This window comes from Streptomyces sp. NPDC003456 (assembly GCF_042878735.1).
GTDB lineage: Bacteria > Actinomycetota > Actinomycetes > Streptomycetales > Streptomycetaceae > Streptomyces.
Genome location: NZ_JBIAOK010000008.1, coordinates 228,870 through 286,540, shown reverse-complemented (window position 1 = coordinate 286,540; position 57,671 = coordinate 228,870). Strand labels below are relative to the sequence as shown.

Here is a 57,671-nt window from a genome sequence, read left to right as displayed (position 1 = left end):
CCCTGACCGCGCTGGAACCCCTCGGCATCGACATGATCGGCCTGAACTGCGCCACCGGCCCGGCCGAGATGAGCGAGCACCTGCGCTACCTGTCCCGGCACTCGCGCGTCCCGCTGTCCTGCATGCCGAACGCCGGCCTGCCCGTGCTCACCAAGGACGGCGCGCACTACCCGCTGACCGCTCCCGAGCTGGCCGATGCGCAGCAGACCTTCGTGCGCGACTACGGCCTGTCCCTGGTGGGCGGCTGCTGCGGCACCACCCCCGAGCATCTGCGTCAGCTGGTGGAGCGGGTGCGGGAGAGTGCGCCGACCGAGCGTGCGCCGCAGCCGGAGCCGGGCGCCGCCTCCCTCTACCAGTCGGTGCCGTTCCGGCAGGACACCTCGTACCTGGCCATCGGTGAGCGCACCAACGCCAACGGGTCGAAGAAGTTCCGTGAGGCGATGCTGGAGGGCCGCTGGGACGACTGCGTGGAGATGGCCCGCGACCAGATCCGCGAGGGCGCGCACATGCTGGATCTGTGTGTGGACTACGTCGGCCGGGACGGCGTGGCGGACATGGAGGAGCTGGCCGGGCGTTTCGCCACCGCCTCGACGCTGCCGATCGTGCTGGACTCCACCGAGGTCGAGGTGATCCGGGCCGGTCTGGAGAAGCTGGGCGGGCGCGCGGTGATCAACTCGGTGAACTACGAGGACGGCGACGGCCCCGAGTCCCGATTCGCCAAGGTGACCGCCCTGGCCCGGGAGCACGGCGCGGCGTTGATCGCGCTGACCATCGACGAGGAGGGCCAGGCCCGCACGGCGCAGAAGAAGGTCGAGATCGCCGAGCGGCTGATCGAGGACCTGACCGGGAACTGGGGCATCCGCGAGGAGGACATCCTCGTGGACTGCCTGACGTTCACCATCTGCACCGGCCAGGAGGAGTCCCGCAAGGACGGCGTGGCCACCATCGAGGGCATCCGCGAGCTGAAGCGCCGCCACCCGAGGGTGCAGACCACCCTCGGCCTGTCCAACATCTCCTTCGGCCTGAACCCGGCCGCCCGCATCCTGCTGAACTCGGTCTTCCTGGACGAGTGCGTCAAGGCGGGCCTGGACTCGGCGATCGTGCACGCGAGCAAGATCCTCCCGATCGCCCGCTTCAGCGAGGAGGAGGTGAAGACCGCCCTGGATCTGATCCACGACCGGCGCGCCGAGGGCTACGACCCGCTGCAGAAGCTGATGCAGCTCTTCGAGGGCGCCACCGCCAAGTCGCTCAAGGCCGGCAAGGCCGAGGAACTGGCCGCGCTGCCGCTGGACGAGCGCCTCAAGCGCCGCATCATCGACGGCGAGCGCAACGGCCTCGAAGCCGACCTGGACGAGGCCCTCCAGGAGCGGCCTGCTCTCGACATCGTCAACGAGACCCTGCTGGACGGCATGAAGGTGGTCGGTGAGCTGTTCGGCTCGGGCCAGATGCAGTTGCCGTTCGTGCTCCAGTCCGCCGAGGTGATGAAGACGGCGGTGGCTCACCTCGAGCCGCACATGGAGAAGACCGACGAGGCGGGCAAGGGCACCATCGTGCTGGCCACGGTGCGCGGGGACGTGCACGACATCGGCAAGAACCTGGTCGACATCATCTTGTCCAACAACGGCTACAACGTCGTCAATCTGGGCATCAAGCAGCCGGTCTCCGCGATCCTGGAGGCCGCCGAGGAGCACAAGGCCGACGTCATCGGCATGTCCGGGCTGCTGGTGAAGTCCACGGTGATCATGAAGGAGAACCTGGAGGAGCTGAACCAGCGCGGCCTGGCCTCCGGCTACCCGGTGATCCTGGGCGGTGCGGCGCTGACCCGCGCCTATGTGGAGCAGGACCTGCACGAGATCTACCAGGGCGAGGTCCGCTACGCGCGTGACGCCTTCGAGGGCCTGCGCCTGATGGACGCGCTCATCGGCGTCAAGCGCGGCGTGCCGGGGGCGAAGCTGCCGGAGCTGAAGCAGCGCCGGGTGCGGGCGACGGCTTCGGTGGAGGTGGAGGAGCGGCCCGAGGAGGGGCATGTGCGCTCCGACGTGGCCACCGACAATCCGGTGCCCGAGCCGCCCTTCTGGGGAACCCGCGTGATCAAGGGCATCCAGCTCAAGGAGTACGCGAGCTGGCTCGACGAGGGCGCGCTGTTCAAGGGGCAGTGGGGTCTGAAGCAGGCCCGCACCGGCCAGGGCCCCTCCTACGAGGAACTCGTCGAGAGCGAGGGCCGGCCCCGGCTGCGCGGCCTGCTCGACAAGCTCCAGACGGAGAACCTGCTGGAGGCGGCCGTGGTCTACGGCTACTTCCCCTGCGTGTCCAAGGACGACGACCTGATCATCCTGGACGAGCAGGGCAACGAGCGCACCCGCTTCACCTTCCCGCGCCAGCGCCGGGGCCGCCGGCTGTGCCTGGCCGACTTCTTCCGCCCGGAGGAGTCCGGTCAGAGCGACGTCGTCGGACTGCAGGTCGTCACCGTCGGCTCGCGCATCGGCGAGGAGACCGCCCGCCTGTTCGAGGCCGACTCCTACCGCGACTACCTCGAACTGCACGGCCTGTCCGTCCAGCTCGCCGAAGCCCTCGCCGAGTACTGGCACGCCCGCGTCCGCTCCGAGCTCGGCTTCGCGGGCGAGGACCCGGACGAGATGCAGGGCATGTTCGAGCTGAAGTACCGCGGCGCCCGCTTCTCCCTCGGCTACGGCGCCTGCCCGAACCTGGAGGACCGGGCCAAGATCGCCGACCTCCTGGAGCCGGAGCGCATCGGCGTCCAGCTGTCCGAGGAGTTCCAGCTCCACCCCGAGCAGTCCACGGACGCCATCGTGATCCACCACCCGGAGGCGAAGTACTTCAACGCCCGCTGACGCCCGCCACGCCCCCCCCGGCGGCGGACGGCAAGAACCCCCCGCGGGGCCCGTGCGCGCGGGGGCTCAGCCGCCGAACGAGGCACTTCCGCCACGCACGACGTAGACTGGTCGGTCCACTGCAGGCCGGCTCCCTTCGTGGGAGCCGGCCTGATCGTCCCTCAAGGAGGTAGGTGGATGACCAGTACGGTCCCCGCGCTCGGTACCCGGACGGCCGAAGGGTCGGCCCTGCAGGCCGTGCTCCTCGACATGGACGGCACCCTGGTGGACACGGAGGGCTTCTGGTGGGACGTCGAGGCCGAGGTCTTCGCCTCCCTCGGCCACACGCTCGACGAGTCCTGGCGCCATGTCGTGGTCGGCGGTCCGATGACCCGCAGCGCGGGGTTCCTGATCGAGGCCACCGGCGCCGACATCACCCTCGACGAGCTCTCGGTCCTGCTCAACGACGGCTTCGAGAAGCGCATCGGCAGCACCCTGCCGCTCATGCCCGGCGCCCGGCGGCTGCTGGCCGAGCTGCACGCGTACGAGATCCCCACGGCCCTCGTCTCCGCCTCCCACCGGCGCATCATCGACCGGGTGCTCACCTCGCTCGGCGCCCACCACTTCCACCTGACGGTCGCGGGTGACGAGGTGCCGCGCACCAAGCCCCACCCCGACCCCTACCTGGCCGCCGCCGCCGGACTCGGCGCGGACCCGGCCCGGTGCGCCGTCGTCGAGGACACCGCGACCGGCGTCGCCGCGGCCGAGGCCGCCGGCTGCCACGTCGTGGCGGTGCCCTCGGTCGCCCCGATCCAGCCTGCCCTGCGGCGCACGGTCGTGGGCTCCCTCGAAGAGGTCGACCTGACATTTCTTCAGGGGCTGATGACGGAAATGCGCTAGGTGTTCACCCAGCGTGCAGCGGGGTTAGGCGAGAATTCCGAAGGTGAATTCGAACCTGTCCGGATGACCGAATTCCCGTACCACCGAACCTGTTCCGGCGTGTGAGGTTCACCACGCGGATCGGGGTCGACAGCGGAGTCCGCATGTGCTGCGCACCCCCTCCGGGGGGTCCCCGGCGCGCCCTTGTGTCCCGATTGGTGGAACGCTGCACCAAAGCTTCCGCTGTCGGGTTTTCGGTGTGTCCACGCCCGGTTCCGCAGCGTGATGGGGTCTCAACTCCGGTGGCTGCGAACCCTCCTGCCGGCCCGGACTAATCTCAAGGCGAGAACATCGCCCCATCCCGTGATCCGCTGCGCCACCCCTGCATGCCGGGTACACGGAGTCGACAGCTCTGGAGAAACTCGAGCATGAACCGCAAGACTTTGGTGCTGCCGGCCGTGATCGGTCTGCTCGCGCCGGTGCTCGCCGCCTGTGGCGGGTCCGAAAGCGGGAGCGGGGACAGCGACGCGATCGTCGTCGGCACCACGGACCGGTTCACCGCCTCGAAGGACGCCCCGGCGCCCCTGGACCCGGCGTACGCCTACGACGTCGGCACCTGGAACATCCTCCGCCAGACCGTGCAGACCCTGATGACCCAGCCGCGCGGCGAGGGTGAGCCGGTCCCCGAGGCGGCCGAGCGCTGCGGCTTCACCGACACCGGCAACGAGCGCTACGCGTGCACCCTGCGCGACGGGCTGAAGTTCGCGAGTGGCGACGCCGTCACCGCGGCCGACGTGAAGTACTCCATCGACCGCGCCCGCGCCCTGAAGGCCGACAGCGGTGTCTTCGCCCTGCTCTCCACCATCGACACCATCGAGACGCAGGGCGAACGCGAGGTCATCTTCCACCTCAAGACGGCCGACGCGACCTTCCCGTACAAGCTGTCGACGCCGGTGGCCGGCATCCTCGACCCGGACGACTACCCCAAGGGCAAGCTGCGGGACGGCTTCGACCTGTCCGGCTCCGGCCCCTACATCTTCAAGCCCGTCGTGGAGAACAACGAGCTGGTGCGGGCCGAGTTCACCAAGAACCCCGATTACCAGGGGAGCGTGGAGGTGAACAACGACAAGGTCGACATGGTCTCCTTCAAGGACACCGACTCCATGGGCGAGGCCCTGAACAAGGGCGACATCGACCTGATGACCCGCACCATGTCGCCCCAGCAGATCCGCAAGCTCTCCGCCGGCACGGACTCCGCGATCGACCTCGTCGAGATGCCCGGTCTGGAGATCCGCTACCTGGGCTTCAACACCGACGCCCCCACGGTCAAGGCCAAGGCCGTGCGCCAGGCGATGGCCCAGGTCGTCAACCGCAGCGCCCTCGTCTCCAAGGTCTACGGCTCGCAGGCCGAGCCGCTGTACTCGCTGGTCCCGGCCAGCGTCACCGGCCACTCCAACTCGTTCTTCAACAAGTACGGCGAGCCCAGCGTCACCAAGGCCCGGGCCCTGCTCACCCAGGCCGACGTGACCACCCCGGTGAAGCTGACGCTGCACTACACCACCGACCACTACGGCCCGGCCACCAAGAAGGAGTTCGAGGTCCTGCGCGACCAGCTGAACTCCAGCGGCCTGTTCCAGGTCGACATCAAGGGCACCCCCTGGGACACCTTCCGCCCGGCCGAGAAGAAGGGCGAGTACGACGTCTACGGGATGGGCTGGTTCCCGGACTTCCCCGACGCCGACAACTTCCTCGCGCCGTTCCTCGACGCCGACAACACCCTCGGCTCGCCGTACGCCAACAGCCGGATCCGCAACGATCTGATCCCGGAGTCCCGCCGCGAGGCGGACCGGCTGACCGCTTCCTCCAGCCTGACGGACATTCAGGACATCGTCGCCGGCGACGTGCCCGTGCTGCCGCTGTGGCAGGGCAAGCAGTACATCGCCGCACGCGACGACATCACGGGTACCGCCTACGCCCTCAACTCCTCCTCCACGCTGCAGCTCTGGGAGCTCGGCCGAGGCGTGAGCGGCTGACGGACCCACTGGAACCCCGGGGCCCTTGACCGCGGCCCCGGGGAAGCCGCGCCCGGGGCCGGGGACATGCCCCGGGCGCACTCGAGAACCGACGACAAGGCACACACGTGAACATACGCAACCAGTGGCCGGTCCTGCCGATCATGGCGGGACTCGCCTCCGGCCTGCTGACCGGCTGCGGCACGGAGACCGGGGACAGCGCGGGGGACGGCTCCGACGTCGTGGTGGGGATGTCCGACGACGTCCTGGCCACCGACCCCGCCTCCGGTTACGACCCGGGCTCCTGGCTGTTGTTCAACAACGTCTTCCAGTCGCTGCTCAGCTTCCCCAACGGTGCCACCGAGCCCCAGCCGGAGGCCGCCGAGAGCTGTGCCTTCACCGACACGCGGACCACGGTCTACAAGTGCACGCTCAAGGACGGCCTGAAGTTCAGCAACGGTGACGCCCTCACCTCCGAGGACGTCAAGTTCTCCTTCGACCGCATGCTGAAGATCAACGACCCCGACGGGCCCGCGATCATGTTCCCGATGCTGGAGAAGGTCGAGGCCCCGGACGACAGGACGGTCGTCTTCCGGCTCAACACGGCCGACGCCACCTTCCCGAGCAAGATCGCTTCCGGTGCCGGCTCCATCGTCGACCACCGCTCCTACGACGCGGACGGACTGCGCAAGGACGGCGAGGCCGTCGGCTCCGGCCCGTACCGGCTGGAGTCGATCGACGACAAGCAGGCCGTCTTCGCGGTCAACGAGAACTACAAGGGCACCGCCGAGGTGAAGAACTCCGGCGTGATCCTCAAGTTCTTCAACGGCGACCAGGCCGCCCTGAAGCAGGCCATCCAGGACGAGGACGTCGACATCGCCTACCGCGGTCTCACCGCCGGCGACATCGCCGACATGGAGAAGGCCGACGACGGCACCGGCGCGGAGGTCGTCGAGGGCAGCAGCGCCGAGGTCCAGCACCTGGTGTTCAACATGGACCACCCGGTCGCCGGGAAGCTCGGCGTCCGCAGGGCCATCGCCCACCTGATCGACCGCGAAGCCCTCATCCGGGACGTGTACCAGGGCACCGCGACCCCGCTGTACTCGATCGTCCCGGCCGGCATCGCCGGCCACAACACGGCCTTCTTCGACCAGTACGGGGCCCGCCCCTCCACGGCCAAGGCCAAGGCGGCCCTACGCGAGGACGGCATCACCGGCAAGGTGAAGCTCACCCTCTGGTCCACCCCGGTCCGCTACGGCCCGGCCACCGACCAGGAGCTCGAGGCCGTCGCCGGCCAGCTCAACGCGAGCGGCCTGTTCGAGGCGAGCGTCAAGTCCGTCCCGTTCGGCCAGTACGAGAAGGACATCGCCGCCGGCAAGTACGGCGTCTACGTCAAGGGCTGGGTGCCGGACTACCCGGACGCCGACAACTTCACGGCCCCCTTCTTCGGCAAGGGCAACGTGCTGAACAACAACTACGAGAACAGCACGATCACCGGTTCGCTCGTCCCGCGCACCGCGGCCCTGACCAACCGGGGCGCCACCGACAAGGAGTTCGGCGAGCTGCAGGACATCGTCGCCGACGAACTCCCCGTCCTGCCGGTGTGGCAGGCCAAGCAGTACGCGGTCGTCCGCGACGGCGTCTACGGCCTGGAGTACTGCCTCGACGCGTCGACGGTGTTCCGCTTCTGGGAGCTGAGCAAGGACGACGCCTGACACCCACGCACGACAAGGCCGCCCCCTGCACCGGCAGGGGGCGGCCTTCTCGTGCGGTGCGGTCCGGCTACTGCGCCCCGGGGCGCACCAGCCCGGACTCGTAGGCGTACACCGCCGCCTGGACGCGGTCGCGCAGGCCCAGCTTGGTCAGCACGTGACCGACGTGCGTCTTGACGGTGGTCTCGCTGACGAACAGGTCCGCGGCGATCTCGGCGTTGGACAGCCCGCGCGCCACCAGCTTCAGCACCTCCACCTCGCGGTCGGTCAGCGTGTGCAGGGTGTCCGGCACCGGCTCGTCGCCCGACGGCAGGTGCGTGGCGTACTTGTCGAGCAGCCGGCGCGTGATGCTCGGCGCGAGCATCGCCTCGCCGGCGGCGACGACCCGGATGGCCTGCACCAGCTCGTCGGCGGGCGCGTCCTTCAGCAGGAAGCCGCTGGCCCCGGCCCGCAGCGCCTCGACCACGTACTCGTCGAGGTCGAAGGTGGTGAGCACCAGCACCTTCGCCGGGCCGTCGCGCCCGGGGCCGGTGATCTGCCGGGTCGCCTCCACGCCGTCCATCCGCGGCATGCGGATGTCCATCAGGACCACGTCGGGCTGCAGGGCCCGCACCTGGTCCAGCGCCTGGAGGCCGTCTCCGGCCTCGCCGACGACCGCGATGTCCTGCTCGGCCTCCAGGATCATCCGGAAGCCCGTCCGGAGCAGCGGCTGGTCGTCGACGAGTAGGACGCGGATGGCCACGTGAGTCTCCTTCGCTAGTCCGGCCCCATTCTGCCCTGCGCGGACCGGCCGGACTCAGCCGCCCTCACGGCAGCGGCCGCGCCGGAACCTCCGCCGCGCGCACCGGCAGCGGATAGGGCGGGGGAGTGCCGCCGAACTCCGGGCAGTGCGCCTGGTGGTCGCACCAGCCGCACAGCTTCGTGGGCCGCGGCCGCCAGTCGCCCGTCTCGGTCGCCAGCCGGATCGCGTCCCACAGCGCCAGCAACTTCCGCTCGACCCGCTCCAGATCGGCCGGCACCGGGTCGTACGTCAGCACCTGGCCGCTGCCGAGGTACACCAGCTGGAGCCGGCGCGGCACCACGTTCTTCAGCCGCCAGACGACCAGGGCGTAGAACTTCATCTGGAACAGGGCGCCCTCGGAGTACTCGGGGCGGGGCGCTTTGCCGGTCTTGTAGTCGACGATCCGGACCTCGCCCGTGGGCGCCACGTCGACCCGGTCGATGATGCCGCGCAGCCGCAGCCCCGACTCCAGTTCCGTCTCGACGAACAGCTCCCGCTCGGCCGGCTCCAGGCGGCTGGGGTCCTCCAGGGTGAACCAGCGCTCGACGAGCTGCTCGGCCTCGCCCAGCCAGCGCGCCAGCCGCTCGCCCTCGGGATCGTCGGCGAACAGCTCCCCGACCTCCGGGCGCGACGTGCGCAGCCGGTCCCACTGGCCGGGGATGAGCGACTTGGCCCGCGGCGGCGTGCGCTCGCCCGCCGGGGCGTCGAACAGGCGCTCGAGGACCGCGTGCACCAGGGTGCCCCGGGTCGCGGCCTCGCTCGGCTTCTCCGGCAGCCGGTCGATGACCCGGAAGCGGTAGAGCAGCGGGCACTGCATGAAGTCGCTCGCACGCGAGGGGGACAGCGAGGCCGGGGGTGCGGCGGCCGACCCGGTCACCAGCTCGCTCACGGCCGCGGTCTCGGCCGCGGCCTCCGCGACGGGCCGCACGGCGTCGGCCTCCGCCGGATCACCGGCCACCACCGCGGCGGCGGAGCCGGCGGCCGTGGGCGCGGTGCCGGGGGCTGTTTCCGCGGTGCGGGGCGCAGCTTCGGCGGTGCCGGTCGCTGTTTCCGCAGTGTCGGCGGCTGTGGGCGCGGTGCTGGGCGCAGGTTCCGCGGCGCCGGTCGCTGATTCCGCGGTGCGGGGTGCAGTCCCGGCGGTGCCGGACGCTGTTTCCGGAGTACCGGGCACCGCGTCCGCACCGTCCACCGCGGTCCCTGCCGCGCCGGCTCCCGCAGCCGGGACCGGCGCACTGCCGGCCGCCGCACCGGCGGCAGGCCCCGCGGCCGAAGCCCCCGCGTCCGCGGAGGCTGCCGCAGTTCCGGTGCCGGCACCCGGGGCCACCGACGGACTGTCGGCCGCCGTCTCCGCCGGCGTCACCGCAGGTCCGGGCGGTGTCTCAGCGGCCGGCGCGGCCATGGCGGACGGCGGCCCGGCGGGGCCTTCCGGGGCCGATGAGTCCGCCGCCGCGGCAGGGCTGGTCCCGGGCTGCGCGGCGCCCTCGGTGCTCGTCTCCATGCCCCAGACCATACGGCCCGGCACTGACAGTCACCCACAGGCGTTCGTGAGGGAAGCCCGCAGGGGACGTCGACGTACGGGAAACACAGGGGTGCCGGGGCGGAACGCGCCTCGGCTGACGCATACCATCGACCAGAGACCCTCCCGTCCGGCAGGCGCGGGAGACGCTTCGAACGAGGGGACACCGGTGGACGAGAGCGGCGGGCGCGGGCAGCCGCGGTCCGGCAACGACGAGTCGGCCGAGCGTCACGCGGGGCTTGGGCCCCGGGCCGCCGACCGGCCCACCGCCGACGAACGCGTCCCGGCCGAGCGACGCGTCGAGGGCGGCCACCCCGCAGCCGGTGACCCGGTCGCCCCTCGGCCCCACCTGCCCACCGACGCCCCGCGGCCCGCCGCTTCCGAGCCGGACCCGGCGGCGCCGGAGCAGCACCCGGCCACGCCCGTGCTGCAGCGGGCCGGGCAGGGCGACCCGGAGTCCGGCGACGCCGCCGGTGCCCCGAACGCGGTGACCCCGTCCTCCGCCTCCGGCGATGCTCCCGGCTCCGGCGACCCGCAGGACGACGCCCGCGGGCAAAGCGACTCCCGACCACAGGGCGACTCCCACCCACAGGGCGACACCCCCTCGCGGAACGACTCCCAGCCACAAGGCAGCGCCCCGCCCCAAGGCAGCGCCCCACCGCAGGACGACGCGCGCCCGCAGGGCGGCGCACACGACCCGACCGGCACCGGCGGCCCCGCCGTGAGCCCCGCCCCTGCCGACGCGGAAGGCGGCCGCACGCCGCAGAGCGACAGCCGGACCGACGCCCCCCACCCGGTACCCAGCCTCCGCAAGGCACGGGAACCCGGGCCTTCGGCGCAGCCGGGCGAGAGCGGCGCCCATCCCGAGCGGGCCTATGCCGGCGGGGACCACGGCGGTCCCGGCGACGGCAGGGGGCCCGCCCCCCAGCGGCCGGAGCCCCGCGGCGGGCTGCTCATGGGCCGGCCCTTCGGCGTGCCGGTGTACGTCGCGCCCAGCTGGTTCCTCGTCGCCGCGCTCATCACCTGGGTCTTCGGCGGTCAGCTCGAACGCGTCCTGCCCGAGCTCGGCGCCGCGCGCTACCTCGTCTCCCTGTTCTTCGCCGTGGCCTTCTACGCCTCCGTGCTGGTGCACGAACTGGCCCACACGGTCGCCGCCCTCCGCTTCAAGCTCCCGGTGCGCCGCATCCAGCTCCAGTTCTTCGGCGGCGTCTCCGAGATCGAGAAGGAGGCGGAGACCCCCGGCCGGGAGTTCGTGCTCGCCTTCGTCGGACCGCTGCTGTCCCTCGTCCTGTCCGGCGTCTTCTACGCCGCCGTGCAGGCGGTGGAGCCGGGCACCGTCCCGGGCGTGCTGCTGGCCGGCCTGATGATCTCCAACCTCATCGTGGCCGCGTTCAACCTCCTGCCCGGCCTGCCCCTCGACGGCGGCCGGATGCTGCGTGCCGTCGTGTGGAAGCTCACCGGCAAGCCGATGGCCGGCACCGTCGCCGCCGCCTGGGTCGGCCGCGCCCTCGCCGTGTCCGTCCTGATCGGGCTGCCCCTGCTCACCCAGTCCGGCGCCCTGGGCTCCGAGGCCGTCGACAACGTCGGCATGGACACCGTCCTGGACGCCCTGCTCGCCGCGATCCTCGCCGCGATCATCTGGACCGGCGCCGGCAACAGCCTGCGCATGGCCCGCCTGCGCGAGCACCTGCCCGAGCTGCGCGCCCGCACGCTCACCCGGCGTGCGGTCCCGGTCGAGGGCGACACCCCGCTCTCGGAGGCCCTGCGCCGGGCGAACGCCGCCGGGGCCCGCGCCCTGGTCGTGGTCGACGCCGAGGGCCGGCCCCTCTCCCTCGTACGCGAGGCCGCCATCGTCGGCGTACCGGAGCACCGCCGCCCGTGGGTCGCGGTCAGCGGCCTCGCCCAGGACCTCACGGACGGCATGCGCGTCTCCGCGGAACTGTCCGGCGAGGAACTCCTGGACGCCCTGCGCGCCACCCCCGCGACCGAGTACCTGGTGGTGGAGGAGACCGGCGAGATCTACGGCGTCCTGTCGGCGGCCGACGTCGAGCGCGCCTTCGTCAAGGCGATGGCACGGCCTTCCTAGGGAGGGCGGCCCGGCGGTCCTCCGGTGGTCGGCGGCCCTCTCCGGGGCCGGTAGGCTGGTCACATGTCCGAACCGACCGGTGCCGCCCGCAGGCGCGGGCCCTTCAAGGTCGGGGACCAGGTTCAGCTGACCGACCCCAAGGGCCGCCACTACACGTTCACGCTCGAGGCCGGGAAGAACTTCCACACCCACAAGGGTTCCTTCCCCCACGACGAACTGATCGGCGCTCCCGAGGGCAGCGTTGTCCGCACCACGGGGAACGTCGCCTACCTCGCGCTGCGCCCCCTGCTCCCCGACTACGTCCTGTCCATGCCCCGCGGGGCAGCCGTCGTCTACCCGAAGGACGCGGGGCAGATCCTCGCCTTCGCCGACATCTTCCCCGGCGCGCGCGTCGTGGAGGCCGGTGTGGGCTCCGGCTCGCTCAGCAGCTTCCTGCTGCGCGCCATCGGCGACCAGGGCATGCTGCACTCCTACGAGCGCCGCGAGGACTTCGCCGACATCGCCCGGCAGAACGTGGAGCGCTACTTCGGCGGCCCGCACCCCGCCTGGCAGCTGACCGTCGGAGACCTGCAGGACAACCTGTCCGACACCGACGTCGACCGCGTCATCCTCGACATGCTCGCCCCCTGGGAGTGCCTGGAGGCCGTCTCCAAGGCGCTGGTCCCCGGCGGCATCCTGTGCTGCTACGTCGCGACCACCACCCAGCTCGCCCGGACCGTGGAGTCCATCCGGGAGATCGGCTGCTTCAACGAGCCGACCTCCTGGGAGACCATGATCCGCAACTGGCACATCGAGGGCCTGGCCGTCCGCCCGGACCACCGGATGATCGGCCACACCGGCTTCCTGCTCACCGCCCGCCGCCTCGCGGACGGCGTCGAGCCGCCCATGCGCCGCCGCCGCCCCGCCAAGGGCGCCTACGGCGAGGACTACGCCGGCCCCAACGCCGACGGCGGCGCGGGCCGCTGAGGCGACCCGCCACCGCACCCAACGAACGGGCGCCGCGGCCGAGTTCCGGACGACGAACCGGAACTCGGACGCGGCGCCCTTCCGTTGCCGCTTCGGGTGAACCGCGGGGGAGACCGCGGACGGGGGGGCGGGTGCCGCGGTGCGCCGCGGGCGGCGGACCGCGCTCGCCCCGGAGGTCTGACGCGGCGGCAGGAAGCCAACCCGTCCGAATTCCCCGCCGAAGCAGGAGCACACCACCCCGCCGTTCCCTCCGGATGTGACGTGTGGCACCATCTTGGCCACCCCACCGGCACAGCCCTCAGGAGATCCTCCTAGTGCAGCCTTCCGCCGTTCCGGAGCTCGCCCACACGCACACCCGCCCCATCCACTGGCTCGCCACCGCCACGGCCCTGGCCGGTGTGGTGGCCCTCTCCTCGGTCCTCCAGCCGGGCCCGGCCACGGCCGCCCAGCCGGACGCGCCCGGGACCAGGAGTGCCCCGGCGCACGCGGCCCCGCCCGATCCGGCCGCCGTGACGTTCCCGCTGGAGTGCGGCCCGGTGAGGGCCGTCGTGGAGCAGAAGGCGTCCGCGGACCTCGACGGCGACGGCCGCCCCGAGACGGTGGCCGTGGTCCACTGCGACTCCCCGATGGGCACCCCGCCCGACGGCGTGTACGTCCTCACCCGGGACGCCGGCAGCGGCAAGGCGCGGGTGGTGGCCACCCTGCTCGACCCCGCCGACGGCACCACGGTCGACGACTTCGCCGTGCGCGGCGGCGCCGTGACGGCGACGCTGCTCGGCTACTCGTCGGCGGACGTGCCGCGTTGCTGCCCCGACGAGAAGAGCGACGTGAAATGGCGTTGGCAGGACGGCGCGTTCGTCCGCTCCACGCCGGCCGGCGCGCGCAGCGTGTGAGGACGCCGCGGCGGAAGTGTGTGAGGCATCAGACAGTCGTCACGGAGTGTGGAGAACGGGTCACTCCGCGTCCGGTCCGTAGACTTCCGCCCTGTCCGAAACCCGGCGTACGTGGATGCACTCGCCCGGACACTCCTTCGCCGAGTCGATCACATCGGTGAGGAGCGGCAGCGGGACCGGGGTGGTCGCCCCCTTCTCCTGAAGCAACTCGTCCTCGGCGCTCTTCACATAGGCCAGACCGTCGATGTCCAGCTCGAACACCTCGGGCGCGTACTGGGCGCAGATGCCGTCGCCGGTGCACAGGTCCTGGTCGATCCAGACCTCCAGCGCCTCCCCGGCGACGTCGGCCTCCTGCTGCACGCTCATCTCTCCTGCCGTTTCTCCGCCGTGACGTACCGGGAATCCGGCCAGCTCCGGCGGGTGTTGAACACTTCGACCCTACCTGGGGCTGGGTTCCAATCATGTTCGCTGGGTATTCCCCTGGCGTGAGGGAGAGCGCAAGGGTGAAGATCGGACACACCCCGACCGTCTTTGTGATCTAGGGGTTTCAATCGACACCCGCCCAGGTAGGGTCTGGAAGCGTCCAGCTCCCCTTGGAGGAGGTGAGGACCGTGGCAGCCCACGACGACGACATGAACCGCGGCATCCGCCCGGGACGCGGGTCCGACGACCCGGCCGGGCAGATCGCCTACCTTGAGCAGGAGATCGCCGTCCTGCGACGCAAGCTCGCCGACTCTCCGCGACACACGAGGATTCTCGAAGAGCGGATCGTCGAGCTGCAGACCAATCTGGCCGGCGTGTCCGCGCAGAACGAGCGACTCGCCAACACGCTCCGTGAGGCCCGCGACCAGATCGTGGCCCTCAAGGAGGAAGTCGACCGGCTCGCACAGCCGCCGGCCGGCTTCGGTGTCTTCCTGACGGCGAACGAGGACGGAACCGCCGACATCTTCACCGGCGGCCGCAAGCTCAGGGTGAACGTCAGCCCCAGCGTCGAGCTCGAAGAGCTCCGGCGCGGCCAGGAAGTAATGCTCAACGAGGCGCTCAACGTGGTCGAGGCCATGGAGTTCGAGCGTGTCGGTGACATCGTGACCCTCAAGGAGATCCTCGAGGACGGCGAGCGGGCCCTGGTGCTCGGGCACACCGACGAGGAGCGGGTGGTGCGGCTCGCCGAGCCGCTGCTGGACGTCACCATCCGCCCCGGCGACGCCCTCCTGCTCGAACCCCGCTCCGGCTACGTCTACGAGGTGGTGCCCAAGAGCGAGGTCGAGGAGCTCGTCCTCGAAGAGGTCCCCGACATCGGCTACGAGCAGATCGGCGGTCTCGGCGGCCAGATCGAGGCCATCCGCGACGCGGTCGAGCTGCCGTACCTCTACCCGGACCTGTTCAAGGAGCACGAACTGCGGCCGCCGAAGGGCGTGCTGCTGTACGGGCCCCCCGGATGCGGCAAGACGCTCATCGCCAAGGCCGTGGCCAACTCGCTGGCCAAGAAGGTCGCCGAGGTGACCGGCCAGGCCGCCGGCAAGAGCTTCTTCCTCAACATCAAGGGCCCCGAGCTGCTCAACAAGTACGTCGGTGAGACGGAGCGGCAGATCCGCCTCGTCTTCCAGCGGGCCCGTGAGAAGGCCAGCGAGGGCACGCCGGTCATCGTCTTCTTCGACGAGATGGAGTCCCTCTTCCGCACCCGCGGCTCCGGAGTCAGCTCGGACGTGGAGAACACCATCGTCCCGCAGCTGCTCGCCGAGATCGACGGTGTGGAGGGCCTGCAGAACGTGGTCGTGATCGGTGCCTCCAACCGCGAGGACATGATCGACCCGGCCATCCTGCGCCCCGGCCGGCTCGACGTGAAGATCAAGATCGAGCGTCCGGACGCCGAGGCGGCCAAGGACATCTTCGGCAAGTACCTCACCGAGCGCCTCCCGCTGCACGGCGACGACCTCGGCGAGCACGGCGGCGACAAGGGCGCCACGGTCCAGAACATGATCCAGACGGCCGTGGAGCACATGTACGCGGAATCCGAGGAGAACCGGTTCCTGGAGGTCACCTACGCCAATGGTGACAAGGAAGTCCTGTACTTCAAGGACTTCAATTCCGGCGCCATGATCGAGAACATCGTGGGCCGTGCCAAGAAGATGGCGATCAAGGACTTCCTCGAGAAGAACCAGAAGGGTCTGCGCGTCTCCCACCTCCTCCAGGCCTGTGTGGACGAGTTCAAGGAGAACGAGGACCTGCCCAACACCACCAACCCGGACGACTGGGCCCGGATCTCCGGAAAGAAGGGCGAGCGGATCGTGTACATCCGGACGCTCATCACCGGAAAGCAGGGTGCGGACACCGGACGCTCCATCGACACGGTGGCGAACACCGGTCAGTACCTGTAAAACGCAGGGCGGCTGCGGGTGCCCTTGGCGGGTACCCGCAGCCGACTGCTTTTCGGGCCACGGCTGGAGCAACGCAATGACGCAAATGATCTCCCCACCAGCGCAAAGGCGTTCTAGGCTCTTCCGTACCGCCGAGTCGCGCAGTGCGGGGACGGGCACCGCACACGCAACCGAGCGCCAGCGGTATCTGAGTGGCGCCCACGACCGAGGGTGCCGCCGGGCAAGGAGGGCCGCATGACCGTACGGCGAGTAATGGGCATCGAGACGGAGTACGGGATCTCCGTCCCCGGTCACCCCAACGCCAATGCCATGCTCACCTCGTCCCAGATCGTGAACGCCTACGCGGCGGCGATGCACCGGGCCCGCCGGGCCCGCTGGGACTTCGAGGAGGAGAACCCGCTGCGGGACGCGCGAGGCTTCGACCTCGCCCGTGAGGCCGCCGACTCCAGCCAGCTCACCGACGAGGACATCGGCCTGGCCAACGTGATCCTCACCAACGGTGCGCGGCTCTACGTCGACCACGCCCACCCCGAATACAGCTCTCCCGAGGTGACCAACCCGCGGGACGCCGTGCTGTGGGACAAGGCCGGCGAGCGGATCATGGCGGAGGCCGCGGAACGGGCCGCCCAGCTGCCGGGTGCCCAGCCGATCCACCTGTACAAGAACAACACCGACAACAAGGGCGCGTCCTACGGCACGCACGAGAACTACCTGATGAAGCGGGAGACCCCCTTCTCGGACATCGTGCGCCACCTGACGCCCTTCTTCGTCTCCCGCCAGGTCGTCACCGGCGCCGGCCGCGTCGGCATCGGCCAGGACGGGCACGAGCACGGCTTCCAGCTGAGCCAGCGGGCGGACTACTTCGAGGTCGAGGTCGGCCTGGAGACCACGCTCAAGCGCCCGATCATCAACACCCGCGACGAGCCGCACGCCGACGCCGAGCAGTACCGGCGGCTGCACGTCATCATCGGCGACGCCAACCTCTCCGAGATCTCTACGTATCTGAAGCTGGGCACGACCGCCCTGGTGCTGTCGATGATCGAGGACGGCTTCATCGCCGTCGACCTGGCCGTCGACCAGCCCGTGCGCACCCTGCACCAGGTCTCGCACGACCCGTCGCTCAAGCGGCTGGTCACGCTCCGCAGCGGCCGGACACTCACCGCGGTCCAGCTGCAGATGGAGTACTACGAGCTGGCCCGCAAGTACGTGGAGGAGCGCTACGGCGCCGACGCGGACGAGCAGACCAAGGACGTGCTGTCCCGCTGGGAGGACACCCTCACCCGACTGGAGCACGACCCGATGAGTCTGGCCGGCGAGCTGGACTGGGTCGCCAAGCGGGAGCTGATGGAGGGCTACCGGCGCCGGGACAGCCTCGACTGGGACGCCGCCCGGCTGCACCTGGTCGACCTCCAGTACGCCGACGTGCGGCCCGAGAAGGGCCTGTACAACCGTCTGGTGGCCCGCGGGCGCATGAAGCGGCTGCTGGGCGAGGCGGACGTGGAGCGGGCGCGTACGTCGCCCCCCGAGGACACCCGGGCCTACTTCCGGGGCCGCTGCCTCGAGCAGTACGCGGACGACGTCGCGGCGGCCTCCTGGGACTCGGTGATCTTCGACCTGCCCGGCCGGGACTCCCTGCAGCGCGTTCCAACCCTGGAACCGCTTCGCGGAACGCGTAATCACGTCAAGGAGCTCCTGGACCGCTGCCGTACCGCGGAAGACCTGGTCAGGGTCCTGTCCGGGGGGTGAGCGCGCTGCGCGGGCACCCGGCCGGGGCCCGCCGGGCAGGGTGGAAAATCCCGGGCCCGGGAATCATCGAGATGGCCCCCGTACGTTGAGGCAACAACGGGGCCGTTGTCAGACCCGGCGAGTAGGGTCTGATCTTGACCGAGCAACTGTGTCGGGCGAACCGAGCGGGGTGAGGGATATGGCGACCAAGGACACCGGCGGCGGACAGCAGAAGGCCACCCGGTCCACCGAGGAGGTCGAGGAGCAGTCTGCGGAGGCGCAGGGCTCCGAGGACCTCAAGGAGCGTCAGGAGAAGCTGAGCGACGACGTGGACTCGGTCCTCGACGAGATCGACGACGTCCTCGAGGAGAACGCAGAGGACTTCGTGCGGTCCTTCGTGCAAAAGGGCGGCCAGTAGGGCGTCCGATCCCTCGCCCCGCAGGCGGGCGAGGGGCACGGGTGACGGACGGGCGGGGCGCGGAGCGCTGCGCGCGGGGCAGTGGGTGACTCCGTGCTCTCGTGTGCGGCGCTCCGGGCGTCGTCGGGGCGTCGACCGCCTCGTCGGGTCGGCGCGGCCGGGCGGGCCGCCGGCCCGCCCGCGGCGGGCGAAGGCGGCGCCACCTCGGCGCAGTTGGTTCCGCCGGGCATGTGGATCACCGCCGAAGGACGGGTAGGGTCCGAGGCATACCGCGCCCCCGGCCGCAGCCGGACCGGGGTTGTACCAAGGATCGGCCCGACGTCACAGGGCGGGCTGCCGCTTACGTGGAAGGAATCGCGTGGAAGCCAACACTCGTAGCACCGGGCGTCTACCAGCTGCCTTCCTGACGCCAGGCTCCTCCTCCTTCATGGACTTCCTCTCCGATCACCAGCCCGAACTGCTGCCGGGCAACAAGAAGTTGCCGCCCCTGCAGGGTGCCGTCGAGGCACCGCACGGCACGACGATCGTGGCCGTGACGTTCCCCGGCGGCGTCGTCCTCGCCGGCGACCGGCGGGCCACCATGGGCAACGTCATCGCGCAGCGGGACATCGAGAAGGTCTTCCCCGCCGACGAGTACTCGGCGGTGGGCATCGCCGGCACGGCGGGCCTGGCCGTGGAGATGGTGAAGCTGTTCCAGCTGGAGCTGGAGCACTTCGAGAAGGTCGAGGGCGCCCAGCTGTCCCTGGAGGGCAAGGCCAACCGGCTCTCGACCATGATCCGCTCGAACCTCGGGATGGCCATGCAGGGCCTGGCCGTCGTCCCGCTGTTCGCCGGGTACGACGTCGACCGGGACAAGGGCCGCATCTTCTCCTACGACGTCACCGGCGGGCGCTCCGAGGAGCACGGGTACGCGGCCACCGGATCCGGTTCGATCTTCGCGCGCGGCGCGATGAAGAAGCTCTTCCGGGACGACCTGAACGAGGCCGAGGCCACGACCCTCGTGGTCCAGGCGCTCTACGACGCGGCAGACGACGACTCGGCGACCGGTGGTCCCGATGTCGCCCGCCGGATCTATCCCATCGTCACCGTGATCACCGAGGACGGGTTCCGCCGGCTCACCGAGGACGAGGCGTCCGAGATCGCGCGCTCCGTCCTGCAGCGGCGCCTGGAGCAGCCCGACGGGCCGCGGGCCGCGCTGCTGTGAGCGGCCGGCCGTCTTTGTGAGGGTGGTCCAGTGAACCGACGGAATCTTCAAGAGAGGGACGGATAACCGGTGTCGACGCCGTTCTATGTCTCACCCCAGCAGGCGATGGCCGACCGGGCGGAGTACGCCCGCAAGGGCATCGCCCGTGGCCGCAGCCTGGTCGTGCTGCAGTACGCCGACGGCATCGTCTTCGTCGGCGAGAACCCGTCCCGCGCGCTGCACAAGTTCAGCGAGATCTACGACCGGATCGGCTTCGCGGCCGCCGGCAAGTACAACGAGTACGAGAACCTGCGCATCGGCGGCGTCCGCTACGCCGACCTGCGGGGTTACACCTACGACCGGGCCGACGTGACGGCCCGCGGCCTGGCGAACGTGTACGCGCAGACGCTGGGCACGATCTTCTCCAGCGCGGCCGAGAAGCCCTACGAGGTGGAGCTGGTCGTCGCCGAGGTGGGGGAGACCCCCGAGGGCGACCAGATCTACCGGCTGCCGCACGACGGGTCCATCGTCGACGAGCACGGCTCGGTCGCGGTGGGCGGCAACGCGGAGCAGATCAGCAGCTACCTGGACCAGCGGCACCAGGACGGGATGACCCTGGCCGAGGCGCTGAAGCTGGCGGTCCAGGCGCTGTCGCGCGACACGAACGGCAGCGAGCGGGAGATCCCCGCGGAACGGCTGGAAGTCGCGGTCCTGGACCGGACGCGGCCGCAGAAGCGCAAGTTCAAGCGGATCAGCGGGCGGCAGCTGTCGCGGCTCCTCGGAGCGGACGGCGCCGGCACGCCGGGGACGGCGTCGGAGGACGCCGAGTAGACGGCGGACGCGCTCGTACGCGAAGGGCCCCGGCTGCGGCCGGGGCCCTTCGGCGTCCCGGCCGGCGGGTCGGGCGAGGCTCAGGAGCGGCGTGGCGGGGCCGTGGAGGCCCGGACGACCAGGTGCACGGGGATGTCGCCGCTCTCGGCCTCGCGCCCCTCCAGGACGGCCAGCAGGGCCCGCATGCCGCGCTCGCCGAACAGTTCCGCGTCCAGGCGCACCGTCGTGAGTTCCGGGTCGATCGCCGTGGCCAGGGCCAGGTCGTCCAGGCCCGTGACCGACAGGTCGTCGGGGATGCGCAGGCCCAGGCGGCGGGCCGCCTTGTACGCGCCGGCGGCCAGCTTGTCGTCGTCGCAGACGACGGCCGTCGGGCGGTCCGCGGGATCGGCGAGCGCGCCGTGGGCGGCCGTCTGCGCGCCGTCGATGGAGATGGGGGCCCGGGCCGTGCGGACCGACGTGCCGGCCACCTGCGCGAGCCGCGCCGCCAGCTCCCGGGAGCGCACCTCGAACGTCCAGGACGGGACGTCCGCCGCCAGGTGGAGGAAGCGCCGGTGGCCCAGGGACAGCAGGTGCTCGGTGACCTGCCGGACACCGTCGGCGATGTCCAGGTTCACCGTGGCCGCGCCCAGGCTCCCCGCCGGGTCGCTGTCCAGCATGACCAGGGGGAGCGCCTCGCCGCGGATCGCGCTGAGGGCGTCGGCCGCCATGGACGAGGCGATGACGCCGTCCAGGGCCGCCTGGGCGGAGGCGAAGGGGTCGCGGGCGGGGCCGATGCCCTCGGGGGAGGGGTACAGGACCACGCCGAAGCCGTGCTCGGCGGCGACCCGGGCCGCGCCCGTGTAGACGCCGGCGAAGAACTCCGTGGTGAGGGCCGGGACGACCAGCAGCACCGTGCGCGTGCGGCCCAGGCGCAGGTGGCGGGCGGCCAGATTGGGCCGGTAGCCCAGGTCGCGGGCGGCTTCCCGGACCCGCTCCGCCGTGGCCGCGGAGACCCGGCCGCGCCACTTGTCCCCGAGGACCAGGGAGACCGCCGCCTGGGAGACCCCGGCGGCCTGGGCGACGTCCCGGCTCGTGGGGCGGGTGCTGCCTCGTGCCACCGTGGGCCTGCTCTTTCGTCTGGACGGGCGAACAGCGGACATGGTACGTATGGAACTCGACGTTATACGTAAAACCTAGGGCGGGGACATGGCCACGGGATACCTGGAGATCCTTCGGGCGCGACACGCCACCCGGCTGCTCGTCGGCACGCTGGTCGGGCGGCTGCCCAACGCCACGGCCGCCATCGCGATCGTGCTGTTCGTCCGGGCGGAGGGCGGTACGTACAGCCTGGCCGGTGCCCTGGCGGCGGTGTACGGCGTCGCCAACGCCGTCGGGCAGCCGGTGCTGGGACGGCTCGTGGACCTGCGCGGGCAGCCGCGGGTGCAGCTGCCCGCCGCCGTGCTGTCGGCGCTGGCCATGGCCGCCTTTGCCTTCTCCGGCCTCGGGTCGCTGCCGCTCGCCTACGCCGCCGTCGCGGCCGCCGGGCTCTTCACCCCGCCCCTGGAGGGCGGGCTGCGCGCGCTGTGGCCGTCGGTGCTGCGGCGCGAGGACCAGGTGCACACGGCGTACGCGATGGACGCCGTGGCCCAGGAGGTCATGTTCACCGTCGGACCGCTGCTGGTGACCCTGTGCGTCTCCCTGTGGTCGGCCCAGGCCGCGCTGCTCGTGCTGAACGGCATCGGGGTGCTGGGCGCCCTGTCCGTCGTCGTCTCGCAGCCCTCGCGGGCCTGGCGGTCGGCGCCGCGCGAGGCGCACTGGCTGGGCGCCCTGCGCTCGCCGGGGCTGCTGGCGCTGCTCGCCGCGTTCCTGTTCATCGGGATGGCGCTCGGGTCCATCACGGTCGCCTCCGTGCCCTACGCGGACGACCACGGCGGTGACGCCGTGTACGGCTGGCTGATGGCGGCGCTGGGCTTCGGCGCCCTGGTCGGCGGCGCCGTGTACGGGGCGCGGCAGTGGGCCGGTGAGCCCGCGCGGCGACTGCGTGTGCTGGTGGCGCTTCTGGTGGTGTGTTACCTGCCGCTGATGCTGATGCCGGACGCGGTGCCGATGGTCGCGCTGACCGCGCTCGCCGGTGTCTTCCTCGCACCCGCCATCGCCTGCGCGTTCGTCCTGGTCGACCGGCACGCCCCGCGGGGCACGGTCACCGAGGCGTTCTCCTGGCTGGTCACCACCTTCACCGTGGGCCACTCGGTCGGAACGGGCGTCGCCGGGCCCGTCGTCGAGCGGGGCGGAGCCCTGTGGGGCTTCGCGGTGCCGGCTGTCGCGGGTGGCGTGTCCCTGCTGGTTTTGACCGCCACAGGACGGGTAGTCGCAGCTCCCGGCCAGGGTGCGGTTGTTGTGGCCGGTTCGGAAAATGATCCGAACCGTGCCCTCGAACCCCGTTTCAGTTCCGGGGATCGGGCGTAATGTTCCCTCATGGACCGCCGCATTTTCGGGCTGGAGAACGAGTACGGCGTCACGTGCACGTTCAGGGGACAGCGCCGCCTGTCTCCTGACGAGGTGGCGCGGTACCTCTTCCGCCGTGTCGTGTCATGGGGCCGCAGCAGCAATGTCTTTCTGCGAAACGGCGCCCGCCTCTATCTCGACGTGGGATCGCATCCGGAATACGCCACACCCGAATGCGACAACGTGATCGAACTGGTCACCCACGACAAAGCCGGCGAGCGCATTCTCGAAGGACTCCTGGTGGACGCCGAACGACGCCTGCACGAGGAGGGAATCGCGGGCGACGTCTACCTCTTCAAGAACAACACCGACTCGGCGGGCAACTCCTACGGCTGCCACGAGAACTATCTCGTGGCGCGGCACGGGGAGTTCTCGCGTCTCGCGGACATTCTGATCCCGTTCCTGGTCACGCGGCAGCTGCTGTGCGGCGCCGGAAAGGTGCTGCAGACACCGCGCGGGGCCGTGTACTGCGTCAGCCAGCGGGCCGAGCACATCTGGGAGGGCGTCTCCTCGGCGACCACCCGCTCCCGCCCGATCATCAACACGCGCGACGAGCCGCACGCGGACGCCGAGCGCTACCGCCGCCTGCACGTCATCGTGGGCGACTCGAACATGTCCGAGACCACCAACCTCCTCAAGGTCGGGGCCACCGACCTCGTGCTGCGCATGATCGAGGCCGGCACGGTGATGCGGGACCTCACCCTGGAGAACCCCATCCGGGCCATCCGCGAGGTCAGCCACGACATCACCGGCCGCCGCAAGGTCCGCCTGGCCAGCGGGCGCGAGGCCTCCGCCCTGGAGGTGCAGCGCGAGTACTACGAGAAGGCGCTGGACTTCTGCGAGCGCCGCGGCATCCGCACCGGCACGGTCGAGCGGGTCCTGGAGCTGTGGGGCCGCACGCTGGACTCGATCGAGAGCGAGGACCTCGACCGCATCGGCACCGAGATCGACTGGGTCATGAAGTACAAGCTCATCGAGCGCTACCGGGCCAAGCACAACATGACGATGTCGCATCCGCGGGTTGCGCAGATAGACCTCGCCTACCACGACATCCACCGCCGTCGTGGCCTGTACTACCTGCTCGAGAAGAAGGGGCAGGCGACCCGCGTCTGCAACGACCTGAAGATCTTCGAGGGCAAGTCCGTGCCGCCGCAGACCACTCGGGCCCGGCTGCGCGGCGACTTCATCCGGCGGGCCCAGGAGCAGCGCCGCGACTTCACGGTCGACTGGGTGCACCTGAAGCTCAACGACCAGGCGCAGCGCACCGTGTTGTGCAAGGACCCGTTCCGTTCGGTGGACGACCGGGTGGAGAAGCTGATCGCCGGAATGTGAGGACCGTTCCGCCGGGCGCAGCGCGCCCGGCGGTCGTCCCGGTGCCCGGAGGCCGTTCGCGCCTCCGGGCACCGGGCGTTTCCGCGCCCCCGCTGTGAAGGACGTCACCCGCCGCGCCGTGCCCCCTCGGAGCGGAATCGTCCGTTCGCGCCCACGTCTCCGGTGATTTGTCCCCCTCCGGGCGAGGGGCACGGTGCGTCGCGCGCCGGTGGCCACTATCACGCGGTGCCGTACGGCCCTGCCCGACACGCCGGAAGCCGTGCTGCCGTATCCCGGACGGGCAACCCCGGCGGGTGGATTATTCGGGTGATCATGTCAGTGGCGTCGTGTTTACTCCTGTTGGCCGTCATGACCATGACCAGGTCGGCGGCAGTGCCGCGAGGCCCCGTCCGGGGGTCTCGGAGGCATCCACACACAACGGGGGCTCATTTTGCGCTCTGTCACGACAAGGACCCGTCACGCCACCGTCCTCGCCACAGCCGGAGTCGTCATGACCTCGGCGCTGGTGGGGCTGAGCGCGTCGGACGCCGAGGCGTACTGCCGATCCAACATGGTGAAGTGGGCCGGCTCCGGCGCGAAGACCATAGGTGCCAACACCACGTTCCCCAACGGGCTGCGGGCGGGTCTCGACGGCGGGCTGAAGCAGTGGAACCGCAGCGGTTCCGCCCTGCGCTACAACTCGCCCGTCTACACCGGCGGCTGGCAGATCTACGCCTTCCGCGCCTCGCACAGCTACACCAGCCTCATGGGCAGCGCTCCCGGGTACGCCGCGACCCAGCGGTCGGGCAGCACCCACAAGGGCGGAACGCTCTACCTGTCCAACAGGTTCCGCTGGGTCAACGGCAGCCAGCACATCAGCCAGGGCAAGGCGGACGTGCAGACGGTCGTCGTGCACGAGGTCGGCCACTTCAACGGCCTGGCCCATCCCTGGAAACCGCACTGCACGGACGGCACCGCCTACACCGACGCCGAGAAGAAGTCGGTCATGACGGCGATCGACACCGGCACCCGCCGCGCGCTGAACAGCGACGACATCGCGGGCATCCGCGCCCTTTACTGAACCGGGGGAACCACGACATGAGCACAGTACGCATCAGGCGGCGCTCCACCACCGCGGCGCGCGCCGTGGCCGCCGCCGCCCTCCTGGCCCTCGGTGCCACGGCATGCGCCGGCGGGGACGGACGGGACCGGGCGGCGGACCGGGGCCGCGACGCCGTCCGCGTCGTCTCCGGTCACTCCTACGCGGTGGACAGCAGCCCCGAGGCCGCCCTCGCGTTCCCGATGAACGACAACGTCTTCGAGGGCACGGTCGTCGGCACGCGGCCGCACGTGTACGCCAAGGACGTCCTCGACGACGGTTCGGTCTTCGAGGTCGTGTACACGCCGGTCGTCGTCCGGATCGACCGGGTCCACAAGGGGGACCTGCGCAAGGGCTCCGAGGTGGTCGTCCGGTCGATGGGCGGCACCGCCGGCGGTGTCCGGTACGAGATCGCCGAGGCGCCGGCCAAGAAGACCTTCGCCGAGGGGGCCTCGCTCGTCGTGTTCGGCAGCGCCCACGAGGCGGTCGACTCGGAGAAGTCACCGGCCCTGACGCCCAACTTCCTGTACCGGAAGTCCGGCGGGGCCTTCGTCGACGCCACCTACGCGGAAGGCGCCCACGACGGCGGCCCGGCCGACCGGGTGGACCGCGAGGAGTTCCTCGGCGGGCTCCGCTCGCTGGACGGCGGGGCCTCCTGACCCTCCGCTCGCCCGCCGCACGCGCGGTGACGCCGCCCGGGCCGGACTCCGGCCCGGGCGGCGCCGTGTCGTCCGCCGGGCCCGGCCGGGAGTGCGTACGCCGTAGAGTGGCGGACATTGGCCCCCCACCCCCGATCCCAGTTGGACTGATGAACTACAACACGAAACGACTCGTGGCCGCGCTGCTGGCCGTTCCCGCCCTGTTGTTCACCGCCGCGTGCGGGTCGGACGACGGGAACAACGGTGACGCGGCGGGAGGCGTCGCCGAGGTCAAGGGGAAGGTCGGGGCGAAGCCCGAGATCTCCGTGCCCGAGGACGGTGACCCGTCCGAGAAGACCGTGGTCAAGACGCTCTCGCCCGGCAGCGGAAGCGCGATCAAGAACGCCGACTTCGTCCGTCTGGACTGGACCGTCGAGAAGTGGGGCGACGACAAGGAGCTGGGCGGCACCTGGGCCGCCGGTGCCACGGGTGACAGCGCCCCGCGCCGGCAGTCCGTCGAGCAGATCGGCAAGCCGAGCCAGCAGCTGCCCGAGAAGGTCCTCGACGCGGTGAAAGGCAAGAAGCCCGGCAGCCGGATCCTCGTGCAGGGCACCGCGGGCGATCTGATCGGCCAGAGCCTGAACACCTCCTCCGGCATCGCCGCCGACGACGTGCTGGTCTGGGTCGTCGACCCGGTCGGCGCGGCGAGCGTGGACGTCAAGGACGAGGTCGAGGGCGACCAGGCGGCCTCGGAGGCGGGCCTGCCCGAGGTGAAGGCCCCCTCGCAGAAGGCCGCGGCCATCACCGTCCCCAAGGGCGTCAAGGCCCCCAAGGACCTGAAGGAGCAGGTGCTGGTCAAGGGCGACGGCAAGAAGATCGAGGCCGGCCAGGGCCTGATCGCCCAGTACACGGGCGTGAAGTGGGAGGACGGCAAGAAGTTCGACTCCTCCTGGGACCACGGCGGCGCCACGGCCTTCCAGATCGGCAACGGCTCCGTCGTCGCGGGCTGGGACAAGGGCCTGGTCGGCAAGCACGTCGGCGACCGGGTGCTGCTGGTGATCCCGCCGTCGCTCGGGTACGGCGCGAGCCCCCAAAGCGAGCTGTCCAAGAACACGCTGGTCTTCACCGTGGACATCCTGGGCACGGTCTGACCCGGTCGTCTGTGAGACTGTCCCCGACGCAGGTCACGCAACAAGGAGAGATGAAGTGAGCATCGACAAGCCCGAGATCGACTTCCCGGGCGGCGAGCCCCCGGCGGACCTCGAGATCAAGGACATCTGGGAGGGTGACGGACCGGTCGCCGAGGCCGGCCAGACCGTCACCGTGCACTACGTCGGCGTCGCCTTCAGCACCGGCGAGGAGTTCGACGCCAGCTGGAACCGCGGCACCCCCTTCCGCTTCCCGCTGGGCGGCGGCCGGGTCATCAAGGGCTGGGACCAGGGCGTGCAGGGCATGAAGGTCGGCGGCCGCCGCCAGCTGACCATCCCCGCCCACCTCGCCTACGGCAACCAGAGCCCGACCCCGGCGATCAAGCCCGGCGAGACGCTGATCTTCGTGGTCGACCTGCTCGGGGTCTGATCAGGAGCCGACAGACTCGATCACCTGGGGCCCATGCCTGTCCGGCATGGGCCCTCGGCTTTTGCCGTACCACCGTGTGGCGGTACGGTCATCGTTCGTAAGCACCATAGGGAGGCGAAGCGCGTCGATGGCCATTGCCAAGGCCGAGCGGCTGATGAACCTGGCGCTGTGTCTGCTCGGGACCCGGCGGCCGCTCAGCAAGCGCGAGCTGCGCGACTCCATCGAGGCCTACGTGGAGGCCTTCGGGCCGGGCAGCGGCTCGGCCGGTTCCGACGACTCGTTCAACCGCATGTTCGAGCGTGACAAGGACGACCTGCGGGAACTCGGCCTGGTGATCGAGACGGTCGAGAGCCTCGAGGGCGAGGTGGGCTACATGGCCCGCCGCGACAGCAACCGCCTCCCGCCGATCACCCTGGACGCCGAGGAGGCCGCCGCGCTCGGGCTGGCCGCCAAGGTGTGGCAGCAGGCCCGGCTCGCCGGGGCGGCCAGCGGCGCCCTGCAGAAGCTGCGGGCGGCGGGACTGCCCGAGGACGTCGACCCGTACGGGTCGCACGGCGCGCTGGAGCCGCGGATCCCCGTGCACGAGGCGGCCTTCGAGCCGCTGATGCTGGCCTGCCGCGACCGCCGGCCGGTCGTCTTCGACTACCGCAAGGCCACCGCCGCCCACCCCGAGCAGCGGCACGTCGAGCCGTGGGCGCTGGAGTGCTGGCGCGGCCACTGGTACCTGGCGGGCTGGGACCGCGACCGGGGCGCGGAGCGGGTGTTCCGGCTGTCCCGGATCACCGGCAAGGTCCGCTCCCGCGGCGGCCGGTACACGGCACCCGTGCCCGACGTGGTCACCGTCCGGGAGACCGTCGCCGGCTGGGCCGGGGAGATCGCCGACCGCTCGGCGCGCATCCGGCTGCGCTCGGACGCGGGATACCCCCTGCGGGCGAAGGCCACCTCGGTCCGGGAACTCGGCGACGGCTGGGACGAGTTGGAGATTCCGTACGGCCACGGGCTGGACGCCTGGCTGGTGGAGTTCGGGCCCGACGTGGTCGTCCTGGAGCCCGCCGAGCTGCGGGCCGACGTGGTGGACCGGCTGCGTGCCGTGGCCAAGGGCTGAGGGGGAGCGGAGCAAGACAGTGGCAGGCAAACCGGTCAGGCCCGTGAACGCCATCGACCAGACCCGGCGGATGCTCTCGCTGGTGACGTATCTGCGCGAGCGCCCGGGGGCGCGCGTGGAGGACGTGGCCCGCGCCTTCGGCATCACCGAGGACGAACTGGTCTCCGATCTCGACGTGCTGCCCATGTGCGGCACCAGCTTCCGCGGTGGCGACCTGCTCGACATCGACACCGACGGCGAGCGCATCTGGTGGCACAACCCCGCCGCCCTCGCCGCGGAGGCGGCCGAGCCGCTCAGGCTGGCCGCCGACGAGGCCACCGCGCTCCTCGTCGCCGCCAGGGCCGTGGCCACGCTGCCCGGACTGCGCGAGAGCGACCGGCAGGCGCTGCTGCGGGCGACGGCCAAGGTGGAGACCGCGGCCGGCGAGGCGGCGGGCGCCAGCTCGCGGCTGTCGGTGACCTTCGAGTCCGAGGGCGGCGTCTTCGCCGACGTCGACCGGGCGATCGCCGAGCGCCGCCGGCTGTGGATCCGCTACTACTCGCCCGCCCGGGACGAGGTCACCGAGCGGGAGATCGACCCGATCCGGCTGGTCAGCGTCGGGCACACCTACGTCGAGGCGTGGTGCCGCCGCTCCGAGGCGCGCCGCACCTTCCGGCTCGACCGGGTCGCCGAGATCAAGATCCTCGACGAGCCCTCGGCCCCGCCGGAGATCGAGCTGCGGGATCTGTCGGAGGCCCTGGTGCAGCCGGCGGCGGAGGACCCGGAGGTCGTGATCGAGGTCGGTCCCGGCGGCCGCTGGGTCGCCGAGTACTACCCGCACGACAGCGCGGATGAGCTTCCGGACGGCGGGCTGCGTATCACTCTGCGGACCCCCGACCCGGCGTCGCTGAGACGGCTGGCGCTGCGGCTGGGGCGGGACGGCCGGATCGTGTCCCCGCCGGAGCTCGCCGGGAGCGCCCGGCAGGCCGCCGGGGAGGCGCTCGCGGCGTACGACGGGATCGAGGCGGCCGAGGCCGCCGGTACGCGGTCCGCCGCGCCGCAGCCTCACGCGGTGCACGCGGTCGCGGACGTGCCGGAGGGCGCGGGCGAGTGAACCGGGCGTGCCCGCGGTGCCGGTGATCCGGCCGGGCCGCCCCGGGCGCACCGGGATCCCGGTGGTCCCGCGGGGCCGGCCGGGCGCACCGGACGCGGCACCCCGCAGGCGGCGAGGGACCCGAGGAAGAGGAGCGAGTCTGTGAGCGAGTCGGTGACGTCCTCAGCGACGGGCATGACGGTGGAGTCGGCCTTCGCCGGGATGACAAGCGTGGCGCCGGTGGTCTTCCGGGCCGGCTGCCCGGACTGCCGGGAGCGTTTCGAGCTCGCCGCCGGTGCCCTGCGCCTGGCCATCGGCGCCTCCAGCCGCACCACCTTCTACTCCTTCACCTGCCCGCAGTGCGGCTCCTCGGTCCGCAAGCCCGCGGGGGAGCGGATCGTCGAACTGCTCACCGGCGGCGGGGTGCGCACCCTGCGGCTGCACTCCGCGCTCTGACGGGCCGGGGCGTCCCGCCTCTCGGGACCGTCTAGGCTCGACGTCATGTTCTGGCCGATGTTCGCGGTAGCCGTGGGGTTCGTGGGTCTTGCCGTGCTGGCGGTGTTCGCCGTGCGGGTCTTCGTCGCCGCGCAGGCCCTGGGCCGGCAGGTCACGGAGTCGGCGCGCCGGATCAACCGGGCCGCGGAGGATCTGGAGCGGGCGGCGGAGAGCGCGGCCCGGTCCGCCGACGCCCTGTGAACCGCCCGGTCCCGCGGAGCGCTTCGGGCGGTTTCGCCCCGTGAACCGTCCGGTCCCGCGGAGTGCTTTGGGCCGGTTCGCCCTGTCACCGGGCGGGCCGGGGCAGGTACGCTGCTGATCGTGGTCCGGTTAACGAGGCGCGGGCCGCGGACGGGAGTACGCACAGGGGACGCAGAGGGATTGCCTCACGTTCACCCCCGAGCGTTACGATCGCTGTCGACACGATCGTTCGGACGTGTGTCCGACCGGTCGGACAGCACCCCACCACAGCCGCCTCGGTGAGAAGGTAAAGACTTATGTTCGGAAGGCTCGGAGCCCCCGAGATCATTCTCATCCTCGTCGTCATCATCCTGCTGTTCGGCGCGAAGAAGCTTCCGGACATGGCTCGGTCGCTGGGCAAGTCCGCCCGGATCCTCAAGAGCGAGGCCAAGGCGATGAAGGACGAGAACAAGTCGTCCACCACCCCGGCCGGCCCGCCGAACACCGACGAGCCCTCGCAGCGCACCATCCAGGCGGCTCCCGGCGACGTGACCAGCTCGCGCCCGGTCAACGAGCCCACGGACACGACGAAGCGCTGACGCAGGGCCGGTGACCTCCGGCCCGCCGCACGAGATGGGAACGTGGGTTGCTGAAGTCTGCCCGCAAGCAGGAGAAGGATCCCGAGGGGCGCATGCCCCTCGCGGAGCACCTCCGCGAGCTCCGCAACCGGCTCGTGAAGAGCCTGCTGGCGATCCTGGTCACGACAGTGGTCGCCGCCTTCTTCTACAAGGACATCATCCAGTTCTTCACCGATCCCATCCTCGATGCGGTGGGATGCCGGTACAGCTTCGCCGAACTGGCGAAGGGTACCGAGGAAACCCAGTGCGCGCGGATCGTGCAGAACGGTCTGCTGAGCCCGTTCACGCTCGCGCTCACGGTCTCGCTGTCCGCCGGTGTGGCCCTCGCGGCGCCGGTCTGGCTGTACCAGCTCTGGGCCTTCGTGGCCCCGGGCCTGCACCGGCACGAGAAGAAGTACTCGCTGGCCTTCGTGGCCGCGGGCTTCCCCTTGTTCCTCACAGGGGCGTACTTCGCCTACTGGTCGCTGCCCAAGATGGCGTCCGTGATGCTCGAGTTCTCGATCATCGGCAGCGACAACCAGCTCCCTCTCGATGATCTGCTGCAACTGGTGATGCGGATGATCATCGTCTTCGGGCTCTCCTTCGAGCTGCCGCTGCTGCTGGTCATGCTGAACTTCGGAGGGGTCCTCTCCGGCAAGAAGATGGCGGGATGGTGGCGGGGCATGATCCTCGGCATCACCCTGTTCGCCGCGATCGCCACGCCCAGCACCGACCCGATCTCCATGCTCGCACTGGCAGGCCCGATCTGGGTCCTGTACTTCGGAGCGAGCGCGATCGCCCTGGCGAACGACAGGCGGCGTGCCCGCCGCGACGCCCTCGGCCCCGCCGACGACGAGGCCTCCGTGCTGGATCTCACGCCCGAGGACATCGGGGAGATCGAGCCCGTGACCACCAGCCGTGCGGCCCTACCCGAGCAGGCGGGCGCGGAGCGGGCGGACCGGGTCAACGGTTATGACGACGTGACCTGAGGATCACCGCACACCTCGTAGGGTCACTCCGTGACCGGCGAGATCACCCTCTTCGTCAACCCCACCGCGGGCCGCGGCCGGGGCGCCCGCGCGGCGCAGCCGGCCGCTTCGGCGTTGCGGGCGGCCGGCTTCTCCGTGCGCACGGTGCTCGGGGAGGACGCCGCGGACGCCCTGGCCCGCGCGCGGGCAGCTGTGGCGGGCGGCACCGGGGCGCTGGTCGCGGTCGGCGGCGACGGCATGGCGAACCTGGCGCTGCGCGCCGTCGCCGGCACCCGCACCCCGCTCGGGCTGGTCGCCGTCGGCACCGGCAACGACTTTGCCCGCGCGCTCGGCATGCCCGTACGGGAACCGGCCGCCGCGGGCCGCATGATCGCCGACGCGCTCAAGGGCGGCCGGATCCGCGACATCGACCTCGGGCAGGTCGGGGACCGCTGGTTCGGCACGGTCCTCGCCTCCGGCTTCGACTCCCGCGTCAACGACCGCGGCAACCGCATGCGGTGGCCGGCGGGCCGCCTCAGGTACGACCTGGCGACGATCGCCGAACTGGCTGGCCTGCGGCCGGTTCCCTACCGGATCCGGCTCGACGGCGGCGAGACCCGGGAGGTCGAGGCGACCCTGGTGGCGGTCGGCAACGGTCCCTCCTACGGCGGCGGCATGCGCATCTGTCCCGGCGCCGACCTCACCGACGGGCTGTTCGACATCACCGTGATCGGGCACTGCAGCCGCCGGACGCTGCTGCGCGTCTTCCCGGGCGTGTACCGCGGGACCCACGTCGGGCACCCGGCGGTCACCGTGCTGCGCGCGGCCCGGGTGGAGATCGCCGCCGACGGCGTCACCGGCCACGCCGACGGCGAGTCCCTCGGCGCCCTGCCGCTGAGCGCGCGCTGCGTCCCCGGGGGAGTCCGGGTCGTCGGCCCCTGAGCTGCGCCGATCCCGGGTTTGGGACAACCGGATCCGGATAATGATCGTCCTGTTGTCAGTGCGGCCCGGTACGCTCGAAAGCACGATGACAGAGGACCTCTCACCGGCCGAGCGGTACGCGGCAGCCCGCAAGCGCGCTGCCGAGCAGGCCACCGCGCTCGCCTCCTTCCGCGAGATGTACGACTTCGGCCTCGACCCCTTCCAGATCGAGGCCTGCCAGGCGCTCGAGGCGGGGAAGGGCGTGCTGGTCGCCGCGCCCACCGGCTCCGGCAAGACGATCGTCGGCGAGTTCGCCGTCCACCTCGCCCTCGGGCAGGGCAGGAAGTGCTTCTACACGACACCCATCAAGGCGCTGTCGAACCAGAAGTACGCCGACCTGTGCCGTCGCTACGGCGCGGACAAGGTCGGCCTGCTCACCGGCGACAACAGCGTCAACTCCGACGCCCCGGTGGTCGTGATGACCACCGAGGTGCTGCGGAACATGCTGTACGCCGGTTCCCAGACGCTCCTGGGCCTCGGCTACGTGGTCATGGACGAGGTGCACTACCTCTCCGACCGGTTCCGCGGGGCCGTGTGGGAAGAGGTGATCATCCACCTCCCCGAGTCCGTCACCCTGGTCTCGCTGTCGGCGACCGTGTCGAACGCCGAGGAGTTCGGCGACTGGCTCGACACGGTCCGCGGCGACACCGAGGTGATCGTCTCCGAGCACCGGCCCGTGCCGCTGTTCCAGCACGTGCTGGCCGGGCGGCGGATGTACGACCTGTTCGAGGAGGGCGAGGGCCGCAAGAGGGCCGTCAACCCCGACCTGACCCGCATGGCCCGCATGGAGGCGAGCCGGCCGTCCTACCAGGACCGCAGGCGCGGCCGGTCCATGCGCGAGGCCGACCGCGAGCGCGAGCGCCGGCAGCGCTCCCGGATCTGGACGCCGAGCCGGCCCGAGGTCATCGAGCGGCTCGACGCCGAAGGGCTGCTGCCCGCCATCACCTTCATCTTCAGCCGCGCCGCCTGCGAGGCCGCCGTCCAGCAGTGCCTGTACGCGGGCCTGCGGCTCAACGACGAGGAGGCGCGCCACAAGGTCCGCTCCCTGGTCGAGGAGCGCACGGCGTCCATCCCGCGCGAGGACCTGCACGTCCTCGGCTACTACGAGTGGCTGGAGGGCCTGGAGCGCGGCATCGCCGCCCACCACGCGGGCATGCTGCCGACCTTCAAGGAGGTCGTCGAGGAGCTGTTCGTGCGCGGGCTGGTCAAGGCCGTCTTCGCGACCGAGACCCTCGCGCTCGGCATCAACATGCCCGCCCGCTCGGTGGTGCTGGAGAAGCTCGTCAAGTGGAACGGCGAGCAGCACGCCGACATCACCCCGGGCGAGTTCACCCAGCTGACGGGCCGGGCCGGGCGGCGCGGCATCGACGTCGAGGGCCACGCCGTGGTGCTCTGGCAGCGCGGCATGAACCCCGAGCACCTCGCGGGCCTGGCCGGCACGCGCACGTACCCGCTGCGCTCCAGCTTCAAGCCGTCGTACAACATGGCGGTCAACCTGGTCGAGCAGTTCGGGCGGCACCGCTCGCGGGAGCTGCTGGAGACGTCCTTCGCGCAGTTCCAGGCGGACAAGTCGGTCGTCGGCATCTCCCGCCAGGTCCAGCGCAACGAGGAGGGCCTGGAGGGCTACAAGGCCTCCATGACCTGCCACCTCGGCGACTTCGAGGAGTACGCGCGACTGCGCCGCGAGCTGAAGGACCGGGAGAACGAGCTGGCCCGCCAGGGCGCCGTCCAGCGGCGCGCGGAGGCCGCGGTGGCGCTGGAGAAGCTCAAGCCCGGTGACGTCATCCACGTGCCCACCGGCAAGTACGCGGGCCTGGCCCTGGTGCTGGACCCGGGGCTGCCCGCGGGGCGGTCGAACGGCCATCGCGGCTTCGAGCACCACGACGGTCCGCGCCCCCTGGTGCTGACCGCGGAGCGGCAGGTCAAGCGGCTGGCGGCGATCGACTTCCCGGTGCCGGTCGAGCCGCTGGAGCGCATGCGCATCCCGAAGTCGTTCAACCCCCGCTCCCCGCAGTCCCGCCGGGACCTCGCCTCCGCGCTGCGCACCAAGGCGGGGCACATCCCGCCCGACCGGCACCGCAAGCGGCGCTCCCAAGCGGCCGACGACCGCGAGATCACCCGGCTGCGGACGGCCCTGCGGGCCCACCCCTGCCACGGGTGCAGCGATCGCGAGGACCACGCCCGCTGGGCGGAGCGCTACCACCGGCTGCTGCGGGACACCTCGCAGCTGGAGCGGCGGATCGAGGGCCGGACGAACACGATCGCGCGGACCTTCGACCGGATCGTCGCGCTGCTGACGGAGCTGGACTACCTGCGCGGTGACGAGGTCACCGAGCACGGCAAGCGCCTGGCCCGGCTGTACGGCGAACTGGACCTGCTCGCCAGCGAGTGCCTGCGCGCGGGTGTCTGGGAGGGCCTCGGCCCCGCCGAACTGGCCGGATGCGTCTCGGCGCTGGTGTACGAGGCGCGCGTCGGTGACGACGCGATGGCGCCGAAGCTGCCGACGGGCAAGGCCAAGACCGCGCTGGGCGAGATGGTGCGGATCTGGGGCCGGCTGGACGCGCTGGAGGAGGAGTTCCGGATCAGCCAGACCGAAGGGGTCGGGCAGCGCGAGCCGGACCTCGGGTTCGCCTGGCCCGCCTATATGTGGGCCTCCGGCAAGGGACTCGACGAGGTGCTGCGCGAGGCGGAGATGCCGGCGGGCGACTTCGTGCGGTGGTGCAAGCAGGTCATCGACGTGCTGGGCCAGATCGCGGCGGCGGCGCCGGAGGGCTCCTCCGTCGTGAAGAACTCGCGGAAGGCCGTGGATCTGCTGCTGCGGGGCGTGGTCGCCTACTCGTCCGTGGGCTGATCGCCCGCCCCACCGCGAGGTCACGCCCGACGGCCCGACCGCCGTCGTGGGGAAGCCCGTTCACCCCCTGCGGTGAACGGGCTTTCGTACGCCTGTGCGCCGTCACGCACTGCGTTCGAACAGTGTCGCAGCGTGCAAAGGAGGGAGCCTACTATCCCTTCGCAACCGGTTTCCGGCAGTTGCTGAATATGACACGGCGATGATCCGGTCGGACTAAGCTCGCCCGCAGCGCCCCGCCTTGAGGTGAATTCGGGCGCTTGTTCCCTTAAGCGCAGAAGATCCCGACCGTTCCATGACCTACCCCCCTGCACGTCTCCGCGAACCTCAGTCGACCCCTGTCAGAAGGCCCACATGGTGAGTGTCCAGTCCCCTCCCGGTCGCCGTGAACTGCCCGCCGCGCGCGTCCTGTTGCTGCCCGCCATAGTGATGGCCGCGGCGACCGGGGCCGCCGTCGCCCTGGTGACGGCACCGGCCCGGCTCGCCGTCGGCTGGTGCGGCGGCATCGCCACCGTCCTGGTCGTCGCCACCGCGGCCGAGGCGGTACGCCGCGGCCGTGCGCTGCGCAGCCGGCAGGCCGAGCACACCCGGCGCACCGCGTACCTCGAACAGCGGGTCGCCGCCCTGGAGAACGAACTGATCCGGTTCTCCCGCGAGATCGTCCCGGCCGCGCTCGACCTGCTGCGCACCGGAGAGTCGCCCCGGGAGGTGATCCGCAAGCTCGGCGTCGCCGACCCCGCCTACCGCGACCTGCCCGCGGACCAGGTCGAGACGCTGCTGACGGTGCTGCGGATCGTGGACCGCGAAGTGACCATGCGGGACGCCGCCGCACGCTCCTTCGTCAGTGTCGCCCGCCGGGTGCAGGCGATCATCCACCAGCAGGCCGCGGAACTGCGGGAGATGGAGGAGGACCACGGCCGCAACCCCGAGGTCTTCGACGACCTGCTGCGCATCGACCACGGCAACGCCCTGATCGGCCGCCTGGCGGACTCCGTCTCCGTCCTCGGCGGCGGCCGCCCCGGACGGCAGTGGCCCGAGCCCGTGTCGCTCTACAGCACCCTGCGCGGCGCCATGTCCCGCATCCTGGAGTACCGGCGCATCCAGCTGTCGTCGATCGCCAAGGTCAGCGTCAAGGGCATCTACGTCGAGCCGGTCATCCACGCCGCCGCCGAGCTCCTCGACAACGCCACCCGCTACTCGCCGCCGCAGACCAAGGTGCACGTCACCGCGACCGAGGTGCAGACCGGCGTCTGCATCGAGATCGAGGACGGCGGAGTCAACCTCAACGAGGAGGCCCGGGCCCGGATCGAAGGGCTGCTGGAGGCCGCCAAGGCGGGCGTCGACCTGCAGGACATCGGGGAGCATCCGCGGCTGGGCCTCGCGGTCGTCGGCCGTCTGTGCACCGCGTACAACATGCAGGTCTCGCTGCGCGCCTCCGCCTACGGCGGCGTGCGCGCCATCCTCATCGTGCCGAGCGAGATGATCACCCACGAGCCCGGTGTCGGCCTCGCCCACGGCATCGGCGCCACCGGCATCCCCATGACCGTCGGCATCCCCGAGGGCCCGAAGCGGACGCCCAAGAAGCGGCGCCCCACGAGCCCGAAGATCCCCGCCACCGTCTCCCTGGAGGACGACGACGTCCCCGAGGTCACCGAGTGGACGGCCAACGGCCTGCCGCAGCGCCGCAGTCGCGTGAAGATGCCGCTCGCCGAACGCCTGGCCCAGCAGGCCGCCTACGAGCAGGCCGACCGGGAGGCCGAGGAGCGCGGCGAGTACAACCCCTGGGCCACGATCCAGGAGCCCGAGCAGAAGCCGCTGCGGGACATGAGCGCGCCCGACGCCCCCGGCAAGGGCCTGGAGGCCTTCTGGGAGGGACTCAAGCAGGGCATCGAACCCGGCACCCACCCGACCGACTTCATTCGCAATCCGACCAAGTACCTGCACCTGATCAACGATCCGGCCCCCACCGAGGCCGATGACGAGGGGGACCTCAAGTGATCCAGCAGCGAGGCAACTTCGACTGGATGCTCAAGCAGCTCGCCGACGGCGTGCCGGGCATCGAGATGATCGTGGTGCTCTCGGCCGACGGACTGCGCATCGCCCGCTACGGGGGAGAGCCCGACGCCGCCGACCGGGTCGCCGCGGCCTGCGCCGGCCTGCAGTCCCTCGCGGGCAGCATCTGCCAGGAACTCTCCGTCGGCGACGGGGAGATGAAGCTGGTCATGATCGAGATCGACCGCGGCTACTTCTACCTGATGAACGCCGGCGCCAACGCCTTCCTCGCGGTGCTCTCCGACGTCCGGTGCGAACCCGGCCGGATGAGCGCGATGATGCGCGACCTGGTCGTCCGGATCGGCGGGCACCTCACCAGTCCGCCCCGGCGGAACGGGCAGATCGTATGACCCCTCCGCAACGCCAGAGGCGCGACACCGGGCCGGAGTCGCCCCCGCCTGGGCAGGGCGAGGGCAAGGTCCGCAACCCCGAGCGGATGTACGTGGTGGCCGGACCGGACGGCGAACGGGTCGAACTCGACCTCGTGACGCTGATCGTGGCCCGCGCCGCGGACCCGCCGCCCTCCGCCTCCCCCGAGCAGGCGGCGCTCGTCCGGCTGTGCGCCGCCCCCCTGTCCGTGGCCGAGCTGTCGGCCTACCTCCACCTGCCGTTCAGCGCGATGGGCACGCTGCTCACCGAGTTGCTGACGGCGGAACTGGTGCAGGCGCGCGCCCCGATCGTCCGCAAGGCGCGCTCCGACCGTTCCCTCCTCGAAGCGGTGATGCATGGACTTCAACGGCTCTGACACCATCCCGGGCCCCCGGGCCGAGGACCAGCTGCCCCAGACGGCACAGGCCGCGGCCAAGATCGTGATCGTGGGCGGCTTCGGCGTCGGAAAGACCACCATGGTCGGCTCGGTCAGCGAGATCACCCCGCTGACCACCGAGGAGACCATGACCCAGGCCGGCATCGGCGTCGACGACAACTTCGGCTCCGCGTCCAAGACGGCCACCACCGTCGCCATGGACTTCGGCCGCATCAGCATCACCGAGCAGCTCGTGCTGTACCTCTTCGGCACGCCCGGCCAGCAGCGCTTCTGGTTCCTGTGGAACGGCCTGTTCGAGGGCGCGCTCGGCGCCGTCGTCCTGGTCGACACCCGCCGCCTGGAGGTCAGCTTCGACGTCATGGGGCGCCTGGAGGACCGCGGCGTGCCGTTCGTGGTCGCCGTCAACTCCTTCCCCGACGCGCCGCGTTACGCCCTCGAGGAGCTGCGCACCGCCCTCGACCTCACACCGGACATCCCGATCGTGGAGTGCGACGCGCGGCGGCGGGCCTCCAGCCGGGACGTCCTGATGACCCTCATGCGGTTCCTGCACTCGCTGGCCATGACGGGCGCGCGCGCCTGATCCGCGGCGACCGCGCCGCCCCTTCCCTCCCGTGACACCTGGAAAGCTCCGGAGCGACCACTGTGACGCCTGAATCCCACGCCCCGACCGGTACGGACGCCCCCCGGCTCGGCCCGCCCCCCGGCTGCCCCGCGCACGGCCTCGGGCCCGGGGGACTGCACCGGCTGCACGAGGCGGAGGACCTGGGAGCGCTGTACGAGCAACTGCGGGAGCAGCACGGTCCCGTGGCGCCCGTCCTGCTCCACGACGACGTGCCGATGTGGATCGTGCTGGGCCACGCGGAGAACCTGCACATGGTGCGCTCGCCCTCGCACTACTGCCGGGACAGCCGGATCTGGACCCCGCTGCGGGAGGGCCTGGTCAAGCCGGACCACCCGCTGATGCCGCACATCGCCTGGCAGCCCATCGCCTCGCACGCCGAGGGCGACGAGCACAAGCGGCTGCGCGGCGCCGTCATGGGCGCCATCTCCACCATCGACTTCCGCAGCCTGCGCCGGTACATCAACCGGAGCACCCAGGCCATCGTCAACCGCTTCTGCGAGGTGGGCGAGGCGGACCTCGTGGGGCAGTTCACCGAGCACCTGCCGATGGCGGTGATGTGCGAGATCCTCGGCATGCCCGAGGAGTACAGCGACCGCCTCGTCGAGGCCGCCCGCGACGCGCTCAAGGGCACCGAGACCGCGATCGCCAGCCACTCCTTCGTGATGGACGCCCTCAGCCGGCTCACCACCCGGCGCCGCGTCCGCCCGGAGGAGGACCTCGCCAGCTACCTGATCACCCACCCCGCCCGGCTGAGCGACGACGAGGTCCGCGAACACCTGCGCCTGGTGCTGTTCGCGGCCTACGAGGCCACCACGAACCTGCTGTCGAACGTGCTGCTCACGGTGCTGATCGACCCGCGGTTCAGGGCGCAGCTCAACGGCGGCCAGATGACGGTGCCGGAGGCGGTGGAGCAGTCCCTGTGGAACGAGCCGCCCTTCAGCACGGTCTTCGCCTACTTCGCCAAGCAGGAGACCGAACTGGGCGGGCAGCGCATCCGCCGCGGGGACGGCCTGCTCTTCGCGCCGCTCCCGGCGAACGTGGACCCCCGGGTGCGGCCGGACCTGAAGGCCAGCATGCAGGGCAACCGGTCCCACCTGGCCTTCGGCGGCGGCCCGCACGAGTGCCCGGGCCAGGACATCGGCCGCTCCATCGCCGACGTCGGGGTGGACGCCCTGCTGATGCGGCTGCCGGACGTCGAACTCGACTGCGACGAGGAGGATCTGCGCTGGACGGCGTCCATCGCCTCCCGGCACCTGGTGGACCTGCCGGTGACGTTCTCGCCGAAGCCGCCGCAGGACGTGTCCGAGCAGCCCCACCACAAGCCGGTCCCCGCGCAGCGCTCCGACTGGCAGATCGGCACCGTGCAGCCCCAGGCCCAGCCCCAGCCGCAGGCCCGGGCCCAGTCGCCGGGACACCCCGCACCGGCCGCGGGCGCGCAGCCCGCACCGGGCGCGGCACAGCCCGCCCCGGCGACCGACGCACACCCCGCCCCGGCGACCGCCGCACCGCTGCCGCAGCCGGTCCCGGCGCAGCCCCACCCGTTTCCGGCCCCGCCGGTGCCCTCGGCCGGGCGGCCGGCCGGCCGCAAGGGCGTCTGGCAGCGGTTCCTCAGCTGGTGGCGCGGTTACTGATCGTCCGCCGGGCCGCCGTACGTCCCGGCGGCCCACCGGTCGTACGACGTCCAGGCGGCCAGCGTCCGGGCGCTGCGGAACCGGTGCTCCCGGCCCGTGACGGGATCGGTGAACTCCAGCGCCCTGGCCAGGAGCTGGAGGGGGCGCCGGAAGTCGCCCGGCGGGGCCGGGGCGGCGATCTCGGGATAGAGCGGGTCGCCGAGGATCGGCACGCCCAGCGCGCTCATGTGCACCCGCAGCTGGTGGGTCTGCCCGGTCCGCGGCAGCAGCCGGTACCGGGCGAGCCCGCCGGGCCCGTCCGGGTGCCGCCGCAGCAGTTCCACCTCACTGACCGCGTTGGGCTCCCCGGGCACCTCCCGGGCGGTGAGGGTCCCGCGCTCCTTCACGATCCGGCTGCGCACGGTCCGGGGCAGGACGAGCGCGGGGTCGTACGGGGCGACGGCCTCGTACTCCTTGCGGACCAGCCGGTCGCGGAACAGGGTCTGGTAGGCGCCGCGCTCCTCGGGGCGCACCGTGAACAGCACGAGTCCGGCGGTGAGCCGGTCCAGGCGGTGCGCGGCGGTGAGCGCGGGGAGGTCCAGTTCCCGGCGCAGCCGCGCCAGCGCGGTCTCGGCGACGTGACCGCCGCGCGGGGTGGTGGCCAGGAAGTGCGGCTTGTCCACGACGACGATGTGCTCGTCCCGGTGCACCAGCCGCAGCGGGAACGGCACCGGCACCTCGTCGGGCAGCTCCCGGTGGAACCAGACGAACGACCCGGGCGCGTAGGGCGCGTCCGGGTCGACCGGGCGGCCGTCGGCCGTCACGATCAGCCCCGCCCGGAGCATCCCGTCGACGACACCGTCCCCCGCCCCGCTGAGGCGCTCGACCAGGTGGTCGCGCACGGTGGGCCAGGGGCCGGACAGGGGCAGCCGCACGCGCACCGCGTCCACGCCGTGGCGCTGCGGCAGGGGCGAGGGCGGGATGCGGGTCTTGCGTCTCATCGCCGTCAGCGTACGAGCCCCGGCGAGGAGACGGGACACCGCTCCGGTTCGCCGCCGGCGGCGTACGGGCCCGGGCAGCGAGCACACGGGCGGGCGTACGGGCCCGGGCGAGAACACGGGCGGGGGCCCGGTGCGGCGAAGGCGCCGGGCACGGCGGGGCGCCCGTCAGGCCGCCGGGGCGTTCTCCTGCTCCGCCTCGATCCGGGCGTTCCACTCCCGCTTGGAGGCCTGCCAGCCGTCCTCGTTGTGCCCGAGGCGCCAGTAGCCGGAGATCGAGAGGTCGTCACGCGGGACACCGCGCTCGACGCGGAGCAGCTTGCGCAGCTCCTTGACGAAGTGCGCCTCGCCGTGCACGAAGGCGTGCACGCGCCCTTCGGGGAAGTCCAGGTTCCGCACGGCCTCGACCAGCGCCTCGCCCCGGGGCCGGTCGCCGCGGTGCAGCCAGACGACCTCCACGTCGGAGTCGATCTTCTGCTCCTCCTCGCGGCCGGAGATCTCCACGAAGGCGTGGGCCCGGGCCCCCGGCGGCAGGGACTCCAGGGCGCGGGCGATCGCCGGGAGGGCGCTCTCGTCACCGACGAGCAGGTGCCAGTCGGCGGCGGGGTCGGGCGCGTACGCCCCGCCGGGGCCCATGAACCGCACGGTCTCGCCCGGCCGGACGCGCACGGCCCAGGGGCCGGCCAGGCCCTCGTCGCCGTGGATGACGAAGTCGAGCGTCAGCTCGCGGTGCTCGGCGTCCCAGTGGCGCACCGTGTACGTCCGGGTCACGGGCCACTGGTCGCGGGGGAGTTCCTCACGGACGCGCTGGAGGTCGAAGGGCTCCGGATAGGTCACGCCCCGCGGCGGGAACAGCAGCTTCACATAGTGGTCGGTGCAGGTGTCCGCCGAGAAGTCGGCGAGGCCCTCGCCGCCGAGCACCACGCGCTGCATGTGCGGGGTCAGCCGCTCGGTGCGGACGACCTGCGCGGAGTGCGTCCTGCGCGGCTGGCGTCCCGGTCGCTCTGCCATGAGGACCTCCCTGTCTCGCATGGTTAGGGTTACCTAAGTTAGCACCCCGACCGCCGTGCGCACCTCTCGACTCGAAGGTTCCCGCGGGAGTGTCCGCCCCGGGAGGGCCGCCGAGTCCCGCCCGTCACGCCGAGAGCGTCGCCAGGAGCCGCTCCAGCGATCCGCCCAGACCCCAGCGGGCCGCCAGGGCCTCGAGTGCCGCCGGGTCGCGGGGGCCGCGCGGCAACGCCGTGTCCACCTCGGGCAGCGGCACGTCGTCCGCCACCCTCACCACCTTCGGCGCGACCGCCAGATACGGACGCGCCTCGTCCAGCCGCCTGCGCTGGGTCGGTGTCAGCTTCGACCTCCGGTCCTCCACCGCCGCCATGATCCCGGCCAGGTCGCCGTACTCGGCCAGCAGCTTGGCGGCCGTCTTCTCGCCGACGCCCGGCACGCCCGGCAGCCCGTCGCTGGGGTCGCCGCGCAGCAGGGCCAGGTCCGCGTACCCCTTCCCGTCCACCCCATACTTCGCACGCAGCGCGGCCTCGTCGGTGAGCTGGAGCGTGCCCACGCCCTTCAGTGGGTACAGCACGCGCACCCCGCGCGCGTCGTCCACCAGCTGGTACAGGTCGCGGTCGCCCGTGACGATGTCGACCGGGCCCTTCGCGCGTGCGGTGAAGGTGCCGATCACGTCGTCCGCCTCGTACTGCGCGACGCCCACGCGCGCGATGCCCAGCGCGTCCAGCACCGCCTCGATGACCGGCACCTGCGGCGACAGGGTGTCCGGCACCTCCTCCTCGTCCGGGCCGGCCGGGCGCTCCTCGGCGACGCGGTGGGCCTTGTAGGAGGGGATCAGCTCCACGCGCCAGTGCGGCCGCCAGTCGGCGTCCATGCAGGCCACCAGGTGCCCGGGCCGGTGGTCCTTGACCAGGCGGTCGATGAAGTCGAGCAGTCCCCGCACGGCGTTCACGGGCGTGCCGTCCGGTGCCTTGACCGACTCGGGCACCCCGAAGTAGGCGCGGAAGTACAGGGAAGCGGTGTCGAGGAGCATCAGTCGTCCGGTCACGCCTCGCATCATGCCGTACGGCACCGACAGCGAACCGGCACGTCGCCCGCCGGGCAGCGCGTGTGCCCGGCACCGCCGCCCCCGCGCCGCGCATGGGCCGGGCACGTCGCCTGCGGGCAGCCCGGGTGCAGCGGCTGCCGCATCCCCCGGAGATGGTGCACCGGATGACGCCGCAGTAGGGTTCCGGGTGGGACGCGCGACACGCCGCGTCCCACCCACCCCACGATCCCCACCAGCGGGATCCGGACAACCACAGAGCGCTACGCCACCCCCCGAACCCCTTTCTCCTCCCTGTTCCTCCCGTGGGAGGGACCGCCCGCCCCACCGCCCCGGCGGCGGATCCTCTGGCGCGAACCGTCAGGTCGCCCACCGCCCGGTACGACGGCGATGCGACGGACGCGTGATGCGGTCCGCCGAACATGCGTAGGGTGCAGACAGGCCGGCGGAAGGAGTGCGCCGGACCGCCGGGGCACGGGGAGCGGACGACGGGCGAAGGAGGGAGCCGGAGCGATGGGCGACCACAAAGAACAGTCCCTTCGGGTGGGCGCGGCCGTACGCCGGCGGCGCCGCGCCCTGGACCTCACCCTTGCCGTCGTGGCCGAGCGCAGCGGTCTGTCCGTCCCCTTCCTCAGCCAGGTCGAGAACGACCGGGCCCGTCCCAGCCGCAGCTCCCTGGAGAAGGTCGCCGACGCGCTGCGCACGACCGCGGTGGAACTCCTCGCCGCGGCCGACCCGGCGTGCAGCGTGGACGTGGTCCGCGCCGACGGCCCCGAACCGCTGCCCCGGCCCCGCACCCGCTCCCTGGTGCGCGGGCACCACCAGATGCACGCCTCCGAGTTCACCGGCGACCACGACGCGGGCCGCGAATTCCAGTACCGCAACGACCAGTTGATGTACGTCGCCGACGGAGCGGTGGAGATCGAGGCGGAGGGCCGCGCCTACCGCCTGGGCCGGGGCGACACCCTCTACCTCACCGGCGGGGTGCGCCACCGCTGGCGGGCGGCCGAGTCGGACACGCGCGTCATCGTCGTCGCCGTGGCGGAACACATCGAGGCGGTCCGGGACCGGCCGCGCCGGTGAGGGCCGTATCGCTCGTCCCCTCACTGACCGAGGCCGTGGCCCGCACGGCGCCCGGCGTCCTGGTGGGCGTCACCGACTGGTGCAGCCACCCGGCCGCCCTGGACGCCGTCCGCGTCGGCGGCACCAAGAACCCCCGCGTCGAGCTGATCGCCTCCCTGTCACCGGATCTGGTGATCGCCAACGAGGAGGAGAACCGGGCACCCGACCTCCAGGCCCTTCGGGCGGCCGGCGCCGAGGTGCTGGTGACCGAGGTCCGGGACGTGCCGCAGGCCTTCGGGGAACTGGCCCGGGTGCTGGACGCCTGCGGGGTGCGGGCCCGTCCCCGCTGGCTGGACGAGGCCGAGGAGACCTGGGCGGCCCTGCCCGCGCCGGATGACCGGCCGAGGGCGGTCGTGCCGATCTGGCGGCGCCCCTGGATGGTGCTGGGCCGCGACACGTTCGCCGGTGACGTCCTGGCCCGCCTCGGCGTCTCCCCGGTGCACGCCGACCACCCCGACCGCTACCCGCGCGTACCGCTGGAGGAACTGCGCGAGTGCGGCGCCGACCTGGTGGTCCTGCCGGACGAGCCCTACCGCTTCACCGCCGACGACGGCCCCGAGGCGTTCCCGGGCCTGCCCTGCGCGCTGGTCAGCGGACGGCACCTGACGTGGTACGGACCGTCACTGGGCGAGGCGCCGCGGGTGCTCGGCCGGGCCCTGCGAGCAGCGCGCCGCTGAGCAGTCCGCGTACGGTCCCGGCCACGGCGGTGCCCCACGCCGCCACCAGCACCGCGTACAGCACGACCGCCGGGCCCGCGTAGGCCACGAGCCCGGTGTGCCGTGCGAGGGCCTCGGCACCGGTGACGCAGGTGCCCACCGGGAAGGTGAACGACCACCAGGTCATCGAGAACGGCATGCCCCGCCGCCGGGCCCGCCGGACATGGGCGGCCGCCAGGCAGAACCACAGCAGCGCGAACCCCATCACGGGCACCCCGTAGAGCACGGCGAGGACGGCGAGACCCTGGCTGTACGGCTCCGGCACGACCCCGGGGGCGACGTCGGCGAACGCGCCGACGGCGGTGGTGGACTGGCCCAGCGGCCCGAGCACCAGGAACAGCGTCGGGGTCAGAGCGAGGGGCAGCGGCCCGCCGGTGAGCAGCCGGGCGAAGACCAGCGGCAGCATCAGCAGGGTCGCCAGCAGGCTCAGCCCGAACAGGGCGAGGCAGCCGAGCAGCAGCGTCTCGCGGGGCTGCCCGGCCGGCAGGTGCGGCACCAGCCGCGGCCCGACGGCGGCCGACACCATCGGCGCGACCAGCGGCAGCAGCCAGACCGGTGTGGCCTGCCCCGGCTCCGCCCGGTGCCGCGCGGCCATCAGACAGGGGACGGCGACGGCGGCGGCCACGGCGAGGACCGTACCGGCGGTGAACAGCACGGCGTCCAGGGCGACGGCCGCGCGCAGGCCGACGAGGTCCCGGCCCACGCTCAGAGCGCCGGCTCCGACGGCCAGCAGGGCCATGGCGAGACAGCCGTAGAAGGGTGCCGTCGCCGGGTCGAGCAGGTGGGCGCGGGCCTGGTCGCGGTGGTGGGCCCAGTGCGCGGCCCGGGCCCCGAGCAGGACCAGCAGCAGGAGCAGCGACAGGACCCAGACCGCGGTCAGCACGGGCCGCGACCCGGGCACGGAGGACGGCAGTCCGGCACCCGCGGTGGCGACGACGGCGGTGCCCATGACGGTGGCGTACCAGTTGGGTCCGAGGTGCCGGACGGAGAGGCGGGGCGGGAAGGGCCGGGCTGCGGTGACCATGCCTCCACGGTGGCGGCGGGAAAGCCGGGCCACCAGGGAGCGTGCCCCTATGGCGACATAAGCTGGGCTTATGAGCAACGCAGACGGTGGGGCCGGGCCATCGGGGGCCGGGTCCCTGGCGCACCGGGTCCCGGACCTCGGCGCGCTGGAGCTGCTGCTGGCGGTGGCGCGGGTCGGCAGCCTCGGCGGGGCCGCCCGGGAGATGGGCATCACCCAGCCCGCGGCCAGCAGCCGGATCCGCTCGATGGAGCGGCAGCTCGGGGTGGCGCTGGTCGACCGCTCCCCGCGGGGGTCGCGGCTGACCGACGCGGGCGCGCTGGTCACGGACTGGGCGCGGCGCATCGTCGAGGCGGCGGAGGCGTTCGACGTGGGCGCGCAGGCACTGCGCGACCGCCGCGACTCGCGGCTGCGGGTGGCCGCGAGCATGACGATCGCGGAGTACCTGCTGCCGGGCTGGCTGCTGGCGCTGCGGGCGCAGCGGCCGGACACGGCGGTGTCGCTGCACGCGGGCAACTCGACGGTGGTGGCGCAGCGGCTGCTGGCGGACGAGGCGGACCTGGGCTTCGTGGAGGGGCTGAGCGTGCCGACCGGCCTGGACTCGGTGGTCATCGCCCACGACCGGCTGATCGTGGTCACCGCGCCCGGGCACGCCTGGGCCCGGCGGCGCCGGGCGCTGGCGGCGGACGAACTGGCCTCGACGCCGCTGATCCTGCGCGAGAAGGGCTCGGGGACGCGGCAGGTGCTGGACGCCGCGCTGGGCGGCCTGGCCCGGCCCCTGATCGAGCTGTCGTCCACGACGGCGGTCAAGGCGGCGGCGGTGAGCGGGGCCGGGCCGGCGGTGCTCAGCGAACTCGCGGTGGGCGAGGAGCTGGGCATGCGGCGGCTGGTGTCGGTGCCGGTGGAGGGGGTCGCGCTGGCCCGCGACCTGAGGGCGGTGTGGCCCACGGGGCACCGCCCCACGGGCCCGGCCCGGGACCTGCTGTCGCTGACCCGGGGGTGAGCGAGGGCGCTCAGCGCCCGGCCGCCGCCTCCACCAGGGCCCGCATCACCCGTACGTCGTCCCCCATCTCCGGGTGCCACTGCACTCCCAGCACCCAGGGGGCGGACGGCAGTTCCACGGCCTCCACCGTGCCGTCCGCCGCGTACGCCGACGGCACCAGGCCCTCGCCCAGCCGGTCCACGGCCTGGTGGTGGTAGGTCGGGACGAACGTCTCCTCCGGTACGACCCGGCCGTACAGGCTCCCCGGCACCGGTTTGACGGTGTGGCCGCCGAAGACGCCCACGACCTCGGCGTGCCCGTCGATGTGCTGCACCAGCGTCCCGCCCAGCGCGACGTTGAGCAGCTGCATGCCCCGGCAGATCCCCAGCAGCGGAACGCCCGCCGCCAGGGCCGCGTCGATCAGCGCCAGCTCCCAGGCGTCCCGCTCGGGCGCCGGCGGGCCGGTGCGCGGCTCGCGCTGCGCGCCGTAGCGGACCGGCTCCACGTCCGGCCCGCCCGCGACGACCACCCCGTCCAGACGGGCCACGGCTGCCGCGGCCCGCTCCGGGTCGTCCGGCGGCAGCATCGCGGCCAGGCCGCCCGCCCGCTGCACCAGGCGCGGGTAGCCGACCGGCAGCAGCGCGGCCTCCAGCTCCCACACCCCCCAGCGCGCACCGGCCTCCAGGTAGGTGCTGACCCCGATCAACGGCCTGCTCACCAGAACTCCCTCATCACTCGGCGGTTCAGTCCCGGGCCAACTCTGCCTCGGCCGCCGCCAGCGCCGCGAACTCCTCCTCCGGTGCCTGCGCCACCAGCCGCTTGCGGCTGTACAGACCGAAGTACGCGACCGCCACGGCGTACACCACCAGCGCGATGAACGCCGCCGTGACGTCCACCAGGAACGTGGCCACCAGCGCCGCGCAGGCCAGCACCAGCGCGACCGCGGAGGTCAGCACCCCGCCCGGCGTGCGGTACGGCCGCGGCAGCTCCGGCTCGCGGCGGCGCAGCACGATGTGGGACAGGGACATCAGCGCGTAGGAGATGGTCGCGCCGAAGACGGCCACGTTCAGCATCCGGGCCCCGTCGCCCGTCACGGCCGCCAGCAGGAAACCGATCGTGCCGGGCACCAGCAGGCCGAGGTAGGGGGCTTTGCGGCGGCTGGTCAGGGACAGGAAGCGCGGCAGGTAGCCCGCGCGGGACAGGGCGAACAGCTGGCGCGAGCCCGCGTAGATCAGGGAGAAGAAGGAGGCCACCAGACCGGCCAGGCCCGCGTAGTTGACGATCCGGCTGAGGGTCGTCGCCTCGCCGTCCGGCTGGAGCGCCTCCACCAGCGGGTTGCCCGCCTCCTGCACGGCCGCCGAGCCGCGCGCACCGGCCGCGGCGACGAACGTGACCACCGCGAGCACCACCAGGATGCCCATCGACCAGCGGATCGCCTTCGGCAGCGTGCGGGCCGGCTCCTTGGTCTCCTCGGCGGCCAGCGGCACCCCCTCGACGCCCAGGAAGAACCACATGCCGAAGGGGAACGCCGCCCAGATGCCGAGCAGCCCGAACGGCAGCCAGGAACTCGACCCCGCGGCGGAGGGGTCGGCCGGGATGTCGTCCAGCGAGCCGACGGAGAAATCGGGCAGGGCGGCCACCGCGAACACGATCAGGGCGGCCACCGCGATGCCGGTGACCACGAAGCTGAAGCGCAGCGCCTCGCCCACGCCCCACAGGTGGATGCCGAGGAAGACCACGAAGCAGACCAGGTACACCGGCCAGCCGGACTCCAGCCCGAACAGGCCCAGCGACTCGACGTAGTCGCCGATGAAGATGACGATGGCGGCGGGCGCGAGCACGTACTCGATGAGGATCGCCGTACCGGTCAGGAAGCCGCCCCAGGGGCCCAGCGCCCGGCGGGCGAAGCCGTAGCCGCCGCCCGCCGTCGGCAGGATCGAGGACAGCTCGGCGAGGGCGAAGACCATGCAGGCGTACATGGTGCCCATGAGCACCATGGCGACGGCGAGTCCGCCGAAGCCGCCCTCGGCCAGGCCGAAGTTCCAGCCCGAGTAGTCGCCGGAGACCACGTAGGCGACGCCGAGGCCGGTCAGCAGCACCCAGCCGGCGCTGCCCCGGCGCAGCGCTCTGCGTTCCAGATAGTCGTCGCCCTCCGGGGCGGGTGTCGGAGCGGATTCCTGGGACATGGGCTGTCTCCCCACGGGAGGTGACCAGCACGGGCGGTGACGGACCCGGGCCGGCGGTCACGGGCGGACGGGCTGCGGCTCAATGGAATGAGGCCATACCTTTGCGGTGCCGCCCGGGGGAAGGCAAGACCCGTGCGTTAATCGCCCGTAAATCCTCGCGGCGCCCGCACGCCCCGGCTCAGCCCAGGAAGCCCCTCAGCAGCGCCGCCGTGCCCCCGCAGTGTTCGCGCATGATCTCCCGCGCCTGGTCGGCGTCGCCCTCGATCACGGCCTCCACCAGCGCCGTGTGCTGGCGCTGCGAGTGCTCCAGGTTGCGCACCAGCAGCGGGATGCAGTCCAGCAGGTCGTTGACCTGCGCGCGCACGGCCGCGTACTGGGCGGTGAGGGTGGGCGAGCCGGACAGCTCGGCCAGGGTCAGGTGCAGCAGCGTGTCCCGGCGCCGGTAGTCCGCCAGCGGCGCGTCGTGCGTGCGGGCCAGGGCCTCCCGCAGCCGCCCGCCCTGCTCGCCGGTCAGTCCGTGCCCCGCGCACAGCCCCGCCGCGCCCACCTCCAGCACCTCGCGGAAGCGCAGCACGTCCTCCAGGTCGACCTCGGCGATCCGGCGCCGCAGCTCGTCCTCGCCCCCCGCGTCCGTGCGCGGCAGCACGAACGTGCCGCCGTAGCGGCCGCGCCGCGACTCGACCAGGCCCTGGTCCTGGAGGACCTTCAGCACCTCCCGCAGCGTCACCCGGCTGATCCCGAGGCGCTCGGCCAGCTCCCGCTCGGCCGGCAGCCGCTCCCCGCCCGGCACCAGGCCCAGCCGCACCACCTGGAGGATCTGCTCCAGGGCCTCCTCGAAGCCGTTGCCCGCGCGGACCGGCCGCAGTACCGGCGTCAGCCCGTCCCGCACCCCGGCGCCGCCGTCTTCCTCCGGCATGTGGCCGTACCCCCTTCCCAAGCAATGGTTCTCCGCAATACCTTATGGCTCCCGGCGGACCCAAGGAGCCAAGGAGGCCCTCCCGTGGCAGACCGCACACCCCCGCTGAGCGTCGAGGAGCTGCACGCCCTCGTCGCGGGCGGTGAGATCGACACTGTCGTCCTGGCCTTCCCCGACATGCAAGGCCGGCTCCAGGGCAAGCGGTTCGCCGCCCGCTTCTTCCTCGACGAGGTCCTGCGAACCGGCACCGAGGGCTGCAACTACCTGCTCGCCGTCGACACCGAGATGAACACCGTCGACGGCTACGCGATGTCCTCCTGGGAGAGCGGCTACGGCGACTTCGCCATGGTGCCCGACGTCGCCACCCTGCGCCGCGTCCCCTGGAACGCGGGCACGGCCATGCTCCACGCCGACCTCGCCTGGCACGACGGCTCACCCGTCGTCGCCGCCCCCCGCCAGATCCTGCGCCGCCAGCTGGAGCACCTGGCCGACCTGGGCTACACCGCCCAGGTCGGCACCGAGCTGGAGTTCATCGTCTTCAAGGACACCTACGAACAGGCCTGGGACGCCGGCTACAAGGGCCTCACCCCGGCCAACCAGTACAACATCGACTACTCGGTGCTCGGCACCGGCCGCATCGAGCCCCTGCTGCGCCGCATCCGCAACGAGATGGCGGGCGCCGGCCTCACCGTCGAGTCCGCCAAGGGCGAGTGCAACCCCGGCCAGCACGAGATCGCCTTCCGCTACGACGAGGCCCTGGTCACCTGCGACCAGCACACCGTCTACAAGACCGGCGCCAAGGAGATCGCCGCCCAGGAGGGCATGTCGATCACCTTCATGGCCAAGTACAACGAGCGCGAGGGCAACTCCTGCCACATCCACCTCTCGCTCGCCGACGCCGACGGCGGCAACGCCATGGCCGGGGACGGCGAGGACGGCATGTCGGACGTCATGCGCCACTTCCTCGCCGGCCAGCTCGCCGCCCTGCGCGAGTTCTCCCTGCTCTACGCCCCCAACATCAACTCCTACAAGCGCTTCCAGCCCGGCTCCTTCGCCCCGACCGCCGTCGCCTGGGGCCACGACAACCGCACCTGCGCCCTGCGCGTCGTCGGCCACGGCCGCTCCCTGCGCTTCGAGAACCGCCTGCCCGGCGGCGACGTCAACCCCTACCTCGCCGTCGCCGGACTGGTCGCGGCCGGACTGCACGGCATCGAGCACAAGCTCGACCTGCCCGATGCCTGCTCCGGCAACGCCTACGCCGCCGGCCTCGACCACGTGCCCACCACCCTGCGCGAGGCCGCCGAGCTGTGGGAGAACAGCACCGTCGCCCGGGCCGCCTTCGGCGACGAGGTCGTCGACCACTACCGCAACATGGCGCGTGTCGAGCTGGACGCCTTCGACGCCGCGGTGACCGACTGGGAGCTGCGCCGCTCCTTCGAACGCCTGTGAGGCCCCCGTTGTCTTCCGAGCACCTGCTGGACGTACTGAACCCGGCGACCGAGGAGGTCGTCGCCACCGTCACCGGGGCGGGCCCGGCCGACGTCGACGCCGCCGTGACCCGCGCCGAGCGGGCGCAGCAGACCTGGGCCGCCCTCGCCCCCGGCGACCGCGCCCGGCTGCTGCGCCGCTTCGCCACCACCGTCGACGAGCACCTGGAGGAACTCGCCCGGCTGGAGGTCCGCGAGGCCGGACACCTGATCGGCAACGCCCGCTGGGAGGCCGGCAACGTCCGCGACCTGCTGGACTACGCGGCCGGGGGAGTGGAACGGCTCACCGGCCGGCAGATCCCGGTGCCCGGCGGACTGGACGTCACGATCCTCGAACCGCTCGGCGTCGTCGGCGTGATCGCCCCCTGGAACTTCCCCCTGCCCATCGCCGCCTGGGGCACCGCCCCGGCCGTCGCGGCCGGCAACGCGGTCCTGCTCAAGCCCGCCGAGACGACCCCGCTCACCGCGCTGCGCCTGGCCGAACTCGCCCTGGAGGCCGGGCTCCCCGAGCACCTCTTCCAGGTCCTGCCGGGCCGCGGCGACATCACCGGCGACGCACTGGTCCGGCACCCCGGAGTCGCCAAGATCGTCTTCACCGGCTCCACCCGCACCGGCACGCGCGTCGCCGCGCTCGCCGCCGAGCAGGTCAAGCCGGTCACCCTCGAACTGGGCGGCAAGAGCCCCAACATCGTCTTCGCCGACGCGGATCTGAAGAGCGCCGTCGACCCCTTCTCCTTCCTCGACAACTCCGGCCAGGACTGCTGCGCCCGCACCCGCGTCCTGGTCCAGGAGTCCGTGTACGACGAGGTCCGCGACCTGCTCGCAGGCGCCCTGTCCGCCGTCGTGGTGGGCGACCCGGCCGACGAGAAGACCGAGATGGGCCCGCTGATCTCACGTCAGCAGCTGGACCGCGTACGGAGCTTCGTGCCCGGTGACGCCCCCGCCCTGCGCGGCAGCGCACCCGAGGGGCCCGGCTTCTGGTTCCCGCCGACCGTCCTCACCGGCGAGCGGCCGGACTCGCCCGCGGCCCGCGAGGAGATCTTCGGCCCCGTCGCCGTCCTGCTGCCCTTCACCGACGAGGACGACGCGATCCGCCTCGCCAACGACACCCCCTACGGGCTGTCCGGCTCCGTCTGGACCCGGGACGTCGGCCGCGCCCTGCGCGTCTCGCGGGCCGTGCGCGCCGGCAACCTGTCCGTCAACTCCCACGCCAGCGTCCGCTACTGGACCCCGTTCGGCGGTTACAAGCAGTCCGGCGTCGGCCGCGAGCTCGGCCCCGACGCCCTGGCCGCCTTCACCGAAACCAAGAACGTCTTCATCAGCACGGAGGGCCCCGCACAGTGACTGCCCAGGAAAGCATCTGCCGCCGTCTGGTCGGCCGTACCGCCGTCGTCACCGGAGCCGGCAGCGGCATCGGACTCGCCGCCGCCCGCCGCCTCGCCTCCGAGGGCGCCCGCGTCGTCTGCGGCGACGTCGACGAGACCCGCGGCAAGGCGGCCGCCGACGAGGTCGGCGGGACCTTCGTGAAGGTCGACGTGACCGACCCCGAGGAGGTCGAGGCGCTCTTCCGGACCGCCCACGACACCTACGGCAGCGTCGACATCGCCTTCAACAACGCCGGCATCTCCCCGCCCGACGACGACTCCATCCTGGAGACCGGCCTGGAGGCCTGGAAGCGCGTCCAGGAGGTCAACCTCACCTCCGTCTACCTGTGCTGCAAGGCCGCCATCCCCTACATGCGGCAGCAGGGCAGGGGCTCGATCATCAACACCGCCTCCTTCGTGGCCCGGATGGGCGCCGCCACCTCGCAGATCTCCTACACGGCCTCCAAGGGCGGCGTCCTCGCCATGTCCCGGGAGCTGGGCGTGCAGTTCGCCCGCGAGGGCATCCGCGTCAACGCCCTGTGCCCCGGGCCGGTCAACACCCCGCTGCTGCAGGAGCTGTTCGCCAAGGACCCCGAGCGGGCCGCCCGCCGCCTGGTGCACATCCCGCTGGGCCGGTTCGCCGAGGCCGAGGAGATCGCCGCCGCCGTGGCCTTCCTCGCCAGCGACGACTCCTCCTTCGTCAACGCCACCGACTTCCTGGTCGACGGCGGCATCTCGGGGGCGTACGTCACACCGCTGTAGGGGGCGCCCGCGCGGGCCGGGCGGCGGCCTACAGTGCCGGGATGAGCATGACGCCCCCGCCCGGCTGGTACCCCGACCCGCACCCGCCCCACCACGAGCGCTGGTGGGACGGCACGGCCTGGACCGAGCACCGCCGCGCCCCCGGGGCCCCGGCCGCGGCGGTGGCCCCGGCTCCGGGCGGCGGCGGCACCGGGCGGGGGAAGACCGTCGCCCTGGCCGCGACCGGGGCCGTGCTGGTCGCGGCGATCGTCACCGGCACGCTGGTCCTCGGCACCGGCGACGAGCAGACCGGCACCAGGACGGCCCCCGCGACCTCCGCACCCGCCCCGCCCCAGCCGTCCGAACCGGCGGGGGAGTCCTCCTCCCCGCCGGCCGCCGGCGACCCCTCCGTGGTGGAGGACCAGCTCAACGGCATCACCTTCCCCCTCCTCGACGGCTGGGTCCGCCCCAGGCACGTCGCCGAGGACGACGTCGTCATGACGACCGACGGCACCTACGACTGCCCCGGCGACGGCGGCGTCTGCCGCCACGGCCTGGTCGTGTCCCGCACGGTGACCGCCAACGACGAGACGTCCCCCGAGGCCCTGGCCAAGGGCGACATCGCCGACGCGGCCGAGGACGCCTTCGACCACGACACGCTCGACCGCGAGCCCTACGGCGGCATGGAGTCCCACGCGACCGTCGCCTCCGGACCGGTCGCCGTGGCGGGCCGCGCCGGGTACTACGTGCGCTGGCGCGTGCGCACCGCGAAGGGCCCGGGCGGCTACGTCCAGTCGCTCGTCTTCCCCTCGAGCGTCGGCACCGAGTCGCCCGTCCTCGTCCGGTACGTCTTCGACGCCGGCGACGACGGGCCGCCGCTCGCCGACATGGACCGCATCACCAAGGGCATCCGCCCGGTCGGCGACGCGGGCACCGGCGGCGGCGTGGGCAGCAGCATCGGACCGCCGGACTGACCCCCGGCCGCGACCGCCCGGTCGGGCCTGCCCGGCGGCGACCGCCCGCTCGCGGCCGCTAGAGGAACGTGCGGCCCTCGCCCCGGTAGGTCGGCACGGTCGCCGTCACCGCGTCCCCCTCGACCAGGTGCAGCGCGTCGAACCGCTCGCACAGCTCACCGGCCTTGGCGTGCCGGAACCACACCTTGTCGCCGATCAGCAGATCGTCCGCGGGGGAGCCGAGCAGCGGCGTCTGCACCTCGCCCGCCTGCTCCTGCGGGTCGTAGCGCAGCCCCTCGGGCAGATACGGCACCGGCGACCGGTCGAGCCCGGCCGCGCCCGACGCCGGGTACCCGCCGCCCAGCACCGTCACCACCCCGACCCCCGGGCGCCGGACCACGGGCTGGGCGAACAGCGCCGCCGGACGGCCGCGGAAGGAGGTGTAGTTGTCGAACAGGCGCGGCACGTACAGCCCCGACCCCGCGGCGATCTCCGTCACCGCGTCCTCGGCCGCCGTGTGCTGCACCGACCCGGTGCCGCCGCCGTTGACGAACTCCAGCCCCGGCACGACGGCCCGCACCGCACGCACCACCTCCGCGCGCCGCACCGCCAGTTCCCGCCGGGCGGCGGCCTGCATCAGCCGGATCGCCCGCGAGCGCAGCGGACGCCCGGCCACCGCGTCCCCGACCCCCGCGACATGCCCCTCGTACGCCATGATCCCCACGACCTCGAACCCCGGCCGCCGGGCCACGGCGCGGGCCGTCTCGGCGACCTCGGCGGGGGAGTGCAGCGGCGAACGCCGCGCCCCGACCCGCACACGCCCCCCGAGCAGCCGCAGCGAGGTGTCCAACTCCAGGCACACGCGCACCACTTCGCGCCCGTCGCCGCGCGAGGCGTCGATCAGGTCGAGCTGCGCGACGTCGTCGACCATGACCGTCACGGCCGCGGCCAGCTTCGGGTCACCGGCGAGTTCGGCGAACGCGGCCCGGTCGGCGGACGGGTAGGCCAGCAGCACGTCGTCGAACCCGGCCCGGGCCAGCCACAGCGACTCGGCCAGGGTGAACGACATGATCCCCGCGAAGCCCTCCCGGGCCAGGACGCGCTCCAGCAGCGCCCGGCACCGTACGGACTTGCTGGCCACACGGATCGGCTTGCCCCCGGCGCGGCGGACCAGATCGTCGGCGTTGGCGTCGAACGCCTCCAGATCCACGATCGCGAGAGGGGCGTCGAGATGGGCGGTGGCCCGGTCGTATCGGGCCCGGTCGGCGGCGCGCGCAGTCATGACGGCAGCCTGCCAGACGCGATTACCGCAGGGTAGGGGGACGTTCCGGGCAGATGCCCCGGCCTCGCGGACTGGTTCCCGCCCGCCCGGCGACAAGCCGTAGAGTGACGCGCATGTACGGCGGAACCGGGCCGGCCGGGGACCCGCGCCGGGATGACGCTCCGTCCGTACGGGTAGAGGTGCCCGGGACGGCCGCGTCCGCGCCGGGCCTCGGGCAGGACGACACCGGCCCGCGGGAGCGATACGAGCGGCCCGGGCACGGGGAAACGGGGGGTGCATGAGCACGGAAGCGCAGCGCGCCTCCCTCCCCCCGCGCCCCGCGGCCCCACCCCGCCCGCCCCACCCCCCGGCCCCGGCACGGCCCCCCGCGCCGGACACCGCTGCGCCCCCCACCACCGCGCCGGACGCCACCCCGGCCCCCCACCGGCCGTCCTGGGCGACGCGGGGCGGAACCCCGGAGGCGGACGACGCGCGCGGCACGGGTCCGGCTCCCGCCACGGGCCCGGCTCCCGCCACGGGCCCGCACGGGCCGTCGCACCCGCGCGGAACGGGCACCCCGAGGGCCACGGACCCGCGGCCCGGGGCGAGTTCGGCCGGTACCTCCTCCACCTCCGGTGCCGGGCACCGGGACGCCGACCGCGCCGGGCCGGCCGAGGCCGGGCTGCCGGGTTCCGGCCCCGCCGCACGGGGTGACGTCTGCGGTACCCCCCGCCCCTCCTCGCCGCCTCCGCCCCCCGCCTCCGCACGGTTCCCCGACTCGCCCCCCGCCACCGGTCGCGCCACCGGGCCGGGGGAGGCCCCGCCGCGCCCGGGGCGCCTTCCCGACCCGGGACGCACCGACTCCCCGGCACCGTCCGCGCAGGCGGGGCGCTCCGGCGCCCCGGCCGTCCCCGACGGTCCGGAGACGAGCGGGCGGCCGTTCCGCCTCGCCCCACCCGGACACCCCGACGGCCCGGCGGGGACGGCGCAGCCCCCCGCACGCCCGTTCCGGCTTCCCACCCCCCGCCGCACCGGCACCTCCGGCGAGGGCACCTCCGAAACCACCGCACGCCTGCGCCCGCACCCCGCGGCACCCCACGCGCCCCGCCGCGAGAACACGCCGGCGCGCCCCGGCCACGAGCCGCACGCCGATTCCCCCACCACTGCCGCGCCCCCGCCGCGCCCCGCGCAGGAGCCGCACCCGGGAGCCCGTACACCGTCTTCCGCTCCGCCG

The 57,671-nt window shown here is 72.5% G+C and carries 50 protein-coding genes (1 of these 50 only partly in view); 38 read left to right on the top strand and 12 right to left on the bottom strand.

Features of this window, described 5'->3' with window-relative positions:
• From metH to ACFYWG_RS30825, 4 genes are all read left to right on the top strand, one after another.
• Window positions 1-2,852 carry the 3' portion of a methionine synthase gene (metH, locus tag ACFYWG_RS30840; protein ID WP_389204286.1) on the top strand. It extends 664 nt beyond the left edge of the window, so only the last 2,852 of its 3,516 coding nucleotides appear in the window; its start codon lies beyond the left edge, outside the window; its stop codon occupies window positions 2,850-2,852.
• Between the two features lie 177 nt (window positions 2,853-3,029).
• Entirely contained in the window at window positions 3,030-3,731 is a 702-nt protein-coding gene (locus ACFYWG_RS30835) for an HAD family hydrolase (protein ID WP_376334845.1), read from the top strand.
• 407 nt (window positions 3,732-4,138) lie between these two features.
• Window positions 4,139-5,743, top strand: a complete 1,605-nt coding sequence (locus ACFYWG_RS30830; RefSeq protein WP_385417237.1) for an ABC transporter substrate-binding protein — start codon at window positions 4,139-4,141, stop codon at window positions 5,741-5,743.
• 107 nt (window positions 5,744-5,850) lie between these two features.
• Window positions 5,851-7,437 (top strand): ABC transporter substrate-binding protein, encoded by a 1,587-nt coding sequence (locus ACFYWG_RS30825; RefSeq protein WP_389204285.1) that lies wholly within the window; start codon window positions 5,851-5,853, stop codon window positions 7,435-7,437.
• Window positions 7,438-7,504: 67 nt separating this feature from the next.
• Here the strand turns inward: ACFYWG_RS30825 and ACFYWG_RS30820 are convergent, their stop codons facing one another.
• A complete protein-coding gene (locus tag ACFYWG_RS30820) occupies window positions 7,505-8,176 on the bottom strand; it encodes a response regulator transcription factor (protein ID WP_355930560.1) in 672 nt (223 codons plus the stop codon).
• A gap of 64 nt (window positions 8,177-8,240) precedes the next feature.
• Window positions 8,241-9,143: a RecB family exonuclease gene (locus ACFYWG_RS30815; RefSeq protein ID WP_389204284.1), complete on the bottom strand. Its 903-nt coding sequence runs from the start codon at window positions 9,141-9,143 to the stop codon at window positions 8,241-8,243.
• Window positions 9,144-9,900: 757 nt separating this feature from the next.
• Between ACFYWG_RS30815 and ACFYWG_RS30810 the strand changes: the two genes are divergently transcribed.
• The 3 genes from ACFYWG_RS30810 to ACFYWG_RS30800 all read left to right on the top strand — a co-directional run bounded on the left by ACFYWG_RS30810 (window position 9,901) and on the right by ACFYWG_RS30800 (window position 13,676).
• A complete protein-coding gene (locus tag ACFYWG_RS30810; protein WP_389204283.1) occupies window positions 9,901-11,817 on the top strand; it encodes a site-2 protease family protein in 1,917 nt (638 codons plus the stop codon).
• A gap of 63 nt (window positions 11,818-11,880) precedes the next feature.
• Entirely contained in the window at window positions 11,881-12,783 is a 903-nt protein-coding gene (locus ACFYWG_RS30805) for a tRNA (adenine-N1)-methyltransferase (RefSeq protein ID WP_316754934.1), read from the top strand.
• Window positions 12,784-13,097: 314 nt separating this feature from the next.
• The gene (locus tag ACFYWG_RS30800) at window positions 13,098-13,676 is read left to right on the top strand and encodes a hypothetical protein (protein WP_389204282.1); all 579 of its coding nucleotides are present in this window, start codon (window positions 13,098-13,100) and stop codon (window positions 13,674-13,676) included.
• Between the two features lie 60 nt (window positions 13,677-13,736).
• Here ACFYWG_RS30800 and ACFYWG_RS30795 read toward each other — a convergent pair whose 3' ends face one another.
• Window positions 13,737-14,042 carry a ferredoxin gene (locus ACFYWG_RS30795; RefSeq protein WP_333934569.1) on the bottom strand — a complete coding sequence of 102 codons (306 nt, stop codon included), beginning with the start codon at window positions 14,040-14,042 and terminating at the stop codon, window positions 13,737-13,739.
• Window positions 14,043-14,287: 245 nt separating this feature from the next.
• On the opposite strand from ACFYWG_RS30795, the gene arc reads away from it, so the two are divergent.
• The 5 genes from arc (at window position 14,288) to prcA (ending at window position 20,211) form a co-directional block, all read left to right on the top strand.
• A complete protein-coding gene (arc, locus tag ACFYWG_RS30790) occupies window positions 14,288-16,054 on the top strand; it encodes a proteasome ATPase (RefSeq protein ID WP_376332560.1) in 1,767 nt (588 codons plus the stop codon).
• A 234-nt stretch (window positions 16,055-16,288) separates the two neighbouring features.
• Window positions 16,289-17,800, top strand: a complete 1,512-nt coding sequence (gene dop / locus ACFYWG_RS30785; RefSeq protein ID WP_376332562.1) for a depupylase/deamidase Dop — start codon at window positions 16,289-16,291, stop codon at window positions 17,798-17,800.
• 178 nt (window positions 17,801-17,978) lie between these two features.
• Entirely contained in the window at window positions 17,979-18,197 is a 219-nt protein-coding gene (locus ACFYWG_RS30780) for a ubiquitin-like protein Pup (RefSeq protein WP_333934568.1), read from the top strand.
• Window positions 18,198-18,555: 358 nt separating this feature from the next.
• The gene (gene prcB, locus ACFYWG_RS30775; RefSeq protein ID WP_376332564.1) at window positions 18,556-19,401 is read left to right on the top strand and encodes a proteasome subunit beta; all 846 of its coding nucleotides are present in this window, start codon (window positions 18,556-18,558) and stop codon (window positions 19,399-19,401) included.
• 69 nt (window positions 19,402-19,470) lie between these two features.
• Complete coding sequence (gene prcA / locus ACFYWG_RS30770) at window positions 19,471-20,211, top strand: proteasome subunit alpha (protein ID WP_376332566.1); 741 nt, start codon at window positions 19,471-19,473, stop codon at window positions 20,209-20,211.
• An 80-nt stretch (window positions 20,212-20,291) separates the two neighbouring features.
• Here the strand turns inward: prcA and ACFYWG_RS30765 are convergent, their stop codons facing one another.
• Window positions 20,292-21,350, bottom strand: coding sequence for a LacI family DNA-binding transcriptional regulator (locus ACFYWG_RS30765; RefSeq protein ID WP_383511116.1), 1,059 nt, complete (start codon window positions 21,348-21,350; stop codon window positions 20,292-20,294).
• Between the two features lie 46 nt (window positions 21,351-21,396).
• Here ACFYWG_RS30765 and ACFYWG_RS30760 point away from each other — a divergent pair, with 46 nt between their 5' ends.
• From ACFYWG_RS30760 to ACFYWG_RS30670, 19 genes are all read left to right on the top strand, one after another.
• On the top strand, window positions 21,397-22,656 hold the full coding sequence (locus tag ACFYWG_RS30760) for an MFS transporter (protein WP_389204281.1): 1,260 nt from the start codon (window positions 21,397-21,399) through the stop codon (window positions 22,654-22,656).
• A 9-nt stretch (window positions 22,657-22,665) separates the two neighbouring features.
• Window positions 22,666-24,027, top strand: a complete 1,362-nt coding sequence (gene pafA / locus ACFYWG_RS30755) for a Pup--protein ligase (protein ID WP_383511120.1) — start codon at window positions 22,666-22,668, stop codon at window positions 24,025-24,027.
• Between the two features lie 490 nt (window positions 24,028-24,517).
• On the top strand, window positions 24,518-25,087 hold the full coding sequence (locus ACFYWG_RS30750) for a matrixin family metalloprotease (RefSeq protein WP_383504758.1): 570 nt from the start codon (window positions 24,518-24,520) through the stop codon (window positions 25,085-25,087).
• 17 nt (window positions 25,088-25,104) lie between these two features.
• On the top strand, window positions 25,105-25,764 hold the full coding sequence (locus ACFYWG_RS30745) for a hypothetical protein (protein ID WP_389204280.1): 660 nt from the start codon (window positions 25,105-25,107) through the stop codon (window positions 25,762-25,764).
• A 149-nt stretch (window positions 25,765-25,913) separates the two neighbouring features.
• Complete coding sequence (locus tag ACFYWG_RS30740; protein ID WP_389204279.1) at window positions 25,914-26,894, top strand: FKBP-type peptidyl-prolyl cis-trans isomerase; 981 nt, start codon at window positions 25,914-25,916, stop codon at window positions 26,892-26,894.
• Window positions 26,895-26,949: 55 nt separating this feature from the next.
• Window positions 26,950-27,321: an FKBP-type peptidyl-prolyl cis-trans isomerase gene (locus tag ACFYWG_RS30735; RefSeq protein WP_094055282.1), complete on the top strand. Its 372-nt coding sequence runs from the start codon at window positions 26,950-26,952 to the stop codon at window positions 27,319-27,321.
• Between the two features lie 127 nt (window positions 27,322-27,448).
• Window positions 27,449-28,426, top strand: a complete 978-nt coding sequence (locus ACFYWG_RS30730; protein ID WP_376332576.1) for a helix-turn-helix transcriptional regulator — start codon at window positions 27,449-27,451, stop codon at window positions 28,424-28,426.
• A gap of 19 nt (window positions 28,427-28,445) precedes the next feature.
• The gene (locus ACFYWG_RS30725; RefSeq protein WP_376332578.1) at window positions 28,446-29,519 is read left to right on the top strand and encodes a helix-turn-helix transcriptional regulator; all 1,074 of its coding nucleotides are present in this window, start codon (window positions 28,446-28,448) and stop codon (window positions 29,517-29,519) included.
• Window positions 29,520-29,660: 141 nt separating this feature from the next.
• On the top strand, window positions 29,661-29,954 hold the full coding sequence (locus ACFYWG_RS30720; RefSeq protein ID WP_383504769.1) for a hypothetical protein: 294 nt from the start codon (window positions 29,661-29,663) through the stop codon (window positions 29,952-29,954).
• A 45-nt stretch (window positions 29,955-29,999) separates the two neighbouring features.
• Window positions 30,000-30,194 carry a hypothetical protein gene (locus tag ACFYWG_RS30715; RefSeq protein ID WP_333934558.1) on the top strand — a complete coding sequence of 65 codons (195 nt, stop codon included), beginning with the start codon at window positions 30,000-30,002 and terminating at the stop codon, window positions 30,192-30,194.
• Between the two features lie 296 nt (window positions 30,195-30,490).
• Window positions 30,491-30,772: a Sec-independent protein translocase subunit TatA gene (gene tatA, locus ACFYWG_RS30710; protein WP_333934557.1), complete on the top strand. Its 282-nt coding sequence runs from the start codon at window positions 30,491-30,493 to the stop codon at window positions 30,770-30,772.
• Window positions 30,773-30,819: 47 nt separating this feature from the next.
• Window positions 30,820-31,779, top strand: coding sequence for a twin-arginine translocase subunit TatC (gene tatC, locus ACFYWG_RS30705; RefSeq protein WP_385417267.1), 960 nt, complete (start codon window positions 30,820-30,822; stop codon window positions 31,777-31,779).
• 30 nt (window positions 31,780-31,809) lie between these two features.
• Window positions 31,810-32,700, top strand: coding sequence for a diacylglycerol kinase (locus tag ACFYWG_RS30700; protein WP_383504773.1), 891 nt, complete (start codon window positions 31,810-31,812; stop codon window positions 32,698-32,700).
• Between the two features lie 40 nt (window positions 32,701-32,740).
• Complete coding sequence (locus ACFYWG_RS30695) at window positions 32,741-35,590, top strand: DEAD/DEAH box helicase (RefSeq protein WP_383504776.1); 2,850 nt, start codon at window positions 32,741-32,743, stop codon at window positions 35,588-35,590.
• Window positions 35,591-35,941: 351 nt separating this feature from the next.
• Window positions 35,942-37,585: an ATP-binding protein gene (locus tag ACFYWG_RS30690; protein WP_383504779.1), complete on the top strand. Its 1,644-nt coding sequence runs from the start codon at window positions 35,942-35,944 to the stop codon at window positions 37,583-37,585.
• Window positions 37,582-37,989, top strand: a complete 408-nt coding sequence (locus ACFYWG_RS30685; protein WP_059419444.1) for a roadblock/LC7 domain-containing protein — start codon at window positions 37,582-37,584, stop codon at window positions 37,987-37,989. The genes ACFYWG_RS30690 and ACFYWG_RS30685 overlap by 4 nt, the downstream gene beginning before the upstream one ends.
• A complete protein-coding gene (locus tag ACFYWG_RS30680; RefSeq protein ID WP_376332587.1) occupies window positions 37,986-38,384 on the top strand; it encodes a DUF742 domain-containing protein in 399 nt (132 codons plus the stop codon). The genes ACFYWG_RS30685 and ACFYWG_RS30680 overlap by 4 nt, the downstream gene beginning before the upstream one ends.
• The gene (locus tag ACFYWG_RS30675) at window positions 38,365-38,985 is read left to right on the top strand and encodes an ATP/GTP-binding protein (protein ID WP_376332588.1); all 621 of its coding nucleotides are present in this window, start codon (window positions 38,365-38,367) and stop codon (window positions 38,983-38,985) included. The genes ACFYWG_RS30680 and ACFYWG_RS30675 overlap by 20 nt, the downstream gene beginning before the upstream one ends.
• Window positions 38,986-39,047: 62 nt before the next feature.
• Window positions 39,048-40,658: a cytochrome P450 gene (locus tag ACFYWG_RS30670; RefSeq protein ID WP_383504787.1), complete on the top strand. Its 1,611-nt coding sequence runs from the start codon at window positions 39,048-39,050 to the stop codon at window positions 40,656-40,658.
• Here ACFYWG_RS30670 and ACFYWG_RS30665 read toward each other — a convergent pair.
• From ACFYWG_RS30665 to ACFYWG_RS30655, 3 genes are all read right to left on the bottom strand, one after another.
• Complete coding sequence (locus tag ACFYWG_RS30665) at window positions 40,652-41,638, bottom strand: RluA family pseudouridine synthase (protein ID WP_383504790.1); 987 nt, start codon at window positions 41,636-41,638, stop codon at window positions 40,652-40,654. The two genes, ACFYWG_RS30670 and ACFYWG_RS30665, sit on opposite strands and share 7 nt — an antisense overlap.
• A 165-nt stretch (window positions 41,639-41,803) precedes the next feature.
• Window positions 41,804-42,646 carry a siderophore-interacting protein gene (locus tag ACFYWG_RS30660; RefSeq protein ID WP_389204276.1) on the bottom strand — a complete coding sequence of 281 codons (843 nt, stop codon included), beginning with the start codon at window positions 42,644-42,646 and terminating at the stop codon, window positions 41,804-41,806.
• 124 nt (window positions 42,647-42,770) lie between these two features.
• A complete protein-coding gene (locus ACFYWG_RS30655; RefSeq protein WP_383504818.1) occupies window positions 42,771-43,700 on the bottom strand; it encodes a 5'-3' exonuclease H3TH domain-containing protein in 930 nt (309 codons plus the stop codon).
• A gap of 501 nt (window positions 43,701-44,201) precedes the next feature.
• On the opposite strand from ACFYWG_RS30655, the gene ACFYWG_RS30650 reads away from it, so the two are divergent.
• Window positions 44,202-44,771: a helix-turn-helix domain-containing protein gene (locus ACFYWG_RS30650; protein ID WP_376332594.1), complete on the top strand. Its 570-nt coding sequence runs from the start codon at window positions 44,202-44,204 to the stop codon at window positions 44,769-44,771.
• Window positions 44,768-45,487, top strand: a complete 720-nt coding sequence (locus tag ACFYWG_RS30645) for a helical backbone metal receptor (protein WP_389204275.1) — start codon at window positions 44,768-44,770, stop codon at window positions 45,485-45,487. Before ACFYWG_RS30650 ends, ACFYWG_RS30645 begins: the two co-directional genes overlap by 4 nt.
• Here the strand turns inward: ACFYWG_RS30645 and ACFYWG_RS30640 are convergent.
• Window positions 45,399-46,550 carry a TDT family transporter gene (locus tag ACFYWG_RS30640; RefSeq protein ID WP_389204274.1) on the bottom strand — a complete coding sequence of 384 codons (1,152 nt, stop codon included), beginning with the start codon at window positions 46,548-46,550 and terminating at the stop codon, window positions 45,399-45,401. The genes ACFYWG_RS30645 and ACFYWG_RS30640 overlap by 89 nt on opposite strands.
• A 70-nt stretch (window positions 46,551-46,620) precedes the next feature.
• Between ACFYWG_RS30640 and ACFYWG_RS30635 the strand changes: the two genes are divergently transcribed.
• On the top strand, window positions 46,621-47,550 hold the full coding sequence (locus tag ACFYWG_RS30635) for a LysR family transcriptional regulator (protein WP_383504803.1): 930 nt from the start codon (window positions 46,621-46,623) through the stop codon (window positions 47,548-47,550).
• Window positions 47,551-47,560: 10 nt separating this feature from the next.
• Here ACFYWG_RS30635 and ACFYWG_RS30630 read toward each other — a convergent pair whose 3' ends face one another.
• From ACFYWG_RS30630 to ACFYWG_RS30620, 3 genes are all read right to left on the bottom strand, one after another.
• Window positions 47,561-48,250: a gamma-glutamyl-gamma-aminobutyrate hydrolase family protein gene (locus ACFYWG_RS30630; protein ID WP_389204343.1), complete on the bottom strand. Its 690-nt coding sequence runs from the start codon at window positions 48,248-48,250 to the stop codon at window positions 47,561-47,563.
• Between the two features lie 22 nt (window positions 48,251-48,272).
• Window positions 48,273-49,715, bottom strand: coding sequence for an ethanolamine permease (gene eat / locus ACFYWG_RS30625; RefSeq protein ID WP_389204273.1), 1,443 nt, complete (start codon window positions 49,713-49,715; stop codon window positions 48,273-48,275).
• A gap of 178 nt (window positions 49,716-49,893) precedes the next feature.
• Window positions 49,894-50,631: a FadR/GntR family transcriptional regulator gene (locus tag ACFYWG_RS30620; RefSeq protein WP_376332602.1), complete on the bottom strand. Its 738-nt coding sequence runs from the start codon at window positions 50,629-50,631 to the stop codon at window positions 49,894-49,896.
• 84 nt (window positions 50,632-50,715) lie between these two features.
• On the opposite strand from ACFYWG_RS30620, the gene ACFYWG_RS30615 reads away from it, so the two are divergent.
• The 4 genes from ACFYWG_RS30615 to ACFYWG_RS30600 are packed head-to-tail and all read left to right on the top strand — an operon-like array spanning window position 50,716 to window position 55,197.
• Window positions 50,716-52,080: a glutamine synthetase family protein gene (locus ACFYWG_RS30615; protein ID WP_389204272.1), complete on the top strand. Its 1,365-nt coding sequence runs from the start codon at window positions 50,716-50,718 to the stop codon at window positions 52,078-52,080.
• A gap of 8 nt (window positions 52,081-52,088) precedes the next feature.
• Entirely contained in the window at window positions 52,089-53,462 is a 1,374-nt protein-coding gene (locus tag ACFYWG_RS30610; protein ID WP_389204271.1) for an aldehyde dehydrogenase family protein, read from the top strand.
• Complete coding sequence (locus tag ACFYWG_RS30605; protein ID WP_376332606.1) at window positions 53,459-54,244, top strand: 3-oxoacyl-ACP reductase; 786 nt, start codon at window positions 53,459-53,461, stop codon at window positions 54,242-54,244. Before ACFYWG_RS30610 ends, ACFYWG_RS30605 begins: the two co-directional genes overlap by 4 nt.
• 47 nt (window positions 54,245-54,291) lie before the next feature.
• Window positions 54,292-55,197, top strand: coding sequence for a DUF2510 domain-containing protein (locus tag ACFYWG_RS30600; protein WP_389204341.1), 906 nt, complete (start codon window positions 54,292-54,294; stop codon window positions 55,195-55,197).
• A gap of 58 nt (window positions 55,198-55,255) precedes the next feature.
• Here ACFYWG_RS30600 and ACFYWG_RS30595 read toward each other — a convergent pair whose 3' ends face one another.
• A complete protein-coding gene (locus ACFYWG_RS30595) occupies window positions 55,256-56,458 on the bottom strand; it encodes an amino acid deaminase/aldolase (protein ID WP_389204270.1) in 1,203 nt (400 codons plus the stop codon).
• Window positions 56,459-57,671: the final 1,213 nt, after the last annotated feature.

Bases quoted from the DNA above. Each gene is read 5' to 3' on its own strand.
- ACFYWG_RS30835 (WP_376334845.1), top strand. From the start codon at position 3,030: ATGACCAGTACGGTCCCCGCGCTCGGTACCCGGACGGCCGAAGGGTCG.
- ACFYWG_RS30830 (WP_385417237.1), top strand. From the start codon at position 4,139: ATGAACCGCAAGACTTTGGTGCTGCCGGCCGTGATCGGTCTGCTCGCG.
- ACFYWG_RS30805 (WP_316754934.1), top strand. From the start codon at position 11,881: ATGTCCGAACCGACCGGTGCCGCCCGCAGGCGCGGGCCCTTCAAGGTC.
- ACFYWG_RS30795 (WP_333934569.1), bottom strand. From the start codon at position 14,042: ATGAGCGTGCAGCAGGAGGCCGACGTCGCCGGGGAGGCGCTGGAGGTC.
- dop (WP_376332562.1), top strand. From the start codon at position 16,289: ATGACCGTACGGCGAGTAATGGGCATCGAGACGGAGTACGGGATCTCC.
- ACFYWG_RS30780 (WP_333934568.1), top strand. From the start codon at position 17,979: ATGGCGACCAAGGACACCGGCGGCGGACAGCAGAAGGCCACCCGGTCC.
- ACFYWG_RS30765 (WP_383511116.1), bottom strand. From the start codon at position 21,350: ATGTCCGCTGTTCGCCCGTCCAGACGAAAGAGCAGGCCCACGGTGGCA.
- ACFYWG_RS30760 (WP_389204281.1), top strand. From the start codon at position 21,397: ATGGCCACGGGATACCTGGAGATCCTTCGGGCGCGACACGCCACCCGG.
- pafA (WP_383511120.1), top strand. From the start codon at position 22,666: ATGGACCGCCGCATTTTCGGGCTGGAGAACGAGTACGGCGTCACGTGC.
- ACFYWG_RS30750 (WP_383504758.1), top strand. From the start codon at position 24,518: ATGACCTCGGCGCTGGTGGGGCTGAGCGCGTCGGACGCCGAGGCGTAC.
- ACFYWG_RS30745 (WP_389204280.1), top strand. From the start codon at position 25,105: ATGAGCACAGTACGCATCAGGCGGCGCTCCACCACCGCGGCGCGCGCC.
- ACFYWG_RS30740 (WP_389204279.1), top strand. From the start codon at position 25,914: ATGAACTACAACACGAAACGACTCGTGGCCGCGCTGCTGGCCGTTCCC.
- ACFYWG_RS30730 (WP_376332576.1), top strand. From the start codon at position 27,449: ATGGCCATTGCCAAGGCCGAGCGGCTGATGAACCTGGCGCTGTGTCTG.
- ACFYWG_RS30715 (WP_333934558.1), top strand. From the start codon at position 30,000: ATGTTCTGGCCGATGTTCGCGGTAGCCGTGGGGTTCGTGGGTCTTGCC.
- tatA (WP_333934557.1), top strand. From the start codon at position 30,491: ATGTTCGGAAGGCTCGGAGCCCCCGAGATCATTCTCATCCTCGTCGTC.
- ACFYWG_RS30695 (WP_383504776.1), top strand. From the start codon at position 32,741: ATGATCGTCCTGTTGTCAGTGCGGCCCGGTACGCTCGAAAGCACGATG.
- ACFYWG_RS30690 (WP_383504779.1), top strand. From the start codon at position 35,942: ATGGTGAGTGTCCAGTCCCCTCCCGGTCGCCGTGAACTGCCCGCCGCG.
- ACFYWG_RS30680 (WP_376332587.1), top strand. From the start codon at position 37,986: ATGACCCCTCCGCAACGCCAGAGGCGCGACACCGGGCCGGAGTCGCCC.
- ACFYWG_RS30675 (WP_376332588.1), top strand. From the start codon at position 38,365: ATGGACTTCAACGGCTCTGACACCATCCCGGGCCCCCGGGCCGAGGAC.
- ACFYWG_RS30665 (WP_383504790.1), bottom strand. From the start codon at position 41,638: ATGAGACGCAAGACCCGCATCCCGCCCTCGCCCCTGCCGCAGCGCCAC.
- ACFYWG_RS30660 (WP_389204276.1), bottom strand. From the start codon at position 42,646: ATGGCAGAGCGACCGGGACGCCAGCCGCGCAGGACGCACTCCGCGCAG.
- ACFYWG_RS30655 (WP_383504818.1), bottom strand. From the start codon at position 43,700: ATGCGAGGCGTGACCGGACGACTGATGCTCCTCGACACCGCTTCCCTG.
- ACFYWG_RS30650 (WP_376332594.1), top strand. From the start codon at position 44,202: ATGGGCGACCACAAAGAACAGTCCCTTCGGGTGGGCGCGGCCGTACGC.
- ACFYWG_RS30640 (WP_389204274.1), bottom strand. From the start codon at position 46,550: ATGGTCACCGCAGCCCGGCCCTTCCCGCCCCGCCTCTCCGTCCGGCAC.
- ACFYWG_RS30635 (WP_383504803.1), top strand. From the start codon at position 46,621: ATGAGCAACGCAGACGGTGGGGCCGGGCCATCGGGGGCCGGGTCCCTG.
- eat (WP_389204273.1), bottom strand. From the start codon at position 49,715: ATGTCCCAGGAATCCGCTCCGACACCCGCCCCGGAGGGCGACGACTAT.
- ACFYWG_RS30620 (WP_376332602.1), bottom strand. From the start codon at position 50,631: ATGCCGGAGGAAGACGGCGGCGCCGGGGTGCGGGACGGGCTGACGCCG.
- ACFYWG_RS30600 (WP_389204341.1), top strand. From the start codon at position 54,292: ATGACGCCCCCGCCCGGCTGGTACCCCGACCCGCACCCGCCCCACCAC.
- ACFYWG_RS30595 (WP_389204270.1), bottom strand. From the start codon at position 56,458: ATGACTGCGCGCGCCGCCGACCGGGCCCGATACGACCGGGCCACCGCC.